This is a genomic window from Vibrio sp. 970 (assembly GCF_033339075.1).
Map to the genome: position 1 here is coordinate 1 of NZ_JAWOTW010000014.1, position 57,671 is coordinate 57,671.

60 protein-coding genes and 1 pseudogene (1 of these 61 running past the window's edge) are annotated in these 57,671 nt (G+C 45.2%); 17 read left to right on the forward strand and 44 right to left on the reverse strand.

Annotated features, from left to right (window positions below):
• Window positions 1–633: 633 nt before the first annotated feature.
• A pseudogene (locus R7Q11_RS18470) lies at window positions 634–1,204 on the forward strand (IS256 family transposase); the annotation flags it as partial.
• 64 nt (window positions 1,205–1,268) lie between these two features.
• On the opposite strand, the gene R7Q11_RS18475 reads toward R7Q11_RS18470, so the two are convergent.
• The 3 genes from R7Q11_RS18475 to R7Q11_RS18485 form a co-directional block, all read right to left on the reverse strand.
• Complete coding sequence (locus tag R7Q11_RS18475; RefSeq protein ID WP_054579104.1) at window positions 1,269–2,264, reverse strand: transporter; 996 nt, start codon at window positions 2,262–2,264, stop codon at window positions 1,269–1,271.
• A gap of 469 nt (window positions 2,265–2,733) precedes the next feature.
• A complete protein-coding gene (locus R7Q11_RS18480) occupies window positions 2,734–3,363 on the reverse strand; it encodes a tyrosine-type recombinase/integrase (RefSeq protein WP_017634090.1) in 630 nt (209 codons plus the stop codon).
• A complete protein-coding gene (locus R7Q11_RS18485; protein WP_054577250.1) occupies window positions 3,363–3,821 on the reverse strand; it encodes a hypothetical protein in 459 nt (152 codons plus the stop codon). The genes R7Q11_RS18480 and R7Q11_RS18485 overlap by 1 nt, the downstream gene beginning before the upstream one ends.
• Window positions 3,822–4,865: 1,044 nt before the next feature.
• Between R7Q11_RS18485 and R7Q11_RS18490 the strand changes: the two genes are divergently transcribed.
• Window positions 4,866–5,753, forward strand: a complete 888-nt coding sequence (locus R7Q11_RS18490; RefSeq protein ID WP_017634088.1) for a hypothetical protein — start codon at window positions 4,866–4,868, stop codon at window positions 5,751–5,753.
• A gap of 108 nt (window positions 5,754–5,861) precedes the next feature.
• Here R7Q11_RS18490 and R7Q11_RS18495 read toward each other — a convergent pair whose 3' ends face one another.
• Together R7Q11_RS18495 and R7Q11_RS18500 are read right to left on the reverse strand one after the other, a co-directional pair.
• Complete coding sequence (locus tag R7Q11_RS18495; protein WP_017634087.1) at window positions 5,862–7,358, reverse strand: hypothetical protein; 1,497 nt, start codon at window positions 7,356–7,358, stop codon at window positions 5,862–5,864.
• Window positions 7,351–8,745, reverse strand: a complete 1,395-nt coding sequence (locus R7Q11_RS18500; protein WP_213916127.1) for a hypothetical protein — start codon at window positions 8,743–8,745, stop codon at window positions 7,351–7,353. Before R7Q11_RS18500 ends, R7Q11_RS18495 begins: the two co-directional genes overlap by 8 nt.
• Window positions 8,746–9,052: 307 nt before the next feature.
• Between R7Q11_RS18500 and R7Q11_RS18505 the strand changes: the two genes are divergently transcribed.
• Both R7Q11_RS18505 and R7Q11_RS18510 read left to right on the forward strand, forming a co-directional pair.
• A complete protein-coding gene (locus R7Q11_RS18505; RefSeq protein ID WP_213916128.1) occupies window positions 9,053–9,448 on the forward strand; it encodes a hypothetical protein in 396 nt (131 codons plus the stop codon).
• Window positions 9,445–9,921 (forward strand): metal-dependent hydrolase, encoded by a 477-nt coding sequence (locus tag R7Q11_RS18510; protein ID WP_155486347.1) that lies wholly within the window; start codon window positions 9,445–9,447, stop codon window positions 9,919–9,921. Before R7Q11_RS18505 ends, R7Q11_RS18510 begins: the two co-directional genes overlap by 4 nt.
• Before the next feature lie 483 nt (window positions 9,922–10,404).
• Here the strand turns inward: R7Q11_RS18510 and R7Q11_RS18515 are convergent, their stop codons facing one another.
• The 14 genes from R7Q11_RS18515 to R7Q11_RS18580 form a co-directional block, all read right to left on the reverse strand.
• Complete coding sequence (locus tag R7Q11_RS18515; protein WP_170894064.1) at window positions 10,405–10,569, reverse strand: hypothetical protein; 165 nt, start codon at window positions 10,567–10,569, stop codon at window positions 10,405–10,407.
• A gap of 57 nt (window positions 10,570–10,626) precedes the next feature.
• Window positions 10,627–10,788 (reverse strand): hypothetical protein, encoded by a 162-nt coding sequence (locus R7Q11_RS18520; RefSeq protein ID WP_017634083.1) that lies wholly within the window; start codon window positions 10,786–10,788, stop codon window positions 10,627–10,629.
• Between the two features lie 537 nt (window positions 10,789–11,325).
• A complete protein-coding gene (locus tag R7Q11_RS18525) occupies window positions 11,326–11,559 on the reverse strand; it encodes a hypothetical protein (RefSeq protein WP_017634082.1) in 234 nt (77 codons plus the stop codon).
• On the reverse strand, window positions 11,537–11,779 hold the full coding sequence (locus R7Q11_RS18530; RefSeq protein ID WP_017634081.1) for a hypothetical protein: 243 nt from the start codon (window positions 11,777–11,779) through the stop codon (window positions 11,537–11,539). The genes R7Q11_RS18525 and R7Q11_RS18530 overlap by 23 nt, the downstream gene beginning before the upstream one ends.
• Window positions 11,772–12,068, reverse strand: a complete 297-nt coding sequence (locus R7Q11_RS18535; protein ID WP_017634080.1) for an HU family DNA-binding protein — start codon at window positions 12,066–12,068, stop codon at window positions 11,772–11,774. The genes R7Q11_RS18530 and R7Q11_RS18535 overlap by 8 nt, the downstream gene beginning before the upstream one ends.
• The gene (locus tag R7Q11_RS18540) at window positions 12,068–12,391 is read right to left on the reverse strand and encodes an HU family DNA-binding protein (protein WP_017634079.1); all 324 of its coding nucleotides are present in this window, start codon (window positions 12,389–12,391) and stop codon (window positions 12,068–12,070) included. Before R7Q11_RS18540 ends, R7Q11_RS18535 begins: the two co-directional genes overlap by 1 nt.
• Window positions 12,370–12,639: a hypothetical protein gene (locus R7Q11_RS18545; RefSeq protein WP_017634078.1), complete on the reverse strand. Its 270-nt coding sequence runs from the start codon at window positions 12,637–12,639 to the stop codon at window positions 12,370–12,372. The genes R7Q11_RS18540 and R7Q11_RS18545 overlap by 22 nt, the downstream gene beginning before the upstream one ends.
• A 120-nt stretch (window positions 12,640–12,759) precedes the next feature.
• Entirely contained in the window at window positions 12,760–13,458 is a 699-nt protein-coding gene (locus R7Q11_RS18550) for a hypothetical protein (RefSeq protein ID WP_017634077.1), read from the reverse strand.
• Window positions 13,459–13,484: 26 nt separating this feature from the next.
• Window positions 13,485–14,213: a VRR-NUC domain-containing protein gene (locus R7Q11_RS18555; RefSeq protein WP_054579109.1), complete on the reverse strand. Its 729-nt coding sequence runs from the start codon at window positions 14,211–14,213 to the stop codon at window positions 13,485–13,487.
• Between the two features lie 2 nt (window positions 14,214–14,215).
• A complete protein-coding gene (locus R7Q11_RS18560) occupies window positions 14,216–14,596 on the reverse strand; it encodes a hypothetical protein (protein ID WP_017634075.1) in 381 nt (126 codons plus the stop codon).
• An 89-nt stretch (window positions 14,597–14,685) separates the two neighbouring features.
• Window positions 14,686–14,985, reverse strand: coding sequence for a hypothetical protein (locus R7Q11_RS18565; RefSeq protein ID WP_054579110.1), 300 nt, complete (start codon window positions 14,983–14,985; stop codon window positions 14,686–14,688).
• A 3-nt stretch (window positions 14,986–14,988) separates the two neighbouring features.
• On the reverse strand, window positions 14,989–15,480 hold the full coding sequence (gene ssb, locus R7Q11_RS18570) for a single-stranded DNA-binding protein (protein WP_170894063.1): 492 nt from the start codon (window positions 15,478–15,480) through the stop codon (window positions 14,989–14,991).
• Between the two features lie 3 nt (window positions 15,481–15,483).
• Complete coding sequence (locus R7Q11_RS18575; protein ID WP_213916129.1) at window positions 15,484–15,786, reverse strand: helix-turn-helix domain-containing protein; 303 nt, start codon at window positions 15,784–15,786, stop codon at window positions 15,484–15,486.
• On the reverse strand, window positions 15,761–16,192 hold the full coding sequence (locus R7Q11_RS18580; RefSeq protein WP_017634071.1) for a hypothetical protein: 432 nt from the start codon (window positions 16,190–16,192) through the stop codon (window positions 15,761–15,763). The genes R7Q11_RS18575 and R7Q11_RS18580 overlap by 26 nt, the downstream gene beginning before the upstream one ends.
• Window positions 16,193–16,318: 126 nt before the next feature.
• Between R7Q11_RS18580 and R7Q11_RS18585 the strand changes: the two genes are divergently transcribed.
• Window positions 16,319–16,564 (forward strand): hypothetical protein, encoded by a 246-nt coding sequence (locus tag R7Q11_RS18585; protein WP_054579112.1) that lies wholly within the window; start codon window positions 16,319–16,321, stop codon window positions 16,562–16,564.
• 1,791 nt (window positions 16,565–18,355) lie between these two features.
• Here R7Q11_RS18585 and R7Q11_RS18590 read toward each other — a convergent pair.
• Together R7Q11_RS18590 and R7Q11_RS18595 are read right to left on the reverse strand one after the other, a co-directional pair.
• A complete protein-coding gene (locus tag R7Q11_RS18590; protein WP_225466625.1) occupies window positions 18,356–19,432 on the reverse strand; it encodes a replication initiation protein in 1,077 nt (358 codons plus the stop codon).
• 89 nt (window positions 19,433–19,521) lie between these two features.
• A complete protein-coding gene (locus R7Q11_RS18595; RefSeq protein ID WP_225466626.1) occupies window positions 19,522–20,439 on the reverse strand; it encodes a hypothetical protein in 918 nt (305 codons plus the stop codon).
• A 546-nt stretch (window positions 20,440–20,985) separates the two neighbouring features.
• Here R7Q11_RS18595 and R7Q11_RS18600 point away from each other — a divergent pair.
• A complete protein-coding gene (locus R7Q11_RS18600; protein ID WP_155486349.1) occupies window positions 20,986–21,342 on the forward strand; it encodes a hypothetical protein in 357 nt (118 codons plus the stop codon).
• A gap of 91 nt (window positions 21,343–21,433) precedes the next feature.
• Here R7Q11_RS18600 and R7Q11_RS18605 read toward each other — a convergent pair whose 3' ends face one another.
• Together R7Q11_RS18605 and R7Q11_RS18610 are read right to left on the reverse strand one after the other, a co-directional pair.
• The gene (locus tag R7Q11_RS18605; protein ID WP_017634066.1) at window positions 21,434–22,387 is read right to left on the reverse strand and encodes a hypothetical protein; all 954 of its coding nucleotides are present in this window, start codon (window positions 22,385–22,387) and stop codon (window positions 21,434–21,436) included.
• Window positions 22,388–22,400: 13 nt separating this feature from the next.
• On the reverse strand, window positions 22,401–24,074 hold the full coding sequence (locus R7Q11_RS18610; protein WP_054579114.1) for a portal protein: 1,674 nt from the start codon (window positions 24,072–24,074) through the stop codon (window positions 22,401–22,403).
• Between the two features lie 381 nt (window positions 24,075–24,455).
• Here R7Q11_RS18610 and R7Q11_RS18615 point away from each other — a divergent pair, with 381 nt between their 5' ends.
• The 4 genes from R7Q11_RS18615 (at window position 24,456) to R7Q11_RS18630 (ending at window position 26,749) form a co-directional block, all read left to right on the forward strand.
• Window positions 24,456–24,803, forward strand: coding sequence for a hypothetical protein (locus R7Q11_RS18615; protein WP_225466627.1), 348 nt, complete (start codon window positions 24,456–24,458; stop codon window positions 24,801–24,803).
• 66 nt (window positions 24,804–24,869) lie between these two features.
• A complete protein-coding gene (locus tag R7Q11_RS18620; RefSeq protein ID WP_053307336.1) occupies window positions 24,870–25,196 on the forward strand; it encodes a hypothetical protein in 327 nt (108 codons plus the stop codon).
• 126 nt (window positions 25,197–25,322) lie between these two features.
• On the forward strand, window positions 25,323–26,540 hold the full coding sequence (locus tag R7Q11_RS18625) for a hypothetical protein (protein WP_158157518.1): 1,218 nt from the start codon (window positions 25,323–25,325) through the stop codon (window positions 26,538–26,540).
• A 38-nt stretch (window positions 26,541–26,578) separates the two neighbouring features.
• Window positions 26,579–26,749 carry a hypothetical protein gene (locus tag R7Q11_RS18630; protein ID WP_155484615.1) on the forward strand — a complete coding sequence of 57 codons (171 nt, stop codon included), beginning with the start codon at window positions 26,579–26,581 and terminating at the stop codon, window positions 26,747–26,749.
• 82 nt (window positions 26,750–26,831) lie between these two features.
• On the opposite strand, the gene R7Q11_RS18635 is transcribed toward R7Q11_RS18630, so the two are convergent.
• A complete protein-coding gene (locus tag R7Q11_RS18635) occupies window positions 26,832–28,010 on the reverse strand; it encodes an RNA-guided endonuclease InsQ/TnpB family protein (RefSeq protein ID WP_033905390.1) in 1,179 nt (392 codons plus the stop codon).
• On the opposite strand from R7Q11_RS18635, the gene tnpA reads away from it, so the two are divergent.
• The 5 genes from tnpA to R7Q11_RS18660 all read left to right on the forward strand — a co-directional run bounded on the left by tnpA (window position 28,009) and on the right by R7Q11_RS18660 (window position 31,194).
• The gene (gene tnpA, locus R7Q11_RS18640; RefSeq protein ID WP_371131119.1) at window positions 28,009–28,485 is read left to right on the forward strand and encodes an IS200/IS605 family transposase; all 477 of its coding nucleotides are present in this window, start codon (window positions 28,009–28,011) and stop codon (window positions 28,483–28,485) included. The two genes, R7Q11_RS18635 and tnpA, sit on opposite strands and share 2 nt — an antisense overlap.
• A gap of 123 nt (window positions 28,486–28,608) precedes the next feature.
• Window positions 28,609–28,809: a hypothetical protein gene (locus R7Q11_RS18645; RefSeq protein ID WP_053307338.1), complete on the forward strand. Its 201-nt coding sequence runs from the start codon at window positions 28,609–28,611 to the stop codon at window positions 28,807–28,809.
• A 454-nt stretch (window positions 28,810–29,263) separates the two neighbouring features.
• Window positions 29,264–29,503, forward strand: a complete 240-nt coding sequence (locus R7Q11_RS18650) for a hypothetical protein (RefSeq protein WP_017634062.1) — start codon at window positions 29,264–29,266, stop codon at window positions 29,501–29,503.
• A 3-nt stretch (window positions 29,504–29,506) separates the two neighbouring features.
• Window positions 29,507–30,280 (forward strand): ParA family protein, encoded by a 774-nt coding sequence (locus R7Q11_RS18655; protein ID WP_017634061.1) that lies wholly within the window; start codon window positions 29,507–29,509, stop codon window positions 30,278–30,280.
• Window positions 30,277–31,194 (forward strand): ParB/RepB/Spo0J family partition protein, encoded by a 918-nt coding sequence (locus R7Q11_RS18660; protein ID WP_053307339.1) that lies wholly within the window; start codon window positions 30,277–30,279, stop codon window positions 31,192–31,194. The genes R7Q11_RS18655 and R7Q11_RS18660 overlap by 4 nt, the downstream gene beginning before the upstream one ends.
• Window positions 31,195–31,215: 21 nt before the next feature.
• Here the strand turns inward: R7Q11_RS18660 and R7Q11_RS18665 are convergent, their stop codons facing one another.
• The 19 genes from R7Q11_RS18665 to R7Q11_RS18755 form a co-directional block, all read right to left on the reverse strand.
• Window positions 31,216–31,548 (reverse strand): hypothetical protein, encoded by a 333-nt coding sequence (locus tag R7Q11_RS18665; RefSeq protein WP_053307340.1) that lies wholly within the window; start codon window positions 31,546–31,548, stop codon window positions 31,216–31,218.
• 92 nt (window positions 31,549–31,640) lie between these two features.
• Window positions 31,641–33,086 carry a hypothetical protein gene (locus tag R7Q11_RS18670; RefSeq protein ID WP_158157520.1) on the reverse strand — a complete coding sequence of 482 codons (1,446 nt, stop codon included), beginning with the start codon at window positions 33,084–33,086 and terminating at the stop codon, window positions 31,641–31,643.
• A 28-nt stretch (window positions 33,087–33,114) separates the two neighbouring features.
• A complete protein-coding gene (locus R7Q11_RS18675; RefSeq protein ID WP_017634057.1) occupies window positions 33,115–33,237 on the reverse strand; it encodes a hypothetical protein in 123 nt (40 codons plus the stop codon).
• A gap of 90 nt (window positions 33,238–33,327) precedes the next feature.
• A complete protein-coding gene (locus tag R7Q11_RS18680; RefSeq protein ID WP_033905424.1) occupies window positions 33,328–34,011 on the reverse strand; it encodes a hypothetical protein in 684 nt (227 codons plus the stop codon).
• A 68-nt stretch (window positions 34,012–34,079) separates the two neighbouring features.
• Entirely contained in the window at window positions 34,080–38,873 is a 4,794-nt protein-coding gene (locus tag R7Q11_RS18685) for a hypothetical protein (RefSeq protein WP_213916459.1), read from the reverse strand.
• Window positions 38,870–39,496, reverse strand: coding sequence for a hypothetical protein (locus R7Q11_RS18690; protein WP_017634054.1), 627 nt, complete (start codon window positions 39,494–39,496; stop codon window positions 38,870–38,872). The genes R7Q11_RS18685 and R7Q11_RS18690 overlap by 4 nt, the downstream gene beginning before the upstream one ends.
• Entirely contained in the window at window positions 39,489–39,902 is a 414-nt protein-coding gene (locus R7Q11_RS18695) for a hypothetical protein (protein WP_155396207.1), read from the reverse strand. Before R7Q11_RS18695 ends, R7Q11_RS18690 begins: the two co-directional genes overlap by 8 nt.
• On the reverse strand, window positions 39,899–40,222 hold the full coding sequence (locus R7Q11_RS18700) for a hypothetical protein (protein WP_017634052.1): 324 nt from the start codon (window positions 40,220–40,222) through the stop codon (window positions 39,899–39,901). Before R7Q11_RS18700 ends, R7Q11_RS18695 begins: the two co-directional genes overlap by 4 nt.
• Window positions 40,223–40,623: 401 nt before the next feature.
• A complete protein-coding gene (locus tag R7Q11_RS18705; RefSeq protein WP_048626750.1) occupies window positions 40,624–43,248 on the reverse strand; it encodes a hypothetical protein in 2,625 nt (874 codons plus the stop codon).
• 90 nt (window positions 43,249–43,338) lie between these two features.
• Complete coding sequence (locus R7Q11_RS18710; protein ID WP_213916131.1) at window positions 43,339–44,457, reverse strand: hypothetical protein; 1,119 nt, start codon at window positions 44,455–44,457, stop codon at window positions 43,339–43,341.
• A 71-nt stretch (window positions 44,458–44,528) separates the two neighbouring features.
• On the reverse strand, window positions 44,529–45,788 hold the full coding sequence (locus R7Q11_RS18715) for a hypothetical protein (protein ID WP_017634048.1): 1,260 nt from the start codon (window positions 45,786–45,788) through the stop codon (window positions 44,529–44,531).
• A complete protein-coding gene (locus R7Q11_RS18720; RefSeq protein WP_033905433.1) occupies window positions 45,788–46,249 on the reverse strand; it encodes a hypothetical protein in 462 nt (153 codons plus the stop codon). Before R7Q11_RS18720 ends, R7Q11_RS18715 begins: the two co-directional genes overlap by 1 nt.
• Before the next feature lie 56 nt (window positions 46,250–46,305).
• A complete protein-coding gene (locus R7Q11_RS18725; protein WP_048626752.1) occupies window positions 46,306–47,145 on the reverse strand; it encodes a hypothetical protein in 840 nt (279 codons plus the stop codon).
• A gap of 115 nt (window positions 47,146–47,260) precedes the next feature.
• Complete coding sequence (locus tag R7Q11_RS18730) at window positions 47,261–48,658, reverse strand: hypothetical protein (RefSeq protein ID WP_158159324.1); 1,398 nt, start codon at window positions 48,656–48,658, stop codon at window positions 47,261–47,263.
• Window positions 48,655–49,002: a hypothetical protein gene (locus tag R7Q11_RS18735; RefSeq protein WP_033905435.1), complete on the reverse strand. Its 348-nt coding sequence runs from the start codon at window positions 49,000–49,002 to the stop codon at window positions 48,655–48,657. The genes R7Q11_RS18730 and R7Q11_RS18735 overlap by 4 nt, the downstream gene beginning before the upstream one ends.
• A gap of 3 nt (window positions 49,003–49,005) precedes the next feature.
• The gene (locus R7Q11_RS18740) at window positions 49,006–51,630 is read right to left on the reverse strand and encodes a hypothetical protein (protein ID WP_213869206.1); all 2,625 of its coding nucleotides are present in this window, start codon (window positions 51,628–51,630) and stop codon (window positions 49,006–49,008) included.
• Window positions 51,631–51,758: 128 nt separating this feature from the next.
• Window positions 51,759–52,571, reverse strand: coding sequence for a hypothetical protein (locus tag R7Q11_RS18745; protein ID WP_033905439.1), 813 nt, complete (start codon window positions 52,569–52,571; stop codon window positions 51,759–51,761).
• Window positions 52,571–53,086 (reverse strand): hypothetical protein, encoded by a 516-nt coding sequence (locus R7Q11_RS18750; protein WP_158159326.1) that lies wholly within the window; start codon window positions 53,084–53,086, stop codon window positions 52,571–52,573. The genes R7Q11_RS18745 and R7Q11_RS18750 overlap by 1 nt, the downstream gene beginning before the upstream one ends.
• Before the next feature lie 11 nt (window positions 53,087–53,097).
• Window positions 53,098–53,658: a hypothetical protein gene (locus R7Q11_RS18755; RefSeq protein WP_042522733.1), complete on the reverse strand. Its 561-nt coding sequence runs from the start codon at window positions 53,656–53,658 to the stop codon at window positions 53,098–53,100.
• Between the two features lie 341 nt (window positions 53,659–53,999).
• On the opposite strand from R7Q11_RS18755, the gene R7Q11_RS18760 reads away from it, so the two are divergent.
• Together R7Q11_RS18760 and herA are read left to right on the forward strand one after the other, a co-directional pair.
• Window positions 54,000–55,265 carry an SIR2 family anti-phage-associated protein gene (locus tag R7Q11_RS18760; RefSeq protein ID WP_140219535.1) on the forward strand — a complete coding sequence of 422 codons (1,266 nt, stop codon included), beginning with the start codon at window positions 54,000–54,002 and terminating at the stop codon, window positions 55,263–55,265.
• Complete coding sequence (gene herA / locus R7Q11_RS18765) at window positions 55,262–57,091, forward strand: anti-phage-associated helicase HerA (RefSeq protein WP_158159327.1); 1,830 nt, start codon at window positions 55,262–55,264, stop codon at window positions 57,089–57,091. Before R7Q11_RS18760 ends, herA begins: the two co-directional genes overlap by 4 nt.
• 399 nt (window positions 57,092–57,490) lie before the next feature.
• Here herA and R7Q11_RS18770 read toward each other — a convergent pair whose 3' ends face one another.
• Window positions 57,491–57,671 carry the end of a hypothetical protein gene (locus tag R7Q11_RS18770; RefSeq protein WP_158159328.1) on the reverse strand. It continues 233 nt past the right edge of the window, so only the last 181 of its 414 coding nucleotides appear in the window; the start codon falls outside the window, past its right edge; its stop codon occupies window positions 57,491–57,493.

Consider the following 57,671-nt stretch of genomic DNA (forward strand, 5'->3'; position numbering starts at 1 on the left):
CCATCATCGATCTCATTCGCGATTAGAGAGCCACTAAATAAAATTGCTGACATTGCTAAAGCAAGCCCTGTTTTGTTGAGAGTCATAACAATTACTCCATTTCCTGTCATAGTAGTAGTTCGGATTAAAAATTTTTCAGCTTCCTTCAAATGTTGTGGGAAGCGATGAAATTATAAGAAAGGATCAGTGAAAGCTGTTCTCATGATTGAGAATAATTCAGGCTAGAAAGGAGTATTTAGGTGCGTCTCTTTAGTAGATTAAAGAAAAAAACAGCATAATCATAATGTTATTTTTTGTATTTACTTTAAGTGCTCATCAAGTATGAAATGAAGATAATATAAAGAAGTAATTCGTTCTATTGCATTGTTCAGATCATTCATCCTTTATTGATAAAGGTATCTTATCCAACAATCACCTTTATTATTTAATGTTTAAAATCATTAACTTATAATAATTAAAACTTAAAAGGTATGAGATAAAATATAGAAGGTTCATACTTTTTAAGTCTTTTTCGGTACTAAAATCCAATGTGATATCATTCTGAAGTGCTAAATTTTCTACTTAAAATTAAGATAAATTCTCTTTGCTATCCCTATTTAATTTTCTATGGGGGTAGTGAAACGAGTAAGTTAATGTGGTAGGAACATGGATGATCAGCTCTTTTTATTCGTCATTATTGGTATCGATGACACTGGAAACAAAAAAGCCCCTGGAATTCTGGATCGTCACCAAGAGTCAAAAACAAGTTACAGGACTCATTAAGCACTCAAAAGAACAAGAATTGCTGTTAGCACCCAAGTTCGCCACCGGAGATGGCGAACTTGGCTTCTGAAAAGTCATGGCTAAGTGCGGGCCGCAAGCTACAGTAGCGTAAGTGACAAATATGCTTAGCAAGGTACCCAAAAGCGTGCTACCACGGATGAAGGATGCATTACAAGATATCTTGGATGGCAGAGATCTCTACCTTCCTAAAGCGCCTCTAAGCCAATAGAATCCATGTTCGCCACAGTATGTTTGAGTACGAACAAGACGAAGAACTGTGGGACCAGAAAGACTACGTTGATGATGACCTACAAGTTAATACGCAGTGCAGAAATGAAGTAGTGCCGTCTACAACAGTTGTGTCCTCCTGACGGATGTTGTAAAGGATTTTAGCTTTATTAGTGGAGTGAAAGAAATGGAAACTCATCAACAGGCTACTGTACGCTCTCCATACATTATCTTTGACAATAGTTATTCCTATAATCCACACTTACTGTACCTCCATTTTACAAATTAAAAGGTACTCGTACTGTTAACTGAAAGTCGGGAGTGTCTTCTGTAAGACCAGCTTGAGCACTAACATTGATAGATGAGCGTTCACTAAAGGCATAGTTTATACCAAAAGTTAATGCATCTAATTGAAGCAACTTAGCATCATCTGCCGATCTGCCATTTACTTTGCTTTTTAAAATAGTTTTATGACTAAGCCCTAAAGAGAATGAAAGATCAGGATTCACCGCAAAGCCCATTCCCCCAGAAAGAGAAATAGTGTCCCCAAGATCAACATCAGCTTTTGTATCGCCAACTGTAACAGTATCTTCTAAGTTATAAATGTAACTTAAACTAGCGAACAAAACCGCAGGATCAACAGGGTGAATAAGAGATAAATTAGGCTCAAAACTCCAAAAACCCGAGCCAGTAGGGACATCACTAAATGCGTTGCTTCCATCTTCAATAGAAACATCATAAGGCGATCGTCCTGTATCCGACTTGACTCTAAGGCCACCTACCCAGTATGGCGCAGATTCAAAGTTAAACTGGTGCCTCAATGCGAACTCTACATCACCAAGCCCTCCACCATCCACCGTTGTGTTTACGACTTCACTGTTTGAACCATCTTGAATGGGACGCGTAGAAACTTGGTCATTACGATATACATATGGCACTCTAACTTCTAACTCTGTGGCGTTTGTTAAACCATACCGAGCAGTTAAGCCAACGGTTACTGTAGTCCTATCCGAATCACTCACTTCAATTCGCCCAATAATCAGAGTTGGTAAGACTGTATACCCAACAACAGATACTTTGTTTGAAGAGTTCTGTGTATAGCTTAAAGACGAATCAAATGACCATTTACCTTTAGGTGTGAGAACGCCTGGACGCTCAATAACATCACCAGCAGTTTGGGCGCGTTGAGGAATATCATCTCCTTCAGCGCCATATGCATTTCCCACAATGAATAAACTACAAAGATAGGTACCCAGTAAAGCCTTCCGTAACATCGCATCTTTCCTTTTGCTGATGATCGTACCCAAGTAATCTCAGGCAATAGCTTGAGGTGAAGCCACTAGCTTATAAACAATTAGAATAGATTCTATGTTTTCGCAATATTATTAATAAAATAAATTGCTTACAAACGCGATTCCAACAACGCCCCCATAGTTCTTTGCTGATTTGGTTGCGTATTTCGATAGCTATATGTAACATGTAGCCAAATGGAAAGAGGTTACAGTGTAACAATTTTTTATATTTATAACTAATGCGACAGATTGATAGTCTTTAGGTCATCATAACCGCAACCAAGCACCAGCTTGATTGCCTTTTTTCTGAACCCTTTTTTCATTAATTCTCTTACCTTTGGTTTAAGGTCATTCGGAATTGAGGTTCGGGAAAGTTCCTGTTGTCGAAGCTTAAATTCGTTTACTCGTAAGTTCGCGTTCATTAGAGCCTTACACATAATTTCCCCTCCCTCTATTCTGCCTTTGGTTTTAATGAAATGCCTGTTGTGTACTCTTTCGCTTCGTCGTGGAACGTTCTTAAGTAGTGGTCAGTCACGGCAACACTAGAGTGACCAAGCGCGTCCTTAATCACTTTCAAAGAGGCTTTCTTTTCAAGCAGGAGCATGGCGTACATTTTTCGCATCGAGTGTGTTGATAGCTGATATGGCAATCTCAACTCCATTGCTATGCGCTTATACGCTCGGTTGATATACTGGATGCTGATCGCATTGCCCTTTTTGGCCAAGTGGTGATTAGATTGAAACATCAACTCATTATGGCCATTGTGTAAGTAGATACGTTTAATCAGTTCTTCCAGTTCGGCATTAACGTGAATGGTGATTCGAGCGGCCTCTTTAGCGGCTTTTTCGCTCTTACCTCGGGCCATACGGCCTTTAAAACCTTTTGATTGAACAATGTTAAATGAAGACCGGATCACGCCATTTATCATCACATCGCTGAATTTTAGCTTCGAAATGTCGCAATAACGTAAACCTGTACGAACCTCCATTTCAATCATCATAGAGATAAGTGGGTTAATGTCATCCATTAAACGGATTATTTTTTCCAACTCGTCTAAGTCACGCGCAGGGAAAGCAGGCATTAGATCAACTCCACGTGATTAGCATTAACCGTTTTAAACTCGCCACCAACGAACACTTGAATTTGTAGGGTTCGAGATAACAAGCTAAATCCCAAGAATAAGCCTAGTTCGCCATCGACACGCACGAAGTCGTGGTGAACAGGTAAGCGGCCAAAGTGGTTGATCATCTTGGTTTGTGCTTGGATGCTTTGAGCTTCTTTAATTGTGTTTATGGCAAAGCGAAGTTGAGAGCGAATCTTTAGCGCATTATTACCTTTTCGAGCCTTGCTGATCGTGCCTTGCACACAAGGGAAACCGTAGAAATTGCGAATGATGGCGGCGGCTTGTTCTTGGCCTCCACATTCATTAATTAGCTCATCCAAAGAGATAAGAATAAGGTCGTGGTGGCGCTCTTGGATGGCACTGCGTTTACTCGCCCACTCATCCGAAAGCGACACCAATTCATTTTTTTTAAACATTTTTGCTGATCCTTTTTTGGCAAAATGCCAGTGTTTGCTCGGAATACAATATATTCCAAAGGAATATCTTTTTCAACTATGTTCGGAATAATTACATTAAAAGCACGAAGGGTTTCAGAAGTGACCGACTAATCAACTTTTGACAAATAACGCAATAGTGCTCAAAACACCACCAGCAAGAAGTCATTTTTTATCAATATTCCTATGGAATATTTAGGTTCATTCACACAAAATGCCAGGATTAGAAAGCAATCTTAGATATTTGATAAGTCATTGTTTTTATTGGATTTTGTGTCTTTTTGCGTCGATGACCAGCGACAAAGCATTGGATAAGTTAGTTTCAGTTCTGTCTAGAACTGAAACTAAAAGAGGTTTTTTGAAACTCGCTACGACAATTACCCGTCTTTGGAAATATAATGACGGTGTTACGTCGTCACGCGAAACGAACAAATATGCATATCCTCAATTATTATGCGGTATAGGTCACGTTCTCAAAACCTAACTGCTAGTAACGATATGTTTGCATTATTTTGCATATCTAGACAATCAAAGATCACAGTCTCATAATACTCCGCGAACATCAGCTCGGCTGGCGAGAATCCCCTAAACTCTTTCCAAATCAGAGCTATATACGTATTGGCTATCCAGTCAATTGGCTTAAGAGATATAGATATGCACTGCACGTTGAATCAATTAATTCCAATCGAAATACTAGACAAATGTGACCTGTCCCTAGATGTATTTAGCAGCTCGTTCCTCGATGACGCGACCGACATTTGCATGATGCATCTTATCCAATCGCATCCGAACGCACTATGCAATTCATCCATTAATCGTGATGACGTATTAAACTTCGTTCGAGATCACTTCTTCGCTTAAAAAGCAACACTTATAACGTTCTTCTGTTCGTTTTTTATTTAATTCCGAACACAAAAACGGTATGCTACGCATTAAGGATAAAGGTAGGGTTTTTCGTTACTCGCATACGCTCAGGGATGGAGTGTAACCTTTATCCTCCAATGTAATTTGGAGCAACCGTTCACCATGATTAATAAAAAAAATACTGAAATTAAAGATTTAAAAGCTATTGATATAGAAACACTTAATCAATTACTTGCAAACAAACAAACGGCAGATGCGCGCCTAAAACGTGCCTTGAAGCACCGCGCGACTTTTTCCGAACAAATAGATGGCAAAGAAGATAGTGGACTATTCAATGATCGCATCGTAGCTGTAGTAAAACGTGGTAATCCAACCACTCGTTTACTTGAGTATATTGAGGCCGCGAAATCAGCCAATAAAGAGCTTTTAGAGCGCGCACCTCAATACTTCAACAGCTCATCTAACTCATTTAAAGAGACGACCGTAATTGAGAACGTCCGTCGCGTTAACATCACAATTAATAAAGCAGCTAGCAGCCAGAAAGTCACTGGCGCACGTCTAGCCAAAAGACTTGAAGCATACCTACGCGACCTCGACCGTAAACTCTCCTACGATCTTCCAGAAGATGAGAAAGAACAGCTCACTAACAATAAAAACACTGCATTGAATGAATTGAAATACTTCAAAGACAATGCAGACGTTGAGTTTAGAAAGCGCGGTCAAGAACACAATGACATTGTAGCTATCATCCATACCTATGATGGCAACAATGGTGGCATTTCTCGCGTAGCTAAAAAGGTTCACGTTAACGCTGGTGGCCTTGTTCTAATTAGGCATCGCTCTTGTAAAGATCACGATGTGCTAATCACGAACAACACCACTGAGGGACGTTCGATATTCGATGAAGCGAATGCTTTTAAGTCGGTACTGTACCCTAACGCTAATATGTATATAGAAAGCGAAGTTGACGCTATTCGTGAAGCCAGAAAAGAGCTTAGAAGCAAGAACGAAAGCAAAGCACGTTCGCAGTTCGATGGATTAGTGAACTAAGGTTTTAAGCTAAATTATTGTTGTTCCGCTTTGATTGGTGATTTGGTGGCGATATTTAACGGTATCGCCACCTTTTCATATTACTTTTATATGTTGGCACCAACGGAATTAAGCATCGTCCGATTCAAGCGCTTCCAGTACCCATTGTTCTACTGAACTGCGAGACTCTAGCATGCTCTCTGTTACTTCCATTTCGTGCGGCACATAATCTACCAATTGAGAAAAACAGTATGTATCCCAACGGTCAGGTGATGGGATGTTCATTTTCTCTTTCATCATCGGTTTTGGCATCATTACCCATTGGCCTGACTCGTTGATTGCACAAGGTATTTTACTGCCTTGTTCTGCCGTCTTGACGTTCTTATCTATCTGCATGCGGCCTTGGTTTATCGCATCCCGAGCCATAACATTGGCATACGCACGCTGGTTAAAGAAACGCTGCTTATCGCTGGTGGAGTGCATCTTCTTACCCCAACGAATGCGCTGTACGCGCCGTCCGTAGCGTTCTAAGCAAGTCGCCGTGTCATAACCTACACCGTCACTATCCACTGCTATCGTGATGTTTGGGTACAAGTCCTCACTACACTCTGCATGGATAATGTCAGCGAACCGAACCGGATCGACCGTGCTTGGTTGTTCAAGCAATTTCACGCTCTTAACGATGCGCTCCATGCGTTGACCCCAAACCTTGCAGATATTGAGTATCGAGCGGTCACGACCATTACCAACGTCCACCAGCGCAGCCCAACCCCAACCATCGGGCATATCGAGGTTGAGCCTTGCGCTTTTGTCCAGCGCATCCCGACTAAGCAGCATGCCAGCAATGGAACTTGGGAACTCCCCACGTACTTTAATCAGGTATTCCGGTGCCTCTCGACCGCCATACTCCAATCGCTTATCGAGGATAAATTCCACGGTTACGAACGGAGATTCCTCGGAGTTAAGCCGGATGGCTCGCCATCGACCACTAGGCTCGGCTAATCGGTGATGCGTATCGTAGAAATAGCCGCTAGGGCGCGTTGGCTGGCTCAATAACAGCATTCGGTTATCTTTCTCGGTCAATGCCCCCGCTAACACACCAAAAGCCTTGTCAGAGACGCCTGACGCCTCATCGACAATAACAAACAAGTGTTTAGCGTGTTCACCCGCTAGCGCTTCCTCGTTACCAATACGGCACGATTTAGCACTGGTTTGCCAGATACCTTTTGCTGAGTTTTCAAAAAAGGCTGTCTCGGTAATGGTGAAGTATTGCTGCAACCAACCATGCTTTTGTAAGAGCGTGTTCCAGTTGGATTTTAGGTACTTCCATACACCGATTTGTACCTGTCTCGCGTTGTTCGCCACCAGCACAACACGCGCATTGGGGAAGCAGAGCATGAAAGCAATGATCATGATACTGGTCATGTCTGACTTGCCTGTACCGTGGCCAGAGCTGACAGTCGTTCGCGCACCAATACGCTGAGCACTATCAATGATTTTGCGCTGCTGCCAGCTCGGCTTCTTACCGACTAGCTCAACAGCGAGGCGTTTCCAGTCATAGCGATACCGCTTAACTAGGGCAGGGTAACGGGGATCTTGTGTTACGCTCTTTATTCTTCTAGCCACCAAGTACCTCGAAGCTGTCTACATCGTCAAACCCCGACACTCCCTCGTTATCGAGGTCATCATAGGCTTGCTCTTTAGCGGCTTCGTTTTGTATTTGGGATGGGGATAGGGTAGGTTCTACGCCGTTCTCTAGGTCTTCGGCTTCTTTGATTCGTCGGTTTACTTCTTCTTTGCGCGCAGGTAGCCAGTTATCTTGCTGCTCAATCTGCTCTAACGTGTAGTCATCAAACAGCTCATCCAGCTCTTGCTCACTGATACCAGTGTCGTCTACTTCTGGCTCTAGGTTCGCTAGTTCTACCTTAGCTTCATGCAATAGCGTTGCTGGTGGACGTGCGCCTAACTTCTCGATTTGCTGACACGTCTCTAAGGCTGTCCAGTTGTTCTTAGTGCGCAGAGAAAGCATTTCTATTACTAGGCTGGTTTCTTCCGCTGGCAGTAAGTGTGGCATCATCAATTCAGCGTATTCCTGTTTACGCAAATCGATGTAGCGCTTGGCCTCTTGTTTGGCCATCGTGGAAATACTCAATTCCAGTTCACGCAATCTGGTGCCATAGCCAAAGATGAGACGGTCACGCATGGCGTTTATGTCTACTGGCTGGTTTTCGTCATCGAGCGGAATGTCTCCGCTTTCTTCCATTTCATCGATCTCTTTAAGGCGTTTAGCTAACGTCTCATTCATTCGGTAATACTGCGAACGGGCAATAATCAGTTCGTTGCAAACCGAAAGCGGATCGGTATCCATGAGAATATCCATGATTTCGCCAGTAATACCCGCACTACGGGCATAACCACCATGCACAACAGGGCGACCCACTTGAGCACTGGAATACTGCGAAAGTCCCTCAACTGATCGCTGCTTGCGCAGTGATCCAATACCCCCTGTTTTCGCGCGATCGCCTTGCGCACTTTGCGCTTGCGCAGTTGCCCCCGCTTCTTTGGACTCTGATTTATCAGCTCTTTTTTTCTTCTTGTCGTTTTTCGCTTCTTGAAATTTCGCTAATTGCTCATCGTAAAGATCAAATAATCGATCAAACTCGGGCAGCGATCGCATGGAATTAAACTGGCGGCGCAATGTCGCACCATTCACCCCTTTATCTTTCGCAAAAGCGGCCATCGTGAGCGTTGGGTTTTGAGCGCCACGCACGAGAAATTCTTTCAAAAGGGAATGCCAGTCATTGCCCTGACTGGTCTTTTTCGCTTTGATTTTTGGCATAACGGACGGTTGGAACTTGCCGCCCGTTTTGGCTGGCCGTTTTATATATCGCTTAGCGGTGCCGTACTTCAATCCGTTGGCTTCGCAATACTCGGCCAGCGTCAAAGTCGGCTGCTTCTCTAACTGCTCCCAAAACTGCTGTTGGTGAGCCTGATAGTCAATCTTGCCGGACACGGTTAAACCCCATTCATTTTATTACGTTCGGAATAATACAGAGTTCAAACAGGTGACAACAACACGAACTAGGCCAGTTAAAAAATAATTTAATTGTCAATAATGTTTTAAAGACAAAATTTGATAACGCGACATTAAATAGTATTTACAGTAACGATTTTCTGCATATAATCATGGCCAGCTAGTGAGTAACGCTACTCATGTACAATTGATTCTGCGGCACGATATAGTAATTGGCTGCGTTATCTCACTAGCCACCTTCCCCCATACCCAAGACAACGCGCTACGTGACGAAAGGAATACCCCCTTGAAAGCACCCGAGCGCATCAAATTCAGACACAAAGCCAAAACCAAAGCACGACAAACCATGTTTAGAACCCGCCAACGGGAAAAGGGATTAACGCTACTTCAAGTGCGAATTTCACGCCTTGCTCACGCAAAAGCATGCGAACAATGCGAACAGAACGGAATTACCCTGACCGAGCTGTATCAGTTGGCCATCAACAACACTGATCCAAACCAACTACCAGAAAAGCACCCCGAAGTAATCGAGGGCGACCTAGTAGGGGCACGCCAAATCAGTCCTTGGATTGACCCCGAAGTTGCAGAGACGTTTGAGAAATTGGCCACCAACTACCGCAATCGAACCATAGCGATGAGTGCCATCGTCTATGCGTATTGCGCTCGATGCGAAGCTGAATGAGCCGAACTGGACACGCTTGGGGCGCACTGTGCTTTGCGCCCGTTCCTCTCGCCTTAATGGCAGACACAACACCACTGCATTCAATCCTGGCATTTCTTGGTTGCTTAAGCGGTTCGAGCGCACCGGACTGGCTTGAATTTGACAGAATCCCGCACCGAACTTACACCCACATCCTTTCGATATGGCTCGCTGTAACGGTTTATGGCTATCATTTAGCGATAGGGGGCACATTAATACCCATTGAGGCGTTAAAAGCCACCAGCACGATTCTAGGTGCGATTCTGTGTGGATTTGGATGCGGTTGTGTGTCGCATTGGCTTGGGGATGTGTTAAACCGCCAACCAGTGCCGATTTTTACCCCATTTGATAGGTACTGTTTGAATCTATTCGCTTCGGGGAGCCACCAGCGAATCACATGCGTATTCATTTTCTCGGTAGCGTGTATTTTAGTTGGTTTTTTACGGCCTTTATAATTCCGAATAGACTTTTTAAAAATGATGTTTTTAACATAAGAAAAGGCCACATTTTACCGTGGCCTTTTGATTTTGAGGAGTTGTCAATAACAGGTAATTCAATAACCAATCAATTGGCCATCTATATTTTGGAGTATCCACGTCCATTTTCTTGCGAGCGAGGTAAATATAGAACACTAAAAATGCCTCTTCAATAGGTTGAAACACGACACATAAAAAGAGCCAGTATTTCTACCAGCTCTTTTGCAAACCTTCTTTGAATCACTCGCCGAAGCTGTACGCTTCACACGAAAACAAGGCAATTATATTGATACTTACCTCGAAAAATCAAGAAAAAAGCGCCAATGGAATAACCAAAGGCGCTTGAGCACAGTTGTCTAAGATTTTTAAAGGAAAACACGGTCGTCACAATGGCAACTATTTAAATCGCGTATACATAAATTTATCCGTTCGGAATGCTAGTTTCAAGTATTTTTTACCTAGCTACTCGCCTAGCTCTTTACTAGAAACACTGGCTAGCTCATCACTATGTGCCGTGTGGGCATTTAAGCCATTCAATAGCTCTGCCTCTGTAAACAATGAGCGTTTCTTTTTGTTCTTAGTCGCCTTGGGAACTGTTTTACCTTTCTTTTGTGCTTGAGTACGCATGCTTCACCTTTTGTAGTGCATCGCTTTGTTAATACTATGCTCTTTACTCCACTCAATCTAGCTGACGCTTTCAGTTTGCTTAAGGTGATTGTTTATTTCGTGAATCATCTTGCGTAAGGAGTTATCCAGCTCTTTGGTGTACAGCTTATCCTTGGCCAGCTCTCGCTTAAGGATGCGGTCGTGTTTGCGATGCCAGAATAGTTCGTGGACTTTTCTCATAGTGCCTGCTCATATAGGCGCTCTTTGGTAGGGGATAGATAGAACAAAGGGCTAACCCTCTTTCGAAGATCAACCCTTTGCCCTCTTTGGGAGCCTGTAGGTTTTACCCTACAACGCTTGCACAACCTTATTAGACAAGCGCACCGTATAGGAAGTCGTATCCGTCACTGTCCTATGGGAATAATACTAAACTCATTCCGAACATATCACAATGTTAGTTTGCATTTCATTTTGTGATTTTTACCCATTTAAAGATTGTTTCTGTCGCTTTTTTCTGGTGGCTTTCTTGAGTGTTTTATAGTAGCCAATCTTTATCAGAAAGAAGTACCACAGCGCGTTAAGAGGCGTAGCCCTCAACCAAGTCCAGCCACCACGTTGTGAGTTCTTCATGTGGTAACAACATCATGCCTTCACGGCCTTTTCTGGCTTGTTCTAGCGCCTTTTCCAGAAACTCAAACTTAAGGTCGAACGGAGGATTGCACCACCAGCCATCTTCCCATTCACCTTGTAGGCCATCGAACCCAACACAAACAGGGTTTAGGAGCTGAGCTGCCTTGTGTTTTGGCTTAAGCTCGGCTGTTCGTTAATCCAGTCAGGAGCCACGTAGAAGCGGTTCGCCTTGGCGGTTTGTGGCTCGGCGGCCACGTCTAAAACAAACTGTTTTCCGGTATCACGTCGAAAGAGGAATTGAGCATCAAAGAAATAGTCCCAACGAGTCGCCCATTTGTTCTTTGCGCCCTCGACGGTCTTACTTTTGACTAGGTGCGCCATTCTCTGACTTCTCCCCACTCTTGGCCGCTACAGTAATGCGCTCTATGCGCTCTGCGTCCAAATCAATCTTCACTCGCTCTATCTTTGGATAGACCACCAATCCATAAAAGCTGTATGTGCCAATACCGACAACAGCCACCAGCGCTAACACAATGGTTATAGCCAGTAGCCGAACGGAGCCGATAAAGACACGTAGCCCAATTGCCTTACTATCATTCATGGACGCGTACCATGTCCTTGTAAGCAGAGAACAATACGCTGTGCTCGGTTTTGACACCTAAGCGCTCTTTCGTCGCCGGATTAATGGTTGTGCGTTCACGCTCTATGTGACGGAAACGGCCAAAGCCTCGAATTTGCACCTCACGGCCTTTCGCAATCTCAACCAGAATGTGATTGATCATTGCATCCAGACAATCGCCCACCAGCTCTGCATCATCACCAGTAAGCTTTAAGCCAAGGCGTTTAGAAATGTTTCTTTCAATGTCAGTTCGGTTTAAGCGTGTACTCATTAATGTGCCCCCTTGATCTCGTTTACCTTGCTTGCCAGCTCATCGCGGAATACATCCGATGCACTAAAAGTCAGCTTGTCTCGCGCAGCTACAATCGCTGGTGCTCCCGTTTTTGGATTACGGCCAGCTCGCGCTTTCTTAAGGCGAGGTGCGAACGTACCGAAACCACTAAGCAATACAGCATTGCCCTCAATCATGGTTTGAGTTGAGATTTCTTCGATAAAGGCATCAAAAACCAGCTCGCATTCTTCACGTAATGCGCCCGTTTCTTTTTTCATTGCTGAGATCAGTTCGTGCTTACCTACGGCTTTTTGTTTAGACACGCTAAGTCCTCTTGAATATCTTTCAGATAAATTCCGTGCTGTTGGCCTAGAAGATTGATGGCGTAAAGAACCAGTTCTTCTCGACTGCTACAGCCAAGTTCTATTTGGAGTCGCCTAATTTGCTCTCGTTGTGTCGCGCTGGCGCGGTAGTATTGACGTTTAATGTCAAACCTAGCCATCTTGGCAAGATGACGATTCCAGCGCTGCTGAGGGGTTAAGGCGTTTTTCTTGGGTTTACGTCCTGCCATTAGACGATTATAACCATTCCGAACACACCGTAAATATTCCGAACACAATTTCTGTTTTTAATACAAAAAAAATACCGCCCATATAGGCGGCATTTGTGGAAAGATGATCAAGGATTGGCGTTAAGCTCGTTTGAACTCCGAAAAGTGGCTGCGCATGCCATCACGAACTTTGAGAGGCGTTTTGCGCAGCTTGGCGCGTGTCGCTGTGTCGTATAAGTATTGTTCCCATTCCCAATAGGACATATCACGTAGTCGGCCTACTGGCTCACCAACACTATTCATGAATATGTAGGTGTTCTTGGCTTGGCCGTTCGGGATTGAGTTGCCATTACCATCCAATATCTCAAAGACACCTCTCGCACCGACAAACGTCACGGTCAGACCATATTGCGCCGCTGTAGCATCAATCATTGCGCTAGTGAGGTAAACATTCTCGCCAAAGATTTTAGTACGGAGGATTTCACGACGATATTTCTTAATGTCTCGAACCCATTCAAAGATAACGCAGCGAGTATGTGGCGTTCGGATGTTGGTTTTTACTTTGATTAGACCAGCATCGAATAGCATTCTAATGACTCGATAGTTGATCTTCTCTCTTGGTGCAATTGTGTCGCCAGTAGCATCGTAGTCACAAATATGACCACCAGTAAGCCAACGATACGCTTGAGCGCTACCAAATTCCCCTGCGGGAGCATAGCTTAGCAACAACTTGTCATAGTAAAGGTAATCGCATAGGAAGTTACGGACTACCTTTGTTGCTTCTAACACGTCTAAATCAACTGGCTTTTGGCCAATGCTGTGGTATTCACTCGCTAACATGAGATAACTAAGCCCTTTTTATATACTTATGCGGCTAGTCTAGTTTTGTTATCAAATGTTGGCAATTGGAGATAGCTATTAATTTGACAAATGCACTCATCAAACCCCTTGGCCACAACCACGTAATATCCTAGATTTTGGAACATTTTTATCTTTTCCTGCTGTTCCTTACTTGGGCGACCTTCTTCCGTTTTCACCTCCAAAAAGAACCCGTGATACACCCCTCTCGGGATAGGAAAAAATATATCTGGCACACCTTTCTTTTGTCCCTCATAGCTCATCATCGAAGCCGCTTTAGGTGTTCGGTAGCCACCATTAGGGATTGAGAAAACCAGCGGGTAAATGTCCTTGTACTGCGTCTCTAACGTGTAGAACAAACGCACCTGTAACCAGTGTTCGGCCAGCTTCGTGTCGTTAAACTCTTTCGGGCGCTTAATCCCTTGTGCAAGGCGCGTTTTGTGTGGTGAATCCAGTTCCACTTTCTTCTGTGTCGCAGCGCGCGCAACGTCAATGTCTTTCTCAAGAATACGGATAAGCCAGGCTGGTAGCTCTGACTTGTCCACCAGCGCAGTATTTGGGACGTTTATCGATACCGGATTGATGATGTGATTAACAGAACGGTTAATCTCGTTAAGTGCTGCATCGATATTGAAGTCGCCGCCGTGGCCAGCTTTCACGCCTTTGCTTTTCCACTTCTTGCGCTTAGCAACTTGGTTTGCGAGAAAAGAGTGATCGAATCGTGGTGCTCTGGCCATAACTAGATAAGCCCTTGTACAACTAAAATCTCTTGCTCCTTACGGCGGTTGAAGTAGGCAAACACCTCGTCCTTGGTGAATTGCTTAGATACCACCTTGCGGCGGCCTCCTTGAGAGAAAACACGCTTAGCAATGTCCTCAGATAGCGTCCAACAAAGTGCAGTTTCGATTTCGGATTCGTCATTGATAGCGCGGTAGGCAGTGATCACCTTGGGTAGCTTGGCGAACGCCTTGCGCTCTGACGACTTCATAACCTTGTGCTTGTTGCGTCTCGGGCACGTAAACAGGGACGACCACACACCTTGATGTTGGTGCGAGCCTTGCGCTTTCCATAACGTTCCAAGCACGTCCCAATAGGTTGAGTCATCTTGGATAGCTGGCACACCAAGGAAGCTCTACAGTAAAAACATCGCTCATCGGGCAATTTCTCTACTACTCAAAAATTGGGATAAGGGAATAGGGTTAAAGTGTTTTATTCTTGGTTAGCAAAGCGCTCTAGGCGTTCTTCTAAGTCATCCAGCCAAACCAGTATTTCGCTACCTTTGTGAACGTAGTCGAGGTAGCTGTCTTGGATTAGTTCGGCCACATGACCCGAACACCCGTTTACTTCTGCCGCGATTGCACGGTTACTGAAATAAAAAGCACTTGGTGTGTCCGTAAAATCCGTTTCGCCTGTCGCCTCGCGCATTTCCATAAGCGCTTTAGTGGTCATTCGACGCAATGCAATCAGTAAGTCGTCTTGAGTTGCTAACGCTAAATTTTGCTTACTCACCGTTCAAGCCGCCACGTAACTCAGCATCTTGTAATGACGAAACTCGTTCTGGAACGGTATTTCATCGTCAAAATCCATTGGTGGCTCGCCGTATTGCTGTTGAGATTGATCCCAACCGCCTTGTTGTTGCTGGCCACCAGCTCGGCTATTGCCAAGCATTTGCATCACGCCATTAAAGCCTTGAACTACTACCTCTGTGCTGTAACGGTCTTGGCCTTGCTTGTCTTTCCATTTGCGAGTCTGCAATTGACCCTCGATGTAAACTTGTGACCCTTTGCGTAGGAACTCCCCCGCTACTTCGGCCAACTTGCCGAACAACACCACTCGATGCCACTCGTTTTTTTCTCGGTTCTCCCCTGTCGCTTTATCGCGCCAAGTTTCGGATGTAGCGATCGTGATATTCGCTACTGCGCCGCCATTTGGCAGGTATCGGATTTCGGGATCTGACCCCAAGTTACCAACCAGAATGACCTTGTTAATGCCTCTTGAAGCCATTCGTTATTCTCCGGTATCTCTCTTTACCGCTTCGTCTCTGTTAGAAATCGCATCACCAAAGAACAAATTGCCCACGTCTGTACTTGTGTAGACAGCTATCAGTTCTAGGTTTTGCACCCTTGGGTTCACTTCGCCATTCTCGATTTTTCGATAAGTGTCTGGTGATAACCCGATTAACCTGCTCATTTCGAGTATGGTTAAATCTGCATGCCGTCTCGCTCGCTTGATTCGCGCTGCACGTTGCTGTCTATACTCAAGCGATTGGATTCGAGCGGCCTGTTTAGTCTTTGCGTCTCGCATTTTCATAGAAGCTCTCCACTTCACTTGCTAGTCGTTCTTCCTCGGTTGTAGTCCCCTTAATCAATGCAACGCGATATTCATATAACCGATTCTTTGACCAATCGAGGCAGAGCTTTTGCCACTTGATAACGGCAACCGGATCGGAAAGGTCGTAACCAGTCCCAAAACAGCTACAGCACTCCCACTTGCTAAATAACGACTTGGTGTAACCTGTGCCATTGCAAGTCGGGCAGCGATCCGGTTTGTCGTCCAATGTCACATCGGCATCTTGTAACCGGTTCGCCAGAGCTTCGCGTTCGTCCGTAGGCTCTATGCCCTCGAATGTATCCAGGATTGATGGTGAGCTTTTGTCTCGCTCTCTTTGCCGTTGTTCCAGTTGAGATCGCTTAATTTCAGAAATTATTTCACCCATCAATAATTCCGAACAAGTAAATTTTTAATTCAGTATAAACCGGATTAAGAAACAATTCAAAAATCACCAATACAAAAACCGAAATGATGTATTTTTATATCAGAAACAGGAAAACGGAATAATATAATGAATCAGAAAGTATCAGAGAACAGCAGCAAAAAAGTTCACAACCAAATCCAAGAAGACGTTAAGGAGTACATGACCAACACCTCTAACAGCGTCTTAGGCTTCGCTTTGGCCAATGCAATTAAGAGCGGTCAGAACAACCTAAATGAATTGTGTAAAATGTGGAAAATCCCAGTAGACAAGCTACTTAGCAAGTTAAACACTTCTCTTTTCAAAGTGGATGATGATGAAGTCCACCTCGCATAGACGGATACGTTTAGCTATCGGGATAAGAGTAATGGAAAGCTTCGGGGAAACTAGAAGCTTTTTTTATCCAATATCTAATCCGAATACTCCAAAATTTAATGTATATATAAAGTTACAAATCATAGATAAATAATTTCCCATTCGGAATGACAGAAAACACAAAATAGCAACAAAAATAAACAATACCAACCAAACAAAACAATAATACTGTCGCGTTACAAATATAGATGAAGGATTGAAAAAGCATCAATCGCGAAAGCTAGTTTGAATTGGTTCATCAAGAAACCTCGTCCGTTAGGTTCCGTAATCATTAAATAACGGTATAGTAAAAAACAGATGCCTTACGTGACCATGACTCCAGATCGTTTAGCATCTTATCGACGTCAAATAGTTGAGTTTAATACTGCCAACACTTAGGCTAATTAGAAATTAGTGGGCAAAAACTAGCCAAAATGATAGGAAGCTTAACCACTTAAGTTGTACGGGGAAGCATTTTTGTTTTTAACAGGATAAGATGAGTTAACAGCAATATATTGAATGCGCTAACCCATCTGCTGGAAGCGGCAACTTTCTTTTGAGGTTAGCATCAAGCAGAAAGGGAAAATGAACATGAATTATTGGATAAAAATCTTGCTCATATCCCGATTCATGTAGAGAAATGAATATTTTTCAAAGCGTTTCTTTATGAAAGGGGAATTATCTGATCACAATGGGACATAAGGACTTGGGAGTTTTCATACGCCTTAACCTGAAAGAGATAACCAACTCGTTTGGGCGTTTGCAAAATTAGCAAAAAGTCTGGAATACTCGGCACTGCAAGACTTGGAACAAAACGTTCCCTAATAACCTTGATTGTGTGAAGAATATAAAAAAAGGCTGGATTCGAAGAACCCAACCTTTAATTAATTAGGAGGTAATTATGTAATCACCAACCAAGCTCGAAGCAGCTAGAAAGCTTCACTTCGTGTATGCGGGTAAACGATGGCGGCCACCATCAAAAACCCTTGTGCGTTGTCTTTCACCATGAGCCTTATCAGGGGAACAAATGGTAAATTTAATTGAACTGATTATAGCGATAATCAATCTCGTCGCCGTTATAGTGCAAGCACTATTCGGTTAACCAACGCTGCTGCTCTAGAAGTACATTGTTGCTTCTAGAGCACACTTACAACTATCCAATAATTAATATTTCCTGTCAATTCGTGTTTTTGTCAAGAACTCACACAAATGCGGCCGCTATTCGTTGTAGCATGCCGTTGTCTATAGCTAGGATCATTAACTCATCTAAACAACAAAAACTTGTTGTGTATGTGGGAAACTGTGTAAATCTTTGATTTTCCAGTTATCCACATACGCTATAAAGATCTATATTTAACTATATCAATCTATGGAAACTATAGAACTATAAGATCTATAGGAATCGTAACGTATTGATTTTAATGCGGTTTAACTCGCTTAAAGATCTTTTTTTAGGTCTTTAAGTAACAAGATCTAGGTTTAATTGATCATTTATTAGGTGTTTGTGATCTTCTTATAGGCTTTAGTGCTACATAATCTAGGTGAAAGTGATCATATATCAGGTGATTGGATAACAGGTTTTAGGTGTTTCTGTTCTTAAATGACATATTTTAGGTGTGTGAGATGGTTGTATAGGAGTCTTGTCCGGTTTTTTCTACTTTCGAGTCAATGATCACGTCGAATTCCCTCCCATATACCTAAAATGTGTCACATAGCTCATTTCAACCTAGAAAATGTCATCTATCGAGCCCATGACCTAAAACTTGTTAGCTATCAGTAATCGTGTGTATCGGTTAGTTCTGAAAGGGTATCTATCTTTTCCATTAACGACTCTAATTCATGCATTCCATCATCATGATTTTGTTGCTCTTTTTCTGAGTGTCGCTTTGACAAGCTAGCTTCAACTTTAAGAGCGTGGTCTTCTTTACCCACATAGCGGTACGCGATGGCAAGTGATTCTAGTTCAGACTCGGTGAGTCTGACTTGGTTTTGAAGCCTTTTCAATTCAAGTTGTCGAATTGTCTTAAGAGCATCGTGTTGATTTAGTTCATCAATTGAACCTAGTTTAACCCACCGGAAGAGAAACTTGATTCCAGTAATGGTTCTACCTTTCTTTACAACCTCAAAACCCTTATCACCTTGGCTGCTTTCTAAAAATAGAAGCTCTTTGCTAATCTGAGGGTGTTCAGAAAGTTCTTTAATGCTTTCCCTGATACAACGTTTCATAAATACGCTGTTGTTTTTGAAGGAACTTTTATCTTTTTTCAGCTTCCCTGATTCGTCCAAAAGCCCAAATATTCCTTTCAGTTCACTAAGCTTTTGCGCATGCATTTCAAAGCCCTTGTCTTTGAAGCGACTAAGCAGTTCGTACAAGCGCTTAGAATACTCCTTCTTTACCTCAAAGAAATTGCGAGTATTAATCAGAGCAAATCCTTGATTATATTCAATATACTCTGATTTGAGCATATCGTTAGGAACCATCGTAAGTATGCCGTGTTTATAAGCTATATGTTTAAAAAGAGGTCTATAGTCGAATTCAATATCACCTTTCGGGGTTTCCACCTTTATCCCGATTTTTCGACTAGCTAGGCGGTTCGCTACTGGACTTAAGTTGCTACCGATATGTTTAGACTCAACACCTAACCACTCTGATAATTGATGTGAAGTAAACTCATAGTGTGGTGTTTTCTGCTCCCAATCACTTGGTTTCATATGTGCAATCATCAACGCAAACATATCTGCTTCCCTAGCGGATAGATCTTGACGACTAAAGACCAGTTGATGGCCTTTTTTGATATGTTTCGGGAGGTTATCGCTTACCTCAGGGTAGAAATATTCTTCATCACTCATGCAAATGCACATCCATAAATAACAAGATTTAGGTAATTATGACACATTTTAGGTCACGCATGTATAGAAATACTCACATCAAGCAGTGATTACAGATACCTGACTTGTACTCGCCCGACTGCGTCACGATAGTATTCAACTAAGCCTTGAGACTCTTTCTCGGAAATGGTGTTCATGTACTCTGCTAACATGGTGGCTGTATCACGAACCTTGTTCACGCTAGCTTTCACGGCGCTTGCAGCCTTGTTGTGCCAGCTAGCAATCACAAACTTAAGGTATGACAAGAACTTAGGCGCTAAAGGCTGTTGGTGCTTGTTGTACAGCTTGATAACACGACGAGCTCCACTAGCTGATAGGCGGCCTTGCTTAGCTGCTAGTTGAAGTTGTTTTACTTCGTCAGCGTCACGTTTGAAGATCTTAAAAAACCAAGAATCAGACGGGATACCGTTATTAATTTTATTTTTACTCTCTGTAGAGAGATCTTTTGTATTTATAGTGCCATTTTTGTTTTTGTCTGATTGCTCGCAAGCCTTGTCAGCACTGGCCTCAAGAGTTTTTTCCACAGAAGCCCCCCCTGAGTGCCGTTTTTGTCTATTAAAACGCTTTTGTGCAGCTTGTAGCGCGTATTTGTATGCGCCAGCGAACATTTCTTGGATGGCGTCTACGCATAGAGTGATGTGACGTAGATTCTGACCTGTTGCATTGTTTGGCTTCTGTTCTCGGACAATTAAGTTCAAGTCTTCTGCTGTTTTCAGTTGTTTTTTGAGAGTGTCAAAAGTGGTTGGACGACAACCATAGCGATCGCAGTTCTCGTTGTAGACCTGTACCAATCGAGTAGTTGATGCAAAGCAGGTATGGCCATGCTTAAGAATATGGCTTGAGATAGTTTCTAGTAGGCAAGCAAGTTTACGTTGTGCCGACGGTTTATTGGCTTTGATATTGGAGGCTTGGGTTCTGAATCCTGACTTCCAGTAGCAAGGATGCAGTAAAAGCGGTGTGTTTTGCATAAAATTTGCTCAAAAAAAAGGCGTAAAAATTTGCCACCGATCTCTTTGAACGTTATACTTACACCTGCTTTGGTGTGGTGTAATTTGTGTTAACATTCGCTGAGATTGATGCTCAATCTAAACTGTTAAACTAATTACTAACCATTTGAGGCATTAGTCGCCAACTAAATGTCTCGCCTGATTAGGCTTCGGTCTAATTCATTACGGCATAATGACTTTCCTTAAGTTCGTTTGTCGTGACGCTTTAAGTTAGCCGCTTAAAGCTCGATTTCAGTAAGAAAGCCCGCTCGCCAAAGCGGGCTTTTTTATTTTCTGTTGCCCGAAATCGAATCACTTTCTCTCTATCACGGTATCGCCATGATCTAATTACAGAAAAACTCCCCTATTATTGATCGTAAATGGTTGATCAAACAAGTCTCTGTATCAAAGAGATTCCGAACAAGGTGCGTTACCATCTGGCGCTAGAGTTTACCAAAAATTTTATCTATTTAAACTCCTTTTGGACGTGTTAATATTCCGAACACATCGAATTTTGTGGATAACTCTGTGATGAAATTTACTCCTCCACCAAGTGCTGAACAGCAATTAGAAACTCAAGTTAACCAATTAAAACAACAATTTAAGCGCCGACAGTTCCCGAAAAAGAACGCCCCAGCGCTACCGTTGGATTTGTTAGTAACAATCTCAGGTTGCACCTTTGGTTTGCATAGCCAAAAAGACGGTAGACTCGTTCTAAAGGCCGATAAGGCGATTAACTTTGATAAGGGTGTCAATGTGTTGCGCTCAGTGTCGTATATTACTGGCGCGCGAGATAGCGTATCTATCGCTGGTTGGGACTGGCGACCAACGCACTTCAAGAAAGATAAACTCTATTTTCGTCCTGTCGCGCCTAGTGATTTATAAAATTCCGAATTGGCCACCAGTATTTTCGATTTTATTGAGTGTTTTTTGTACTTAATTACTAATCGCTGGTGGCGCTTTTTAATTGATCAACTTATTGGAATTTTCGTGCCGAAGATCCGAAGTTGACGAACTGCTGTTTAATTTGAGGCGCAACACTCACTTTTTGCTCTACTGGAACGTAGCTATTTGTCGGTAAAGTCGCCATTTTTCGGGAACCTAGCGACTCAAACATAGCTCGCACCACTTGATGATCTTCCTTGCTGGCCATGTTGGCGATCGCTTTGCGCTGCGCATCGGTCACATAGATAGGTAAAGAGTCCACAACATCAAGCAGCATCGAGGTTGCCTTAGCGTTTTGCTCTACCTTTTCACGCAACTCTGCGTTCACGCTTTCTAGGTACATAAGCTGGTTAGTAAGATCACCGACAAGCTCAACATTAGTCTGTTGAGTCATGTTCGCGTAGATATTACGCGCGGATTCCTCATCAAAACCTTGTTCCTGTAGCGATTCGAGGATCATTTGCTCGCTGTTCGCACTTTCCATCATCATGGCCGGATGGTCTAGGCTGATATAGTTCGGCTGCAATACGTAGTCCATACCGTGATATGAAGTCGTGATCGATGCCTCGCGTGTATCTTGGCCACCAGTCGCCCAGCTCCAACCACCAGCACGGCTATTGTGCAAACCTAAAGCAATACGGCCTGTGTCGGTATCTAAAAACTCTTGAGTGTGTTCAACAATACCGTCATCTGAACAGGTGATAGAGATTGTGCGGTTAGATGGCACGTTTTCTACCACAACCGGACGACCATTAATCATGATCACCTCAGTCTCACCGATTGAGAGCTTATTCGCTCGCTGGCGGGATTGATGGCCATAGTAACCATACGCTTCACCGAGTCGTAATAGCTCTTGAGTTCGTGGGCTGTTGAGCATCGCTTGAACGGCTTTGATGATGTAATTGCGCTTGTTGGCGCTAAGCTTGCGACCGTCATTGAATAGGCTGAAACGGTCGGATACTTGTTTAAGTGCTTTTGCTGTCACTTTCTTTTCTCCATTAATGGCTTTGGATTTCGGTTAGTAGGTCGAGAACTACGTCTCTAACGAATCGTTCCGCTTCGCTTTGGTCAGTCATGCCAATGGATTCCATCATTTTGTCGTTTTTAGAGACTTGAGCGGCCAGCTCGGAAATGACTTCCTTGGCCAGCTCGGAATCGAGGCCAATAACAGACGTGTAAAGGTGATTTTTGAGTTTTTCGGATTTGCCGATTGGGGATTGCTCGATAAGGTCAAGCACGGTGGCCAGCATGGTTGCGTAGTTCGCTTGAGATTCCATTGCATCGGCTTTCTCTTGCTCAATAGCGGTATTGAGAGAGTTAAAGCGGATCTCGAATGGCATATCGTTATCGTTCCACACCTTGCCGTCTCGGTAGATGGTGTGAATATCGATAGCGCGCTTAACGAACGCCACCACGGCTGCGCGGATTTGGTTGGCGCGTAGTGCAGATTGAATCGATGTGCGGAAGAAGCCGCCCTCGCCTAGTCCACCAGAAAGAAGATCACCAAACCCAAGCATGGATGGGTCTACGCCAAGCGTTCCGGCTAAGCGTTTAAGGTGAAACATAATGTCTTCGATGTGGGAGATATTCGGGTCAGTGGTAAAGGTATCGATCTGCAAGCCACCTTTAGCGCCGCCCATAAAGGGCAATAGCGTGTTGATGACGGTTGGAATGAAACCTAGCTTGCGGGAACGGTCTACCACCTCTTGACGGTCTTGCTTCATCTGGTCAGCGACCATGTTGATGTATTCCGCAGCTCCGGCCGCATCTAAGCCGTCAGTGTTTACCGCTACCATGCGATCGATAAGTGAAGCATTCACACGACTTGCGCCGAGCGCTGCAATGGACTGGCGAAGCATCGACCAAGCCTCAAAACAGGTAAGAAGAATGGATGTGCCGTAGTTCTGCGTCTCGATTGGCATGCGTGAATACGCATCGTCATAAAGTGAGTAGCGCTGGCCAGTGTAGTTAACTGGCGGTATATCCATATCTGGCCGCCAGATTGGCATTTTTAGTGGGATAAGCGCCCAAGGTTCGGCAAGGCGTACCAGTTCGCCGTTCGCTCGGGTTTGTAGATATTCCGCAGTAAATCCCGCTAGCTCGCCCGAACGTTCGTACTCACGAATTTGGTTTGGCAACGTGTAGTAGTTGGCCTCAAAGTGAGTAATACCCACGCCCTCTTTCGTGTATGGGCGAACATAGTTAACCCCATAAACCAGCGTTGAATACGTCCAGTTCATTAGGTTTTCGTTGATTGGAGTTAGCAGCTCTCGGTTAAGACGGCCTACGTACTCGGCGTACTTCTCATCGGTTGGATGAAGATACACAGCCATGCCATTGTCGTTTGATACCGAAAGAGCGTGACCAAGGTGCAGATTGAGCGCGGCATCAATCGTGCTGTCCTCGGCCATTTCCTTGAGTATCGGATATAGCATGAAGCGATCTTTCGGCAGCTTGTGCAGAAAAAAGCGGTCTGAGCTTTTTCGACCGTCATTGGTCAGAGCGCCGTTGCTTTCATCTAATTGGTGTTCGCGATCGTGGAATGGCGATCCCGTGTATCCAGCGCCAGATTCAAAACTTATCCCACTCTCTTTATCGTCATTCTCGTTAAAGAAAGGGAACGCTTGTTTTAAAGCTGCCGCTAGCCCAATTGATGCCTTATTTTGCGACATGTGCGACCTCGGTAATTTGAGGCGCTTTTTACAGGGATGGGGATGATCTTGGATGATAGCGCATCGCGTCAATGTGACCAATACGCTAATAAATCATTGATTTTCTATGCGTTAATTTTTTTTAGTCAAAGTTCAATTGCTTGCCTTTGAATCTTGGTTACTCACCAAAAACACTAATTTTTATTCTTGATGATAATGGCCGTGTTCGGAATAATTCTTTTGTCCCTAAAAATCTACTTCCTTAGATATTTTAGATTATTCATTAACTTAAATTGATATTGATAGTGGCGTTTTTTTGGGATGGGGAATAGGAAAGGAAAAAGTCGGGCGAAAGCTCGACTTTTTTTTTGGCTTTTATCCAAAGAATAAAAGGCACGTTCAATGAACACTGATTTAACCCGCAGTATTGAACAGGCGACAACAATCGATGAACTGGTACGCCAGTTTGAAGCCTTGCTCGCTGTCGATATTAGCGACACTCCAAAAGGCCACCAGCGCCTTAAGGCTAACCAACTAGCCAAAGATATTCTCGCCAAGTACAACGGCGACTACTCCAACGTTTCACCCGAAGATAAAGCAGCTCTGCGCGACTACACAGGTTTTGGCGGCATCGGTGGAAGAAGATCGCCTACGTGCAGAGGGCGAGAAGCGCGGCAGTTGGCAGCACAAAAACTACCAACGCACCAAAGGCAGACTGTTTGCCCTAGAAAGCCAAATCAAAACCTTTGAAGCAGCGATCAAAAACCGCGACAAAGCGAGCGATACCATCAAGAAATTGAAACCAGCAATGACGGTGTGTTAAAGGATTACCCTGACTTCCTAACTCATCCAGAGTTGTACATTGTTCGCAATGGCGTGATTGTGCGTAATGGCTACACCTACAAAGCCGAAGTTAAGAGCCGTTCTTGGAGCGCCGAGTACGATTCAAAAGCAACAATCATGATCACCAACTTCGACCGTAAATCTGGCACGGTGGACGGATTCATTACTGAAATGGACGGCGAACCAGCGTCACGCAACTATGTCGATCTACCTGTTGAGCGCATCATTGAAATTGCGCCAGTGAATCAGGATAGAGCAGCGCTAGAAGCAAAAGCGCTCCAAAGGTGTACCACTAAGTGAAGTCGCTCATACGTTTGACCGTGAGATGTTCTTTGAACTGGTCGCAGAAAAGAAAATGAAAGCCTACGGTAACAGCCGCCGTTGTTTGGTGCGAAATGCTGACGGCTCATTCTCTACGCCGTGGGATTGGATGTTGAACCAGACCAAAAGCTGATTTATCCAGATACGAGCCATAAAGCGATCGTGAAAGCCCTACTCGACCAAGTAACCAAGCAATTGGAAGATAAAGGTCGCGTGATGTTGGAACACGACATTCTAAGTTTCTTTATCGGTAGCGATTGGGACAAACAGGCGATGGAAAACGGCAACCAAGTGAGCGAACAGGCAGTTGTTGAACTGGTGACACTTGAGATCAAAGCATTCGAGGAAAAACACCCTGAGCTTTATCAAGAAGCGCTACTGAAAGCAGAGACGACTTACAAAACGTCTATCACTTTCCTTAAAGAGCTAGATAACCATCTAAGCAATTTGAAATGGACAGGTTACACCAACGCACACGAAGCGCGCCGCCTATCGGCTCGTGAGTTCACTCGTTACACCGATATTCTGACCGAACGCTCTAGCGAATACCGCACAGAGCTGGAAGATAAGCTCTTCGCTGACTTCACTAAGCTGGTGGCTAACGACCCTGACCGTGCGAAACGTCTATCACAGATCGCGTACTGGATGACGCAATACAAACCAACGACCGATACTCACCTACTGAAAAAGGTCGATGCGATTTACGGCGAAAACTCACAAGAAACCATGCTTAAGGTATGTGCCGACCTACACGCTATTGGCGAACGTGAGTTCCTATCCGGTGATGGCCTAATCTTCTCGGATGACTGGTCATTGAATCGCATGAAAGGTGCGTATGGTTCGCTATTCACTTACCGCAGCGCACAGCGTGAGGAATTTATCGAGAAGTACCTAAATGCGAATAAGCCGGAAAAGGCCGAGGTTAAAGTGACCGAAACGCAGAGAGTGAAAATCGATAATATCTCTGCCATTAACGTAGAGAGCATCGAGAAGTTTAGCGAACTAATGTCAGGCATTGGCATCGACGTTAAAATGGTGACTTCACCAATTAGCTGGAAGCCTAAGCGCGGTCGCAACCGAAAAGAGATTGTTGTAGAGCCATACGAGCGCATTGGTTTGATGGACAACAATGGCCTTAAAGGTTCGCTTAAAGTGATGTTCGCTGGTGACAAGGAAGCTAAGGCCGAGTACGGCGCTGACTTCGCATCAAACGCAAGCAGTGAATTTAATGGCGGCTGGTGGTTTATCTCTGCGAAAGCGGATTTGGAATTGCTAGCGAAATCGCTATTAACCATTCACAACACAATGGCCGAAGCTGCCTAACTCAAATTTTCGCATGCGAAAACTTTTTGGAGACAACAATGATTACCCAAATGAAATTGCCTACCGTTGAAGATCTACAGCCCTTACTCGATGAGGCGCTAGAAACAGCGCAAAGCAAAGAAGCATTTATCCAAGCTCAAGTAGATGGCATTTACAAAACACTTAAAGCCAATCCGCTCATGTACCGTCACTATGGCGCTTATTGTTGACATCCTCCCCTAGCTGATTCGCTAAGGGATTCCCATTACATGGGCGCACGCTAAATTGCTTTAGGTGCAAGTTCCTGATTCATCAAGCGGCTAACGCCGACTCTCCACAGGCTAACAAGCGGTGTCCCCGCTCTAAAATATTTAATGCGCCAACAATATCTGCATTGTTGGTGTAACCACACTTAATACACTCAAAATGAGATTGAGTTTTACGGTTATCTTTCGATGCATGACTGCAACAAGGGCAGGTTTGGCTTGTGTATTGCGCTGGCACAGCGACAACTAAACCACCATTCCATAATTGCTTGTACTCTAGTTGTCTTCTGAACTCATACCAACCCTGATCAAGTATTGATTTGTTCAGCCCTGACTTAGCTTTCACGTTTTTACCGTGCTTTTCTGCATTGCCTTTTGCTGACTTAGACATGTTTGATACACGTAAGTCCTCAATCACTATCATCGCGTGGTTCTTGCTGATTTGATGTGAGGCTTTATGTAAGTAGTCCTTGCGACAATTCGCAATGAGAGTGTGTAGCTTTTGAATTTTGGCTTTCTGTTTCTGCCAGTTAGCAGAAAACTTAACCTTTCTTGATAGCTTGCGCTGTTCGACAGCTAAGCGCTTTTCATGCTTACGGAATGCGTTAAGCGGTTTTAGATATGAGCCGTCTGACAATGTGACTAACTTGGCAACACCCATATCAATACCAACGGCAGAGCTAGAGGTATGCTTAGGTTCATCAATTTCTTGCTCAACTTGGAACGAGATATACCAGTGACCAGACTTAAAACTAACAGTACAGTTCTTAATGTTGCCTTGTACTTCTTGTGATTTGCGAAACTTCAGCCAGCCAAGCTTGCTCGGTAGCTTTACACGCTTACCATCTAGTTCGCAGTATTTGTTGAAGTTAACAAAGCGCACTGAATCTTGGTTTTTGCCTTTATTTTTAAATCTAGGCTTATCAGCAGCTAATGACTTGTCGAAGCATCGCATCCAAGCCGTATGAAGGTCTTTGAGCTTTTGCTGTAGATTGTCAGTGTATGCCTCTTTGAGCCAAGCAAGATCGTCTTCTTTCTTCCATTGCGTGAGTTGCTTACACAGTTCAGCGTAGTTCGGGATCTTCTCGCCAGAGTCCAACTTGTTTAAGCAGTGGCGCAAGCCTTGATTCCACACAAATCGAGCATGACCGCAAAGCACAGCAAGTCTAGCCGCTTGGGTAGCGGTAGGCTCTAACCGAAATTTGTATGCTTTGCGTATTAACATGACAATCAGTGTGAATCTTGATAATGTATTTATATTATCAACTTACATACAAAAGACAATATCAGTGTGCGATAATTTTAATAAGGGCAGGCATAGTTGTTATTCACTGCATTTACATATCGTTTTCGTGACAAAATACAGAAAGAAAGTGTTTGGAGATTTGCATCTACAAAGTCTTGAGGCGACTTTCAGGGAGCTTTGTTTGGGCTTTGATGCGGAGCTAAAGGAATTTAACGGAGAGCCTGACCATGTTCATTTGCTAATATCAACATCTCCGAATACACCTAGCGTTGCAAAATTGGTGAACTCGTTAAAAGCAACCAGTTCACGCAGGATTCGCAGGGAATTTAATGATGTAGCAGGAGCGTTTGGTAAGAATGTGCTTTGGAGTCGGTCTTACTTTGCTGGAACATGTGGAGGTGCGCCACTAACTGTTATTCGTCAGTACATCGAGCAACAGGATAGACCGCATTAAGGCGCTATCGCACCTTTGGCTATTCCCCTCCCTGCTCTTTCGCAGGGAGCACCCTAGCCATTAAAGGTGGGCGGTTAAATCGCTCATGGCCAAGCATGGTTATGACCTGGCAGCGATTCAGAAGTGATCACAGAGCAACACTTCAATTTCGAAGACCCTGCGATTTTGTTGTGTGCTGCGTGGGCGTACCAGCAAGAGCAAGTTGATAAAGGCTACTGGCAAGCAAACCTACATACCTACTACGTCGATGATGAAGAATTTGAATATTCTATCGAGGACGTAAATCTCGAAGCGTGGAGTGTTAACAGCAAATCGATGCATTAAGTTTTCGCATGCGAAAACTTTTGAGATAGAAAAAATAAACCCCGCCACTGAACAAATGGCGGGGATTGCACGTTGAACAGATAAGCTTTGATGCAATCAATCCTACCCCTAATAGTTTTGTTGCCGCCTATCTGTAATTTAATTTATGTGAAATAGTTTTCATATTCAACAGGTTTTTCAATATTTTTTTATTAAAAACAATGAATTATGCAACTAGGTGCTTTTCCTTCTTATGCCTGTTGACGCTGCTCTTTGTAACCCAGTTAAGTAATAGAATTGTCAAAAAGTTTTCGCATGCGAAAACACATGGAATCAATCTCACAATTTATCTGATGTTCTCGCATGCGAAAACTTGTGCAATCAGTTCTGTTTGTTACTTTTTTTCTTGTACTGTTGCTACTGGCAACGTATAGTGTGTGCCTGTTGCCAGTGACAACAATCGAGAGGCATTGATATGGCATCCAAGGAACGATGCGAAAGATTAAATCAATTAGTCCAAAAGGCAGGAAGTACCAGAAAAGCCAAGCAGCTCATTGATGGCGTTAAGGGTGTAAGCCCTTGCCACACTGCTATTTACAAAGCAATGCACGGCGGCGGTACAACTGATTACGTAGTTCAGTGCTATATCGAGGATCTTGAGGTAGCACTGAGCAAACCAAAACAGCAAACAAATTCCACCAGCAAAGGAAATTAATTAATGAGCATTATCATGGCGATTGCCAATCAAAAAGGCGGCGTTGGTAAAACAACTTGTACTTACAACTTTGGCATTAGCATCGCTAGCCAAGGCAACAAATGTCTATTCCTGGACTTTGACCCACAAAACAACTTAGGCGGCTCAATCGCACCGGAAATGGTCGAGAATCCAGAGTACACATCTGCGAGTTGCCTACACAACGCTTACAACCTTTTTGAAAATCCAGTAAAGGCTAAACCTTTCGAAGTCAGCGAAAACGTACACGTTATTGGCGGCGATAAGCGCATGGGTAACATTACTCAATCACAAATCTTAAACGTGGCTGAGTCTATCGACCTTATCAAAGACGACTACGACTATATCTTTATCGACTGTCCACCAGCGGCGAACGCGCTACAGCATGCAGCGCTACTTGTGGCCAGTAAGCTACTTATCATTAGCCAAGCACAAAAAATGTCGATCAAAGGCGTTAATGAGCTGGTTAAGACCTCGCGCCAAATCCGTCGAATGAACCCTGACTTGGAAGTATTAGGCATTGTCCTAAACCTTATCGAAGCCAACATTACAAACGACCAGCGCGAACAGGAAGCGGAACTTCGTAAAGAGTACGGCAACCTAGTTTTTGAAAACAAACTGATTAAAACAACGCGCGTAAGTGAAGCTCTAAACCAAGGCAAAGCACTGATTGAAACCAACCCTAAAGCGGCTGAGAAATTCGGCTTTACAGCGGTTTGTGAGGAACTTTGCAAGCGCATGGTAGAGGTGACAGCATGACCAAAAGTTTAAGAGATCGAATCAAGCTTAGCGACCTAGATAATCTCTTGGATGAATCAGAGGTAGAAATCCGCGATGCAGCGAAAGTGTTGGCTATCCCTAAAGACTCTTTGTATTCAGTTGAGCAAGTTCGTGAAGAATTTAACGATGAATCACTACTTGAGTTATGCGAAAGCCTAGAAGAAAACGGCCAAATTCAACCTGTCGTTGTTTACCCGTTCGATGGCAAGGGATACAAAATCCAAGAGGGTGAACGCCGTTGGCGCGCCACTATGTTGAGCGACAAGCTGACTCACGTTGAATGTATTATCCGTGAAAAGGGCGATATTTTTGGCCAGCTCATTGAAAACATCCAGCGAGAAGATTTAACGGCAATCGAATTAGGTAAGGCGTTTGACCAAGCTAAGAAAAAGCACAATCTGGATAACCGTGGCTTAGCTAAGCGCCTTGGCAAATCAGACGGCTACATTTCAAAATACCTAAATGTGCTTAAAGCCCCTGACTTTGTTTTGGAAGCATTCAAAAAAGGGATTATTGGTGATGTTGAGTCCATCAACGAACTACGCAAAGCAACCATCGATAACTCTGAGCGAGTTCGTGAAGCACTGGAAAGCGGCGAGAAGCTAACACGCCAAGATTGTGTAAAACTGCGCACTGGCGAGCTAGATAGCAAGGTGGAAGTTGCACCTCAACCTAGCAAACCAGAGAAAGCAGAAAAGACCGATAAGACACCAGTAAGCAAAAAGCCTACGGCAAACCAAAAGCCTACCAGCATTTGTGTGATGGTTAATGACCGTCATGGTTTGGTGTTCGCATCTGGTAAGCATAGCGACAAGCTAACGGTACTGTTTGATGATGGCGAACTTGAGCAAGTGCCAGTTGGTGAAGCTCAATTAGTTGGGTATCGTGTGTAAAGTTCTCGCATGCGAAAACTTTTAAAGCGGGTGGCTAATTAGCCGCCCGTTTTTCGTTAGGACGTAATACCCGCCGTCACGGTAGACACCAACCACATAGTGATCGAGCGGCACGTCTTGCCAGCCAAATAGCCCTAGTTCGTCATCGCAATAAGCGACGATATTCACCAGCTTTACCTTTTGGATATGCAGTAGATAGATATTATCTAGCGCCCCTTTAAATGGTCTGTAGATATACTCGCCATCTTTCCTTAAAGCGGGGATCTCATTCCCTGCGACTGAATGGCCATCGGCAACGCCGTCTTCGTTTATGTCGATTAGCCCGTAGTGATAACGATGCCTGATAGTAAACATCCCCTACTCCCAAATGCAAAAACGCCAGATTTGACAATTAAATCTGGCGTTTTTGTGTCTATAAAGGTTGTATAGGCAATATATGCCAAGAACTATTTTATAGCATGCCTCGAAGCGTTTGCAAGTTCGTCCAGTTGCACACTAGACTCGAACATAAAGCCTGTTTGTACCCCCTCGTTTTCTAGCTCTTGATTTACACGCCCAAGAATATCAATAAGCGATGCACCGCCGCCGCCAAACATATCCCCGAGCGCTTGGCCTTGGTGAAGCAGCTCACTATTGATTGCCTCGGCCATTGCCTTAAATGCCAGTGTCATGCGTTTTGCGCTTCGGTTGTTAGCAGCAATGAATCTCGCCAGCGCTTCGGCCTCGGGATCGTTGTCGCCAAACAAACCGGACTGAGCCAATAGCTCATCGATGTGCTGACCGGAATCTTTGGCCTGCCTTACTAGCTCGGTTGCTTGCACCAGTGAGTCAAGTGCTGACTTAGCGAGGTCAGGTTGTGAGGCGTTAATTTCCACGGCTTCTGCCAGCGTTCCAGACGTGTTTTTATGCACCTCTCCGCTAAGGTATTGCATCTCAACAAACGCGCTTGCTGCGCCGTTTAGCGCGCTCAAAATGTTGCGAATTTCGGGATCGGCTTCCTCGGCTACCAGCTTCACCAACTTCTCGTTTTTGTACGCCTTGGCAAACACGGCATTTTGCATGCGCTCAATCAGTTGCTTGGTTGGTCGGCCATCTTCGGTAAGTAGTCCGGCGGTTGAGTTATCCCCAATTTCAGTTAAGAAACTGTTTATAAATCCTTGGTTAGACTTGGCCAAAAGGTTGCCTGTTTCGCTCGGTTGGAATAGAGCAATCATGCGGTCATCGATGCGCTCTGCGTCAACCCAAGCTGTCTCGGCTGCGCTCATTTGTTGCAAGTCAGAGAGGTTGGAATCTCGGGCAAACTTAGCACGGTTAACTTTGGTGACACGTTCTCGAACCAACACTGGCTCGCGCATGCTCTCAACTTTCTCCGGTGATAGGTCGAAGCGCTCCGCATTGTCGATTAGGAACTGGCGGTACTTATCAGCCTTGCCCTCTCGATACGCCTTGATGATAGCTATGGTTCGACCGTTCCCCGACTCCACCACATTATCCGAGCCAACAATCGGTGCGCCGTGGCTAGATAGTCCAGAATCGGTTAATTGTTGTGGACGCAAATCGTTGGCCATCTTTGAGATCTGCAATTTTGAGGATACGCGAGTACGGTCGCGCGGTTGCAGTTCTTGCGGGAAGTTCGGATTGATTCGACCGTCTAAGTCGTTCGATGGAATAAGGTCGCTGGCTTCCACGACTTTAAAGCCTGTTTCTACTTCGTCGCCTTTTGCTGTCACAACGTAGCTGGTGCGACCTAGCTTGGGTTTTGGATTGTCTGTTGCGTACAGTTGAACAATCTCGGCTAGGTCATTGATGTTTTTCGCCTCTTTGATTTCGGCGCTAATTGATGTGAGTTGGTTCAATTTGACCGCTCCGGTTGGATTGGCGAGTTTTCGCATGCGAAAACTTTTGGGACAGGGAAAAGGATTAAAGGCTCTTAAGCAATGCGAAAAGCGCCTTGGCGTAGTTATGACGTTCGCTGGCTGCTAGTGCAAGGTTTAAAGATTGCTTGTAGTAATAGTCTGCTCGGATTTTAGTGAAAACATTCATCGTTTTTTCTCAAGTTCTCTGAAAAGTTTTCGCATGCGAAAACATCCGTGTCTTTCGCGCTCCATGCAAAAAGTTCTCGCATGCGAAAACTTAAGCGGCCAGTTTGTCAGGATTGTGCTCGAACCATTCAATCGCTTTTTGCTTGATGCTATCTAGCTCCAAGCCCTCTGAGTGAACGTCTCGCATTACATCAACAAACAACGATGGCTTGGCTGTATTAAACTCCCCTGCAAGGAATCTCGCAACCAGTTCGCTTTGTTCAACTGGACGTTCGCCATTGTCGCGCTCATTCTGCTCAATGTGCTTAGTGATGATCTTGATAGCCTTGCTACGGTCAGCGCGCGACCAGCTACCAAAACCACCATTTTTCTTGGCTGAGCCCGCATCGTTTTTCCAGTAGTCCAAACCGCGCGCAACATGCCCCTTGTAGCCAAACTGGAAGTTTTCGCCATCCTTGTAAACAACGTAGTTATCCCCCTTTTCAACCATTTGGTAGTTAGGGAAAAACGCCATTTCGTATTCGTACCAGTTAGGCAGAAGTAGCACTTCATTGAGCTTTTCAATCTTATCGGAGCGGCCTAACTTGGAAAATTCTTCTACCGATATTGGCTCATCCGAACTTGATACCGGTTCCTGCTCAACCTTTTGGTTAGCGCCTGTCAGTTTATTAAGAATTTCCACCAGCTCACGGTTCTTTTTGATGCGTTCACCAATCGATAGCTGGCCACTCTTAAGCTCTTTCAACAAACCCGCAGCATCGCGGTTGAGCGTCATTTTTTCTCTTAAGCTTAACACTTGATTCTCTCCGGTTTAGGCCGCCGAAGTGGCGGCCTTGGTTGTGATTAAATTTGCGCTTGGATCATGCTTGTGATGTTGCTTAGAGCGGCATCCATCAACGCTTCGTTCTCTGCTATTTGGTCGTTAGCTTCGAAGTGGGCGTAAGCCTGTTCTAGTGCGGTTTGGAACTCATCAACCAATTCCGGCGTAGGTTCACCAGTGAAATCTCGGATTTCCTTTAGTTTCTCTACATGTTCCATTTCTTCGTTATTGCCCTCTGTTTCAGATTGAGGCGCCTCACTACTTAGATTGAACGCTTTCACTAATAGCGCTTCCATTTCCGCTGTATCGTCAAATTCACCGATCAAGTCGTTGCCTTGGTATAGCGCGAACTTGTACTCGCCATCTTTAGCGATCGGATAAATGTCAGCGTGGCTTTCATTTAACCATGAACGGGCGATTAGCGGAGCGTACACGTTCGCTGGCACTGAGCCATTTACTGAGTGGATACCTGCCGCAACACTTGGTTGTACCAATGCGCCTTTTTCGTTGTAGTAGGTATCCACAGATTGCCAGTCCTTAATCGTCTCAAGTTGAGCTTTCGCTTTTTCGCTTAAGTCGGTCGCTAGAATGTCGAATAGAACGTCTAGGCTGTAAGTGAGTCCGTCCTCATCTTTCGCATTAATCGACTTCACTCGGCCTGTTGGGAAAGTCACTTCCTGCTTACCAAGTTTTAGCTCTAGGTTGGTAAAGGCTTCTAGCTGCTCAAGCGCTTTCGCTTCTTCTTCATCTAGGCTTTCACGGAATGAGGTAACGTCTAATACGTCATCCTCTGCCTGTTCGCCTTGCTGGTGCATTTCAGTTAGAGACGCGAGCTCTACCACTTTGCGCTCTTTACCAAAATCAAAGTCCACGGTTAGGCGGCCACCAAAGAAATTGCGATCGTGGTAATCGGTCATCGTGTCGCTGTTGTTGTAGTCGTATTGGCCTACATAAGCGTTAACGAACTCGATCAGCTGATCTACTGCTTCGGTATAACGGCTCATACCGTGTGGCGCTGGCGAGTTAGGGTTATCAATCTCGAACTGTAGGTAAGCTGGATTGTAGAGCATGACGTTTCTTGGCAAGTCAGTCAGCGTTAGGTCTAGTGTGCCGTAGCGAGGCTTGCGTACTGAGATTTTAACGTCATTACTGATCTTGCCAGCTTTCTTAAGCTGAGCGATAAAGGCGCGGATTCGCTTAGCGATTTCACCCGTATCTCGAATGCCCTCGCTCTCATAGATTGAGCCAAATGAATATTGAGTTGGGTCTAGTGCGAGAAGTTGTTTTTCTTCCTCGGATGCACCCTTGCTCACTTCATCTGCTGTGTCAGATTCTACGGCGTTCTTAGCACCCAATAGCTCAAGCAGTTTGTTAGCACCGTCAACCGTTAGGTAGCTGCGAGAATTGGTGTTAGCGATAAAGCGTAGCTCTTTACCCTTGTTCGACTTCGCAGAGAAGAAACTGTAGCCAAATGTATTTTCCATTTGGTTCTCTTGTTCTTCGGTTAGCGCAATATCGTTAATCTTGCCGTCAGCGTCCACCTTAGCCAGTAGCTTGTCGGCGTTCTCGCGTAGTGTTGGGCGCGAGTGAAGCGAACCCGAGCCGTTAATGGCTAACGTTGAATACAATGATTCAAAGCCGTTGATTGTGGTGAACATGGCCGGACTGACAGGCTCTAGTGGTGCGCTGTATTCCGTCTCTGCAATTTGCTCAAGCGTTTTGCCGTCCTTAAACATGTTAAAGATTGCAATAGTGCTTTCTTTCACTGCTTGGTCGTTTAGTTGAGTCGCGTTTTGCTGCGCTGCTGCGCCCTCTAGGCCAGTTTCTAGCACCTTGCCTGTGTACGTATCGATAACGCTAAAATCAGATTGGCCAATAGTGCCAACTGGTGCGTAGCGTTTCTCGCGTGTCGCCTTGAATTGACCTTTATGGTTCAAGTCAGGCAACGCAGCAAGGCTAGGGAAGCCACGGCTTTCGTATTCCGCTTCGATAGCTTTTGTGTACCACAATGGCATGACCGAGTTATGGATAGCGCGCGCCATCTGGTCATTGTCGATCTGCTCATCGTTATCCAAGTATCTAAAACCATGAATTGCCAGGATGTCTTGGTTGGTAACACTTGCCATTGCATAGTGCTGAGCAAAGAGCTCATCTGAACTTAGTTCGGATAGGTCAGGGTAGATACCGTCATCAATCGCCTTAATGAAGCGCTCAACTTTTTGGTAGTCCTCGCCTTGGTCTGCCATTGCTGGAATGACGGTTTCACCTTTTGCCTTGGTGTAAGCTACGTCTCCCTCATGGTAAACCGTAGTCGCGCTAAACGCTTTTTCTACGTCATCCAGTGCTAACGCTTCGCCGTTCTCAAACTTCTCGTATAGGTCGCCACGTAGCGCGCGTAGGTCGAACATTTTCGCCGTTGCACTAAAGAATCCGTCACGGTAGTTCAAGATAGCTTGCAGTAGGTCAGCGCGTTTCGCACGGCGGTTAAATGGAATGCGATGAGCCGTTAGGAAATCAGTGATCTCTTTGCGGTTCTTAAATTGCGCTTCCAGTGACGCTAGGGTTTCACCTTGTAGTGATTCCACTAGGTGCGCTTGTTCTGAAATACGCTTAGCTTGGTCATCCACTTTCTCGCCACGTTTTAGTGTTTTACCAGTACCTAGCGTTAGGTCAGCTAGCATAACAAGACGTTTGCGATCGCTTGGGTTTACTGACTGCATATCCTTAAGTTGGGATAGAGCTGCTTCTTGGAAGCGCATGCGGCCTTGCGTGTGTTCTGCTTGGCGCTGTAATTCAGCATCGCTTTGAACCAGCATTAGGTCTTCGGCAATCTCTTGAATCATGTCCGGCGTCACAAGGTCAATCGATGCGCTCCATAGCTTGTACGCGTTTGGATTTTCCTTGCGGTTCTTCATTTCTGGTTGCTGGCGTAGCTGCTTAGCGAACGCTGCTTTGAAGCCCACTTGTTTTAGGGTATCGAGCGTAGACTGAGGAATTTCATCAACGCCTTTGTCCTCAACCCATTGGTCTAGCGCTTCGGTTGCGATGCGCTCCGCTTCTTCTAGGTCGCCCTCAACCATGCCAAATAGCGGCTCTAGGTCAAAGTTACTTACTAATTCTGGTGGCAGTTTTTGGTCATAAGCGATCGCACCGTGGCGAATGCCATTACCAGCGTCAGCGAATTGCTCTTTCGCCGATTCTGGATCGAGGTACTTAACCACTTGATGTTGTGGCGGCGTCGTACCCAAGCCATAAGGGCGTAGACGTAGGCCATACCAGAATAGGTTATCCGTGGTTTCGTCTTTGTCTTGGTCGTTCGCGTTTGGCTCGTCGTTCTCAATTGGTTGTGGTTCTTCGTTGCTGTCATCGGTATCTTGAAGCAACTTAGATTCGCGATCGTAGTCAGCCAGAATAAGTGATTTAGCAGCTTCCCAACCTTGTAGATCGTCGCCACCAGCAAGCGGTGAACCCTCGCCGTAAGTGACAGCCAAGGTTTGGTTATCGCGCGCGTGGATCATGTACTGGCCAAAGCTATCATCGTCGTTCGCGTCAGGCGATTCGAAGTAGACAAACGGCTCGCTATCTTCGCCTTTATCCATCTTCCAGCCCTTAGCAATGGTCTTGCGACCAATAAGAGCCAATAGCCATTCTTTGCGCTCGATATTTGCTTTTCGTTCCCGTTCTTCGTCTGACAACTGAGGAAAATCGTTTTCAATTGAATCACGGATGTATTCTTTAGCCTCGGCAAGCTCTGATACCGTCATAGCACCTTTATCGAGGTCATAAATCACATCATTGATGTACGACTCTGAATAAGTGCTAGGAACGTTTTGATTTGCTGCACCTGCAAACTCTAATGAGTCTTTAAACTCTTGGCTTAGCTGCTTAACAAAGGCATCAAGATCGCCATTGAAAGCACGGTTAATGATGAAGTCGCGTTTCTCTTGCTTAGTCCATGAAGCGTCCCATTGCTCGATCACTTGAGACGAACTACCACCAGCGTTTACATTTTTCGTTGCTGTATTTGCTGCTGGCTTGATAGCAGCAAGCTGTTTTCGTAGTTCTTCTTGGATTTCGTTCTGCGTAGCAATCTGAGTTTCCAAGCGCTTCTCTTTCTTGGCCAGCTCATCGAGCTTTTGTTCCAAGTCGGTAGCTTCTTCGCCTAGTTGCGCAGCTTGTTCATCAAGTTCTTGTGCCTTTTGTTGCGCTTCTTCCAATGCTTTCTTGTCAGCGTCTTTCTTGGCCTTAGCAGCGACAAATTTCTCGCTGTTGTTTTCAAGCAACTGCGCTAGCTTGTTGGTCACTTCCTTAAGGGATAAATCCATGTTGCCCTTTGGCGCGACTACGTGAGTAATATCGCGCGAGTTCATTAGAAAGCGGAACGCGATTAACGTGTCATCTGGATTGATTTTTAGCGGATCGTTATCCGGCGCATGGAACGCAATAGAAATGCTCTGGCCATCTGAAAACGGGATTTTCACCATTTGGACAGCAACCGCACCAGACTTGCGCGGTTTGCCTACTTCAACGGCTTCTACCGATAAAGTAGGGGTTTTACGCTCCAAGTGCTTACCGAATTGCTGAGCACGAAATTCAAGCCTTGAGGCTTTCGATTTGAACGCCTCTAGCATCATTTGTGGCACAGGTTTGCACTGATACAAGTAGGTGTTCTCCAAATCCTCAAGTGACAATGCTTCTAGGATTTGATCGGCGTTTTTACCTTGCAGCACCGCTTCAATCTGCTCCGGCGTGAGTTTCTTGGCCAGATGGTCGATGCGATCCACAATCTTGATTTGATTTTGACTGGTAAACATCATGACTTTGCCGCCTCTAATTGTGCTTCAAGTTCTTTGGTTTCTTGCTTCTCTTGCTCTAATGCAGTTTCGAGATCTGCTATGCGGCGTTGTTCTTCTTCCAACTTAGTGCGAACGCTATCCCGAGCGGCTAGGGCATTGGTGTAATTGGACTGAGCGACTTGTTCAGCCGCTTTGGCTTCTTCAAGTCGCTTAGCAACAGAACGTGTAGCTGGTTGAATGTCTGAGGTGTCTTTAACGGCTTTAGCCGCTTTACGTGCAACTTGCTTGTCAAACTTGCTTTGGTTGCGCTTCATTAGGCGAACCATTTCACGCGCAAGCTCGCGCTCGTTCTTCACGCTAGGGATAGGCTGTTTAGTGCTGTTGAGTGTCATTTGGAAAATATCACCCTCATCACCAATAAACAGCGTCATTGACTGGCCATTATCAAAGAATAACTTGGCGCGTTTAACTGTCTCGCCGTCTCGTCTCGTTCTCTTGTTCGAGGCTTCTACGTCTGTAACAGTCGCACCAGCTTGTTTTAACGCAGTGATCAGACTCTTAAGGCCGCGTTCGGTCACGTTGTCAAAATCGACCACCACATAGTTATGTGACTGGTCTAGTGCAAACTTACTGTTGTTACGCAATTTCAAATTCCTCTGAATATGTCGTACAGGTAGGAAAGATTTTGTACAGCGGATTGATTAGGGAACAGGAGCGCTCAATCTTAACGTCCAGAATCCACTCGCCATGCAGCTTTTCCCCCGCTTCGAGTTCGAGTAACTTGCGATCGAACGTCAGGTATTCGCTGTTATGTCCGGCGTGTGAAAAGTCGAGCTTACGTGTGCGAGTAATGACGGTTTTTGGTCGTTTTTTACTGCGCAACGAATAGGTTAAAGTCCCACTCGTTATGGCTCGCTGAGATTGATAACCAAGAACGAATCGAATCACATCGGGATCGTCCATCTGGTTTGCATGCAGTATTTTTACTGCGTTTCGTTTAAGCAAAAATCGGTCAGCAATGGCTAGGCCAATTACTGCAAATTCCATCATTTGCCTTGACCTCCGGTATTAAAAAATCTCGCTAACATTTGGCTAGCCAGCTTGCGGATAAAGTTGATCGAGTCTGCTCCGTTGTTCGACGCAATGAGGACAAGCGCGCTGGTATAACCAGCCTCCACACCCTCGCTTTCACACAAGTAAGCGACTATCAAACCGACCACCAACGCCAGCGTTAGCTCGGTTAAAAAATCAAGGAATCCACCAGCTAGACGTTGCTCGCGTATGCCTTGGAGATATGACCCAACACCACTGAGGACAGATAGAGCCAGTACGCTAATCGCAAAGCTCTCACCAACAACTGACACTGGCATTAAATCCCCCTTTTGTATATCACCTAGCGAGTGTATTCGGAATGGTGGCTTTTGCTCAATAGACGGGCGTTACTTACTTTTGAATGGGTATCAAATAGGGCTGTTTTGCGGAAAAAAGTTAGATTTCAAGAGCCTATATAAAAAAGAAGCCTCTCACCCAAAAGGCTGGTGAGAGGCTAATCCAAGCGTTTTGTTGCGCGGCAACGCATACAAAACTTCCAACGAGGATAGTCGAGTCGAATCGATATTTGACGAGGAAGATTATATAAATATTGATTTTCGCATCAATATGCGCCCATGTTTTCGCATGCGAAAACTTTAGGGAATGGCATGTTTTAAAGTTCTCGCATGCGAAAACTTTTGCAAAAAAAGGGACAGCATCGTGTCCCTTTGGTTGATGGTTATGGCTTGATGTAGCGGATCGAGAAATGCGAACCCCGAATAGGCGTGGATGCACCTCTGTCTAAGAATTGAATAAGCTCACCGTAGTATAATTTTCCTACCCATCGACAAGTCGTTGGCACGGCATCGAAGTCGTTGGAATCACTTTGAGCCTCCGCTATAATTTTATTGCTTTTGGCGATTGCAGAGTACACAGTCGATGAGTTTGAAGCATTGCGGCGTCGTATCGCAGTCCATTCAATTTCGTAATACCCCTCAACACGAACATCAAAACCAGCAACCGGAGCGTTGTAGTTAATCAAATCAAACGGATCGAGGAAACATCCTATCCAATTCTTGAACTCCCATGTAATGCCATCTATCGTAAGGTTGCCCTCTCTTAGCCCCGCATTACAGCCCAAGGCAACCTCTCCAGCGCGTGATGAAACACCCGCTAGTTTACTATCAACGTAGTCTTTACGTGCGAGAGAGTTACCAGCCGAGCTCTGAGGCGAACCTGCATATACATTGCCGTCCTTAATGTCTACATAATTACTGCGGCGGTTAGTGTAGAAGCGCATCCGACCCTCTGAGTTAGATAGGATCTGAATACCAGAACGGATATTGGTGCCATCATAGTAAGAGGCTAACGCCCAATGCGCACTTGAACTATCTCTACAGTTGATACTGAATCCCGCACGGCCATTCGTCGCCCATGATGAATCCATAAAACTATTATCCATACGAACGGAATCAGTCGAACCACTCCATGAGCCAACTGTTATTTCACCATCAGTACGAAGCAATGAGTTACCGAAAAAGACACCAGAAAAGCCACCAGCATCGTTAATTCGTAACCAAGAACCATCTGTAGCTCTAATCCCTTGTTTACCACCAAAATCCAAGGTTTGGTTTAAATTTATATTTAGACCCGAAGAAGCTACGATGGGATTGTAGAAATAGAAACCACTCGATGCTTCCGTTTGGAGGTGGCACCAAGAAGAATTACGAGAACCAATCCAAGTTTTCTTTGTAGAGTAATCAAGCTCTAAACCCTTTCCATCAACAGAGTTAATTGCCCCTAAGTCTTTATTGTAAGACGTATAGCTAGTGACCATTCGCCCTTTGACAATACCCGCTGGCTGGCTTGCCCCCTTATTGCTAACGTATGGCGTAATGGTGTGACTACACATGTATCGAATAAGAATGTTCGTACTGTAGGCACTACGTGTTTTTACATAGATGGCGTAATTGTCACCGCTAGTATTTACCCAACCAAACTCACTAAATGGTAAGCCGCTAGGATGGTCTGTAATAACCTGACCATTTAGACCTTTAGGGTTTCCGTTACTGGCTCTCAGAATCATTTGATGTCGTGACGACTGATAGTGCAAGTCAGTGTTAAAGCCAGCACCACCAAAGAACTCAATAACCGCAGTAGAGCTTGATTGAGGCATCGTTACGTTAGCAACCTGACACCAAGAATTATCACTTCCTAAAGAGGTACGGACAACTTGAGTACGGTTGTTCGCCTCGGTGATTACCTTTTGCCCTTGAATCTTGATAGGAACATTGGAATTAAGCTCTGAGCGAGTCAGATCTAGCTTGGCCACTCCACCATTATGAGCACCACCCACCGCGATTTGAACGTAAGCATCCGACGAATTAGAACCGTTCGTTAAGTAAACCGCCCGACGATTACCAATCAACCCGTACCCGTCCAGCTTAACTTGCTCGCTCGATGGAACGTTATTACCAGCGCGAGTGCCTTGCACTTCAACACTACGATTCGAAGATACCGACTCTGTAGCGTTTAGGGAGCCGTATAGTGTTGATTCACCACCTTTGCGGATCTTTAATCGACTTGAAACGTCACTTTCTACAACCTCAAAGGTGCCATCGGTTTTCGTTTCAACATGAAAGCGCTTACCTGCATGACCTATGTGCAATTGAGAAACATTGGAACTGCCCTCATCAATGAGTAGGCCACCAGTCAATGTACCGCCTGACAGTTTTAGGTAGCGGCCATCGGCTTGCGCTTGAGTCATCTTTGAGGCTGCAAGGTCATACGCTTTCTTAACGGCACCTGCCGCCGCAAATTTCACATCGCTAGCATCATTAACCGCTGCTGTGAATGCGTAGTTCGGCACGTTTGATAGACCAACTTGAGCTTTCGTAACCTTGTGTGGGTTCGAGTTGTCTGATTTGTGTTGAGCAATGTTGGTTGTAATGGCCGCTACCGCATCTTCTTGATCCATGAGCGCGTCACCAAGCTCTTTGATTGTATCGAGCGCTTCTGCTGGCGCACCACCAATCAAAGTGCTGATACGTTCGTCGGTGTGCTTGTTCGCGTTTGTCTCTGCTTGCTCTGCGCGGTCATAAGCTGCGTTACCGCGATTTAAACCCTCAACGCCTTTGTCGTATGCTTGTTTAACAGCACCAGCGGTCGCAAGTTTACTGTTGGACGTGTCTGATACCGAGCTGGTGGCCGGATAGTTTGGTACGTTACCTAAGCCTACTTGTGCCTTTGTGACTCCGTGCGGGTTCGTTTTATTGCTAGCGTGCTCATCCACTTTTGTCGTGATTTCTTCACGCAATTTTCGAGCTGGACTACCACCAACTTGAGTCAATTTTTTTAATGCCATTCAGAAATATGCCTTTCTCAATTCATTGACTAGCAACTCCGACAAAGCGCCGGAGCACATCGTTAATGGGGAAGTAGGAAAGGTCATGGCTTACTTGAAGCCGATAACAGTCACAATGTCACCAGCTTGTAACTGCTCACCAAACGTAATTGTGTTGCCAGATAGGCTCCATACACCTGCGTTCTGCATTACACCGCACACGCTTAGAACAAGGATTGCTGACACTGTACCTGCTGGCAGAGCCACCGTAGTTGATGCAGATTCGACAGTAATATCTACCGTTCGGATCGCGTCTTTGATTGAGACGCCTAGGCTATCCTTGGTGGCATACTTACCGTCAGATTCCGCTTTGGTGTATGACGCGCCGCTAGCTGCTAGACCGCTACGCGCTTGTGAAATGATTTGAGATTTAGTTGTGTTCTCAAGCTTCGCTGCGTTAACGGCAGTTGCGCCAGCGTCTAGTGCGCCCACGTCTTCTGCGGTTAGCTCGACGTTTGCGCTTAGCGCGTGACCGTTGATGGTGCGAGTCTTTGGCACTGCATTCACAACGCGAGAGTCGTTACCCTGCATCACTGTGTGAGCGGTAGTACCAAAGTCTTTGTTGAATGCTGTTTTTTTCTCAAGCGCTGGTTCCGCGCCAACGTCAGTCGCTTCAAGCACTACGTTACCGCGCTGACCATTAACCGACGAAACGGCGTCAGTCGGTGTTAATAGTTCTTGCCAGTTCGCTAGTGTGCTCGCTGGTTGGCGCATAAGAACGAATGATTTACGCAGATCCGAACGGATTGCCATATCACCCTCTTGCGCTGTAAGAGCAAGCATTTCCGCTTCTGACTTAACAGGGAACGTTTCTTTGATAGCGATAGCTGGCAATTGGCCTTGTGGGATCTTACCAGTGCTATCTAGTGTAGCCACACCCTCTGCAACGCCTTTCTTGTTGTTAGGGATGTAGTCGTGCGTGTGGCTTGCTGGCGCTGCGCCCACATCTGAGTGAGTCAGAGTCACATCGCCCGTTAGTGGTTTGTTATTGATAGTGCGAGAAGTTGGGACAAGATTGGAGCGCGCTTCACTGACAACTTGTGCCTTGGTTTTCCCCTCTAGTTTTGATGAGTCTGTTGCGCGAGCGCCCGCTGGTAATGCACCAACGTCTTGCGCTGAAAGATCAGAAACAAGACGGTTGATGCGAGTTAATTTGTTTTGTGTAGCCATAAAAAATCCAATTTCGTTGTTAGTAAAAAGGGCATTTATGGGGAATAGGGCTAGGGGAATTTGAAAACTGATTAGCCGACCAAGGTGATCTCCGTTCCTGCTGCAATTTCGTCAACAAACTGGATAACATCACCGTCCGGTGAGATGGTGTAAGCAATATCTTTTGATTGCTGCACACCCTGTAGGAACACCAGCTTAATCGCGCGTTCTTCAAAGACTGGTGGAACAGTGAAAGTATTCGACGTACTAGCGAAGTGGCTATGGAATACTTCCATAGGCGCGCCAGCGATACCGCTGTTTATGATGGCTTCAAGGTTATCGATATGCTCTTGAAGCTCGGCAATGATAGAGCTTGAGCTTAGTGATGGGACACCTAGAGTAATCACCACTTCATCACCCGTTTCAAGTGGTTCGGCTACTTCAACCTCATTAGTGTCTTTCAAGAATTGCCAAGCACTGTCTTTGGTCTGCACGATACCTTGGATAGACAATGAATCTACTTCCGGCACTTCGTAAGGCAATGCGATTTTTGTTTCGCCACCAGACGCAATATACGGCCAATGTTCAACCGACTTGTTGTATGCAGCAGCAGCTTTGTCGTGAACCAACTTGATGGCTCTCGCAGTGGCATAAAGCTGATCGTTATCTACGTTTATCTGACTGGTTGCGTCCCAGTTGTTTACCAAGCTAAGGCCAACTTGCGCTTTGGTTACATGGTGCGGGTTTTCACGGTCTGCGTAGTGCGCATTGGCTTCGGCGCGCATCGCATATTGCTTATGTGGATCGGGATGTGAAACGTGACCTTGTAGGTCATAACCGCCTTGTTCACGATCATCAAAGTTAAGGTGTTCACTTTTGAGTTGGGTAACGCCATCTGGCACGGTAGCGCGACACAATATCAAATGATGATCTTCAACCGCTTCCTGCGGAAGCACCTTAATTTCGGACGCTTCAATGTCTGACGCTAAATCGACTTGTTTTGTCTTTACGCCAAACTTATAGAACGCTTCGAGCACCACATAAGAAGTGGCACCAGCCGGAATCTCCACATCAACATCGTGTTGTTGTCGAACGGTTAACACATAGTCGTCGCGCTCAACTAACGCCACGCCAAATTGTTCACCACTGCTCACACGCAGTTTCATTCCACCAGCAGGAGCACATTCAAAACCACGGAAAATACCAGCGCGAACGATGCCGTAAAACTTACGGTTTAGGCTGTTACTGGCCAGTGGTTCTAGGTACTGCGTATCGGTGATAAGCGGTAGCGCTTGCCAGTCCGTTAGCAGTGGCGGGATGATGATCGTTTCTTCGAAGTTTGGGCGACTCATTAGGCACCTACCTGCGCCAATTGAGCGCTATCCGTGCGAGCCGTGTTAATCACGATTTCTATCGATAGACCACGGTCAGAGTAGATCCAAACTGGTTGAGTGACAGCCACTAGAATCAGACCGCCGCTCGCATCTTTCACGCCGACGCAAGAGAACTGGTATTGTTCATCTTCTGCTAGCGTACCCGCTGGCAAGTTTGCCGTGATTACGATATTGCCGTTCACATAGGCGTAGTTCGCCTTAGAACGGTAAAACACGTTTTCAACGGTTGTCTTATCCAGTGGGATAGGCATGCAGCTAGGCTTGCCCTCAATTTCTTGGATAAGGTCAAAACCCCATTCAAGATCGCCAAATTGGAAATAAGGCTCAGTACCATTGGTAGGCAACGACGACAAGGCGCGTTCGTCGTAATAACGATTAAGCAGTTCACACTGCGATAGGACTACTTTTTGTGTAAGCACCTTTACGACCTCGTATAAGTCGTGGCGCTTTAATGGGACGGGGAATAGGAATAGGGTTAATAGTACCGTCTATCAATGGAGATCGCATCTAAGGGGATCGCATCCATTCTAGGTGTACCATACATAGGGCTAGCAGGGCGTTCTTCCTGTGTCGTCGTTCCAGTTTGAACGAAATCCTGTTTATAGATCGGTGTTGATTCTATATCGGTCGTGGTCTGTTTTCCAACCGTAACATGGTCAGAATAGCTAGGTATTTCCACCATATCCATGACTTCAAATTCAATAGAATACAATTGGCCATCTAAAACAATTCGTAATGGGATAAGAGGATGCACCACTCGCTTAATCTTCGCTTCGAATGCTCGAATGGCTTCCTCGGTAATGCCGTCCTCACCTGCAATGTCGTTCAAAGGGATGCGAATAGCACCGCGACTAGTCAGAAAAAAGTCGCTCGGGTTTAGTCCGTTTTGCAGCTCTAACTCTGACTCGGGAACTAAGAACGTGCCGTATGGAAATTGCTCTTGGTCTACTGGCGCGTAGATTCGTTCCCACTTAACACGTAACCCTTTAAATTCACGCGCGAGCGTTGAGATAAGTGGATAAATGGTCTTTTTAAAGTGAATTTCGTCCTTACGCTGCATCACAACGTGTGGCAAGTCCTCATCGGCCACTTCGCCTAGTGGGAAGATTTTTCGCAGCTCTTTAATGTCTTCTAGCAGCGATTCTTTGTCCATTTCGTACAGTGAAGAACGCGCTTTGAGCTTTTCAATGTATGACTCTACGTGAGTTTCAATTGACTCTGCGATCGCGCTTGCTAAATCTACCCAAGCGGTTTCCTTTTGACGCGCCTTGGTTAGCTGGCCAGATAGCCATTTTCTGAAGTCTCCAAATGCCATGTTTTTCGCCTTATTGGTGTAAAAGTTTTCGCATGCGAAAACTATACGGGATGATGTTTCTTAAAGTTCTCGCATGCGAAAACATCCGTGTCTTTCTTGCTCCGTGCGAAAACTTCTATGAGTAATCGAAGTTCAGTTGAATGGTTGACGCATTCACATCTAAATAGTGGTAAGTATCAATCGGGATGCGGTCAAGAATCCCAACGACTTCAACCTCAAACTCTTTAATACCCAAAGTCACGTTGAGCTCTTGGATGGCATCCCAAATTTGGTTTTTGGTAATGCGCTCATTGCGACTTGTCTGTTTGCCAAATTTCTCATCTAACGCATCGGCCAGTACCTTTGTCGCCCATTCTGGATTTGAACTTGGGTAAAGCTTACCTTTGACCGTCACGGTAAATGGCACGTCCTTACGCTCCACCAGCTTATAGCGCTCGTTATAGCCCTCTCGGCCAGCGAATAGAACTTGGATTTCCTGATTCAAAATCTCGTCGGTTTTATCGGCAGAGTAAGCACAAATAAAGATCGTATTGATGTTGCGAACGTCCGGCGTTCCTGTGAGTTTTTCCTGCTCCGCTTCACCCCAAATCGACAACCAAGTAATACCAGAAATATTGCGCTTAACAAAGGTCATGTAATCCGAGTCCCACGCTATCTGCTCGTCATAGATTGGCGAGTAAAGGGCGTTGTTTCGGATTGATTCAATGTCTTCCGGCTCTGCACCGCCGATAATGCTGGTGGAAGTTTTGATTGAGAGCTGGTCTTTATAGGCGCTTTGAACCCCCATATCGATAAGCTCTAAATACTGCGCATCGAGTAGGGTAGTCACACCATTAGTCAGCCATAGCTCAAACTCAATTACATCACCTGTCGCTGGCGCACGACCGTTATTGTTGTTACCAAAACGAACGCCTAGCTGGTCGGTTGGCTTGTAATACTCCATGTAGGCTTTGGATTTGCCGTCTGTATTACGAAACTTAAAGACGTGCGTCCATTCTTCTCCGTTCACGCGCACGATGATGTTATGAATACGCTTAGTCAGCTCTTGAGGGAACGCCACGGCCAACCAGTTTTTTCCTTCATCGACCGTGTAGGTCATCTTGGACACTTCGAACTGTTGCACCTCTACTGCGGCGCTTTCTTGCGGCATAAGATCAATGGCTTCCATTAGCGTATAGCGCAATTGATTGTCAGCCACGCATTGGCTGTATTTCGGCAAGGTAACGCGCTTTGTTCCAGTATTGGTCACTAGCGCACGGCCTTTCGATGGCGCTGCTTTTCGCCCTACATAGCCCTCAGTTTCAGCACCCGCCAAAATGGAGGTGCGTTTAGTGGCTAGCGTTAGGTAGGATTCTTGCAATGCACGGCTACTGATTGCTGCCATGCGTTCAACAATCTTGGCCACAAATAAGCAAAGGTAGTCAACGAACTGCGAACCAATATGACGCGACCACCAGCTTGAACCAGCAATCGCCTCGTTAAAGGTCTTTTTGACTTCTTCTAACTTGCTCAAAACGTAATACCTCTCTCCAACGTTTGACCGTTCACAACGATCGTCAATTTGTAGGCATCGATACCGTTCACGCTTGGCTCTACGGCAATGCCTTGAACCACCGCGTCTTTCACGTCAATTGGGAGGGTTAATAGGATTGAGTTTTCGATAGCTGCTGCTGTGGTTTCGTTTATTGGTTCATGCTTGTATGCCCCTAATCTGTTGCCCCATTTTGGAGCGCCCCAAACTTGGCCTTGAGGTGTATCGAGCCATTCAGAGACGCGCGCAACGATCGCGTGCTTCTCATCGGCTACTTTTACACCGTCAATATCGACTCGTAGTAAGTAATCAATTTCTTGGCTCAACTATCACTCCATATCAGCGCTTTGACGCTGTAACGAACGGTCATCAAAGTTGAGAGGAATAGAGCCGCTAGCCTTAGTGGCTGACGCTGGTTTGTCTTTGCTTGAGCCACCGCTAGGCGCTGCAAAGATAGTGGTTGGTTTGGTTGCATCGCTGCCGCTAACCGCGCGCCCAATGGCATCCAATGAATGCTTGCTAAGTTCCACGGTTTGAGGCTTGCCGCTCTCTTTGAGGTCTTTCATTGCTGCCTGTGCTTGCAGCTCGCTAACTCGCTCATTGCGTTGGATGGATGATTGAGTTGCAACCGTCTTATTCGAGGTGTTTTCGGTATCCACTTTCACCACGGATTGAGTGTCCGTTTTCTGGTTACTTAGCTCGGTATTGATGGATGATTCATGGCTGGCTGTGGTCACGCTGTTGGTTTGCGTGTTGTTTGCTGCCTTGGTTAGAGCGGCTACTGCCTCGGCCTCTTTACGGCGTTTGATCTCCGCATCGACGGCGGCAACCTGCTCGGCTTTCTTCTCTGGCGAGTAGACTTGGCCAAGTTCGGGATGCTCGACCATACCGGACATATCCATGCCAGTTTCCTTGGCCACTTTCACACGTTTGTCCTGGCTAATGCCTTGCTCGCTGACATTTTGCGATGCCTCTTGGGAGGTCACTTGAGTTGAGTTTTTCGCATCAAGTTCGCGCATGGTTTTCTCGTCGCCGGACACTTTAGCTGTGTGGTAGGCTTCGGCGCTCTTAAGGTGTTCCTCTTTCTCTGGCTTGGCCTTTTTGTCATCCTCAATCTCGCCGCCAAACAGCTTGTAAATGCCCTTGGCTAGATCGTTAGAATCAAAGGTCAACGCTTCCTTAGCACCATCAAAACCGAACGCACCAAGCGCCGCACCAAGCAAACCAGCACCACCACTGACTAGACCACCCAAATCGAGCACGTTCGCCAATGCCATTGAGCTTTTCTGGCCAGTTGTCGCCTCTTGGCTATCTTTGAGGTTGAACGTCTCTTTCTGCTTGTCTTTGTCAGTGAATTCGCTAAACGCATCGTAGGCCATTAAGGCCGGAGCAAGGAAAGGGATCGCCTTGCCAGCAACAGAGCCGATTTTAGACATACCTTTAAAGGCAGCACCCGCCATCGATACGCCCTTGCTGGCCACGTTTGAGGCTTTGCTGCCAATGCCTGACATAAGCGATTTGATTCGGCCACGTTTGCCACCCGCTTTACGGCCAGTATGTCCACCAGCGCGCCCACGGCGGCGTTCAAACATATCGCCAGCGAGATCTAATAGACCGCCTTGGCCATCGTTCGCCGCTGCTTTGGTTGCCGAAATCAGATCATCAAGCTTATCTAGCACATCATCGAACTGGCGTTCGCGGTCAGCACTGGACTCGTGCAATACCTCAAGCATGTTTGCTCGGTAGCTCTGATCTTTGGTGCTTGTTAGCTCACTGGCCTTGCTTATCCGGCTAGAATCGACCCCACCACGATTGACAGACACGTTACCCCTAGCACCATCACGGTTAGGTCGATCACTAGGCGTAATTTGCGTTGAATGGCTTGTCTCGAACGAATCTTTTGTCGCTGATAGTTGTTCATGGCTAACTGTCTCTATGGCTGTAACGGCCTGACTGTCTGCCTCGGGCGCTTTCTTGCCTCGGGTAAAGAGTCGGCCTAGTTTCGATTCTTTTAGCTTGTCTTTGGTTGAGGTGGCTTTTTCGGTCACTTCATCCAGTGCGTCTTTAGCGTCTTGCCCTAAGTGGTAAAGCTCTTTAGCGGAGTAGAAGAACGAACCACCAGCCGCAGCGCCAGCCGCATCGGTCGCGTCGTTTTCTTCCTGTAGGAACTCTTTCACGTTATTGATGGCCAGTTGCTTAAGGCTGGTGGCCACCTTGGCAAAAACGTTCTGGCTTTCCTTTTCCGTGTCGGTTTGCTTTTCAATTTGGCGCTCTAATGCGGTTTGTTGTGCGTTCTTGTAAGCCGATTGCTCTTGCTTACTCGCATAGCGACCATCGGAGCGTCGAAGCTTGCCGTTAGCGTCTTCCCAATAGCCCTCAAACTCTGCCAGTGCGTCAGAGACAGCCTTTTCTAACTTCTCTGGTACATCATCAAGGATTGAGGTATCCAAACGTTCAGAATTGAATTCTGGCGCTTCTACATTCACGACAACGGGCGCTTGTTTTACTGGCTCGCGCGCGTCCTCGCTTTTGAGCGTGTCAGCAATCGACTTTACGCCACTTACAGAGCTGCTTTGCTCGATCGCTTTGGCGTCCGGCTTGGCTTGTGTTTCTGCTGGCTGATTCGGCGCAAATGACAACTCAATTTCACCTGTACGCTTGGTCTTGGTTGCACTTGGTTTAGGTGTGTCGCTTGATTGTTGTTTTAATCCTTTTTGTAGATTAATGCTCGGAATAGTAGAGACGTTAAGAGAGGCATTGGAAACGCCCTTAGTTACCGCCTTTTCGATGCCCTTTGTATCCACTGCAAGGACGGCCTTTTGTTGGCTCTTTGGTAGAGTCTTGCCATCGAGTTTGCGACTAATCTCAGATAGCACGGTCAGCTCTTTGTCACTGGCTCGCTTCACTGCATCAACAACCAGTGAAAGATCAACCTCTTGTTGGTTTCTGTCCATTTTTCACCTTGTCTTGGAGCGCTTTATCTAGGCTTATGGCCATCGTTTGAGGTGTTTTGAATACCGCATCGATAGGCTGGCCACCGTAGATCGTTAAGTTCTCAATCAGTACGTTCCAACCAACGTAATCAAAACGTTGTAATGAAGTCGTTATGCCGAAAGGGTAAGAGCAACGTTCGAGTTGCTTCACCTCCTTGCTCGATAACTTTCTGGCACTGCGGAATGGTGGCGACTAGGTAGTAACGCCCCTCGTCGTACTTGGTGAGCAATCCGTGACGCGCGTTGCGTAGGCACTTTTCAACCTTGGCAAAGGCCACACGAAATTCCGTGTTGAGGTACATCGATTTCAATAGGTCGATTTTCCACACTAGGGCATCGTCTTGGTCTTTGGGTTGATCTTCGAACGTTAGGCAGTAGGCCAGCTCAGTGAGCGCCATGTGATTCGCTTGCTGCTTCCATTCAGCGCTGTCCGGTTCGTACTGGTCGCGCTCATTGCGAATGTTCTCAAGTTGCTCCGCTTCGTAACCGGTTAGTGGTTTCACGTTCGCTAGGTATGACTTGCCTTTCACGCTTAAGGTGATCTCTTGTTTTGGCAATCCATTGAGCGCTTTGGCCGATTCCATTAGCTCGCCCATATTGAGATCGAGATAGTGAGTTTCTTTGCAGTGCTCGCACTCATAGCTAAAGGGAATAGTGCCTAGCTCGCTGGTGGACATAAAAATCCACCACAATGCTGCGCGGCGATCTTCACCAGTCCATAGGCCGCTATCACTCATAGGGCGCTTACTGGTGTCTTGCATGTGGTTCAGATAGCGAGTTGTGTTGGCTTCCTCTTGGTACTCGTTGAGGTCGCAGAACAATAGAGCGTCTTCCACGGTTGGGACTCGAAACTCAATCACTTCTGAAATGTTACTTGGTAGTGGAAATGACGGAATGTGCATTACAGTATCTTGTTACCTACAGACATAAATTTTTGGAGAATGAGCGGGAATGACTGGATCTGGTTGCCGTTTTCGCGTGAAAACATCACGTTGCCAATCTTGGTAGGAAAGACTTGATAGCTCTTATAGAGAGACTTTTTGCCGTCCTCATTGAGCGTAAAAATGTTGACCTTAAACACGTACTCTTTAGGGATGTTGAGTGTGCCGTCTTGGTTTCTGACTTTCTTGATTCGGTTTTCAAACCACTTGGAGATAGTCAGGTTTTGGTCATCACGAACCGTTAGCGTGATTTCGCCAACGCTGCTGTATGTAGGCAGCGCAATCGAGCCAGAACCGACTTGGAATGAATCCGCATCGATAGAGCCAGCACCAAAATCAATATCCTTTACGTAAATATCAAAGTCCGTTGGCGCGTCCGGCGAGTCGATTTCTACCGCCCATTGCCAGCCTTGCAGCCACGGCTTATTCATAAAGTTATTGGTCGCGCGTTTGGCGAGCTGCATGTATGGATTCATGGCCACCTCGCTTAGAGCAACGATACTGGTGGAACAATGGCACGGTTCGCGCGCATTGAGTTTTCAATCTCGGCTTTACGTGCGGCTAGATCAGGTTCGGCAGCAATATCGGTCACATCCAACTTGCCAGCGATGGCAATACGGCGTTGACGCTCTGCGTTCGGGATAGTGATCAGCAATTCCAGATAATCGCCAAGTAAGCTAATGCACGGCGTTGGAAGCTGGAACGAATCAAACGGCTCATTGAGTACGTTTTGCATGTACATCAATGTCAGTGGGAATGTTTCTGCGCCCGTTAATTTCAGTTCAAGAACGTTGCCCCAAACCTCGCTACGCACATAACGGCCACGGTCATCTTTGACCACCAGCCTTGCAGCAAAGTCGGACGGTAATTCAAACTGATTGCTATCGGCTAAGTCGCTTTGTTGGATGCGGATTTTAGTGGTAAATCCGGCAATCTCTTGGTACTTGGCCAGCGCTTTACGCAGTAGGCTTAACAGCGCCTTTTCGTCGTCGTGGAGCAAGATAGGGAATCTCGCTTTCACGTCTTCGAGTAGTTCAATCGGTGTCATGGCCGCTCCGGTAGTGGCGGCGCATTTTGAGATAGGGGATAGGCTTGGTGAATATTAACTCAAACAAATAGGGCACGCGATTTAAACTTTGTTATTGTCGATGGACAACAAAGACCGAAACTCATTTTTGGACAAAAGTGAGTTAGGACAACCACTTCACTCACTTGTAAAGCATAAGAATGTTTAACGACCGACTTTGCAAACCTACACACTCATCCCATGTGTAGAAAGTTCAATAAGATACTTGTCTTTCCTCAGCTCATTTGACTACGTGATTCATTGTTTTTATACACATAAAGTTGCACAATGTTCTCAGTGTGTTTTTATTTGAGAATAATCAAATGAGTAACTTTATCTATCAAGGTGGTATTGCAATTTCTGAGGATGACTTTCAAAGTCATCTAGGCTCTTTATGCCAATTAGAAAACATTGGTGTTCTTCTTGGTGCTGGTGCATCCGTAGGATGTGGCGGTATGACAATGGAAGGAGTATGGCTTGATGCAATAAACTGTTCGCCTGATCTACTCGATGAATTACTTACTTTTAATCTCATAACTCAAGAAAACATCAATAATAAAGATGTAAATGTGGAGCAACTTTTAGATCAAGTAACTCAATATTTATCGGTATACAAAAAGACAACACCATTAAACATCGAAACAGATTTTGAGTCCCAACCAGTGGGCAAGCTTCAGAAAATCCTCCTTTGCTTATATCAATCAGTAACTAAAGCTGCACTACTGGTAAAGCAAGAATCTTTTGGTGATGAGAAATTAGGGTCTCAAGACAAGTTCCAATATCACAGAGAACTGCTTGAAAAATTAATTTCAAATCGCCAGCCAGGTCAAGCAGCTCCGATGCTTTTCACCACCAACTATGATCTTTCATTAGAGTGGGCGGCCGAAGAAATAGGTATACAACTTGTCAATGGTTTTTCTGGACTTCATACGAGAACTTTCCAACCCCAAAATTTTGATTTGAGCTTCAGAAACGTTAATGCAAAAGGTGAAGCTAGATTTGGACACTATCATGCTTACTTGCATAAATTACATGGCTCATTGTCATGGATTCAAGAGCATAACAGTGACATTAAAGAAGTCCCCTCTGCTCTGGCTAAAAGTCGCTATATTGATCCATTGATAAATGGAGAGCATGTTTATGACAAGCAATTCTTAATTTATCCAGGTGCGAATAAGTACCACCATACAATCGGCTTTGTATATGGCGAGATGTTTCGTCGGTTTAGTGAGTTCTTATCAAAGCCTCAAACAGCTATCATCATCAACGGATATGGTTTTGGTGACTACCATATCAATCGGATAATTCTAGGTGCACTACTAAACCCATCTTTACATATTGTTATTTTTTATCCTGAACTTGATAAAATCTCGGTAGATGCCGAAGGTTTAAGCGAATCTCAAAAGTGTATTAAAAAGCTCAAATCACTGTCATTGAATCAAATTACAATTGTTGGTGGAGGCTCATCTGCTTACTTCGATTCATTTGTTAAATACATCCCGAAACCAGTTTTATTCCCTCGAGATACTTCAACGCAAGATCTTGTAGCTGCGATCAATGATTTAGTTCAAAGTGGAAATCAGATATGAGCATTGAGACTATTGATTCTATTGGGTATGTGGTTGCTCTTGAGGGAACGAAAATTCGCGTTAACTTACTGGAAGGACATAAAGGTCAATTAGCATCTCACCGACGCGGTATAAGCTCTGTTTCTCAGCCAGGTGATTTAATTGGATTAGATGCAGGTACTAATCTTGTGATTGCCAGAGTTACAGACATGGCATTTGTTGATCCTGATAAAGCCCACTCTTCTAATGTGGGGACGATGAATGTAATTGACACCCCTTTAAGGCAACTCATAGCGTATTCCATCGGCTATGTATGTCAGGATGGTGATAATCGAAAATTTATTTCTGAGAGTTGGAAGCTACCTACGCTAGGCGCGAAAGCTATTCCACTATCGAGCGACTACCTAGAAAGTATCTATGGTGTTAATGAAGATGAAAAGAATTCCACTGTTGAGCTAGGCCGAGATTCTAGAACTAAAACAACCAAGATTAATGCAGGCCTCAATTCTCTACTATCAAGACACCTTGCCGTCCTAGGCAGTACGGGCTATGGAAAATCAAACTTCAATGCGTTATTGTCACAAAGAATTCGTGCGAAGTTTAAAAGCTCTAGACTCGTTATATTCGATATCAATGGCGAATATGCCGATGCTTTTATTGGACACACACGAGTGAAAGAGACGATCTTAGGCAGCCGTCCCGCCGCTAAAGTATTCCCGCCTATAGCCGTACCACCTCCGCCCCCCGAGGTTTTTGATGGTAAGCACCCTGACTATCACCAAATTCCTTATCAGGCATTTGGTTATGCAGGCTTGATCAAGCTACTAAGACCGAGCGATAAAACACAATTACCTGCATTACGAAATGCCTTGAAATCACTTCATATGGTCTGTGCAGGCAACAATGGCACTATATTTACAGGAGAGACCATACGGCCTTCTACAACTACAAATTGGTTCGAATTGGTTGATGATTGTCGGCAAGATGGACAAGAACAATTAAGTCAATGGTTGAGAAAACTAAGAAGCAACTCACTTGGGTATTTTCCAACATGGCCTCCTTTTAATGCTCTAGCTAACCTTGTTGCGGAGTTTGGCTGCCAAGCATTCACGCCCAACGGTACAAGTAAAAGGGATGCTTTTAGTTATGGCAACGTCTTGCCATTAGTTAAGATTATCCAACAACTTGTAGACGACCCTCGCTTTAACAATGTAGTTAATCTATCTGGTGGCCAAGCTATCAATAACCCTGCGATCATGTGGGACGAAGAAATTGAGAAAGAAGTTGACTATATTTTTGGTAAAAAATTGGGGGAACTGCAAGATTGGGACGTTCATATCATTAATTTGAAAAATATTGCAGACGATCATGCCCCAATGATTTTAGGTTCACTTTTAGAAATGTACTCAGATGTGTTGTTTAAAAGAGGCCAAGATCAAAATTATCCAACAATGCTTCTTTTAGAGGAAGCACATCATTACCTTAGAGACCCTTTTTCGGAGGAAGGTACTCAACTTAAAGCATACGAAAGACTTGCAAAAGAAGGGCGTAAATTTAACTGCTCTTTACTGGTGAGTACGCAGAGGCCTTCAGAGCTATCTTCTACAGTTCTTGCCATGTGTTCAAATTGGATTTCTTTGCGTTTAACTAATGAGCGGGACATCAATGCACTAAGACATGCGATAGAAAATGGTAACGAACATACTCTTAGTGAAATTTCTGGCTTACCTAGAGGGGACGCTATCGGTTTCGGTTCAGCTTTCAATATCCCTATTCGCTTTTCTATCGATGAAGCTGAGCCTAAACCAAAATCTTCTGATGCCGCATTTGCATCAATATGGACATAAGTATCTCAATTGGAATATTGGCTGTAGTTGCCAGACTTAATAACAAGTCAAAATTGGACGAAAGTAAACTATGAAGAACTGGTTTCGTCAACCCCGCTGTCAGTTTCAATTTCAGGTAATATACCTAAAGGACAGCAACTACATCTATCATTGCAAATCGCTTTCGTTTTGTCAGAGACCTCGCAGAGTTCTTTATCTGCTTCGGTTAATAACGTATCGATTCGACTCATATTCGAAACCCTCCATAGTCATATGGATTGTATATCAATATTTAGCATTAGAAATAGGTATGAGAGAGCAGGATACCCAAGAATTAGCCAAGGGTGAATTAGAGCAGATTAACCCTAGTTGAGCGTGCTGATTTGCTCTTGAACGAAAGCACCGATATATATACTTAGCTTAGCGACAATCCATATAGTCTTTGTGGTATGTCTCGAGCAAGTTACCACTATCTTTGAATATTGTCGCAATATTGTAGCCTATGCGTATTTCACCCGATAGAGGTTCTATTGTTACCGATCTTAATCTCTTCTGGCTACTGTTATACCCATCTTCTTCTTCTAAGAAAAACAATACACCG

Coding starts and splice junctions, on each gene's coding strand:
- R7Q11_RS18475 (WP_054579104.1), bottom strand. CDS start 2,264: ATGTTACGGAAGGCTTTACTGGGTACCTATCTTTGTAGTTTATTCATT.
- R7Q11_RS18480 (WP_017634090.1), bottom strand. CDS start 3,363: ATGCCTGCTTTCCCTGCGCGTGACTTAGACGAGTTGGAAAAAATAATC.
- R7Q11_RS18485 (WP_054577250.1), bottom strand. CDS start 3,821: ATGTTTAAAAAAAATGAATTGGTGTCGCTTTCGGATGAGTGGGCGAGT.
- R7Q11_RS18490 (WP_017634088.1), top strand. CDS start 4,866: ATGATTAATAAAAAAAATACTGAAATTAAAGATTTAAAAGCTATTGAT.
- R7Q11_RS18510 (WP_155486347.1), top strand. CDS start 9,445: ATGAGCCGAACTGGACACGCTTGGGGCGCACTGTGCTTTGCGCCCGTT.
- R7Q11_RS18515 (WP_170894064.1), bottom strand. CDS start 10,569: ATGCGTACTCAAGCACAAAAGAAAGGTAAAACAGTTCCCAAGGCGACT.
- R7Q11_RS18520 (WP_017634083.1), bottom strand. CDS start 10,788: ATGAGAAAAGTCCACGAACTATTCTGGCATCGCAAACACGACCGCATC.
- R7Q11_RS18525 (WP_017634082.1), bottom strand. CDS start 11,559: ATGGCGCACCTAGTCAAAAGTAAGACCGTCGAGGGCGCAAAGAACAAA.
- R7Q11_RS18530 (WP_017634081.1), bottom strand. CDS start 11,779: ATGAATGATAGTAAGGCAATTGGGCTACGTGTCTTTATCGGCTCCGTT.
- R7Q11_RS18535 (WP_017634080.1), bottom strand. CDS start 12,068: ATGAGTACACGCTTAAACCGAACTGACATTGAAAGAAACATTTCTAAA.
- R7Q11_RS18545 (WP_017634078.1), bottom strand. CDS start 12,639: ATGGCAGGACGTAAACCCAAGAAAAACGCCTTAACCCCTCAGCAGCGC.
- R7Q11_RS18550 (WP_017634077.1), bottom strand. CDS start 13,458: ATGTTAGCGAGTGAATACCACAGCATTGGCCAAAAGCCAGTTGATTTA.
- R7Q11_RS18555 (WP_054579109.1), bottom strand. CDS start 14,213: ATGGCCAGAGCACCACGATTCGATCACTCTTTTCTCGCAAACCAAGTT.
- ssb (WP_170894063.1), bottom strand. CDS start 15,480: ATGGCTTCAAGAGGCATTAACAAGGTCATTCTGGTTGGTAACTTGGGG.
- R7Q11_RS18575 (WP_213916129.1), bottom strand. CDS start 15,786: ATGAAAATGCGAGACGCAAAGACTAAACAGGCCGCTCGAATCCAATCG.
- R7Q11_RS18580 (WP_017634071.1), bottom strand. CDS start 16,192: ATGGGTGAAATAATTTCTGAAATTAAGCGATCTCAACTGGAACAACGG.
- R7Q11_RS18585 (WP_054579112.1), top strand. CDS start 16,319: ATGAATCAGAAAGTATCAGAGAACAGCAGCAAAAAAGTTCACAACCAA.
- R7Q11_RS18590 (WP_225466625.1), bottom strand. CDS start 19,432: ATGAGTGATGAAGAATATTTCTACCCTGAGGTAAGCGATAACCTCCCG.
- R7Q11_RS18595 (WP_225466626.1), bottom strand. CDS start 20,439: ATGCAAAACACACCGCTTTTACTGCATCCTTGCTACTGGAAGTCAGGA.
- R7Q11_RS18610 (WP_054579114.1), bottom strand. CDS start 24,074: ATGTCGCAAAATAAGGCATCAATTGGGCTAGCGGCAGCTTTAAAACAA.
- R7Q11_RS18615 (WP_225466627.1), top strand. CDS start 24,456: ATGAACACTGATTTAACCCGCAGTATTGAACAGGCGACAACAATCGAT.
- R7Q11_RS18630 (WP_155484615.1), top strand. CDS start 26,579: ATGATTACCCAAATGAAATTGCCTACCGTTGAAGATCTACAGCCCTTA.
- tnpA (WP_371131119.1), top strand. CDS start 28,009: ATGACAATCAGTGTGAATCTTGATAATGTATTTATATTATCAACTTAC.
- R7Q11_RS18635 (WP_033905390.1), bottom strand. CDS start 28,010: ATGTTAATACGCAAAGCATACAAATTTCGGTTAGAGCCTACCGCTACC.
- R7Q11_RS18650 (WP_017634062.1), top strand. CDS start 29,264: ATGGCATCCAAGGAACGATGCGAAAGATTAAATCAATTAGTCCAAAAG.
- R7Q11_RS18655 (WP_017634061.1), top strand. CDS start 29,507: ATGAGCATTATCATGGCGATTGCCAATCAAAAAGGCGGCGTTGGTAAA.
- R7Q11_RS18660 (WP_053307339.1), top strand. CDS start 30,277: ATGACCAAAAGTTTAAGAGATCGAATCAAGCTTAGCGACCTAGATAAT.
- R7Q11_RS18665 (WP_053307340.1), bottom strand. CDS start 31,548: ATGTTTACTATCAGGCATCGTTATCACTACGGGCTAATCGACATAAAC.
- R7Q11_RS18670 (WP_158157520.1), bottom strand. CDS start 33,086: ATGCGAAAACTCGCCAATCCAACCGGAGCGGTCAAATTGAACCAACTC.
- R7Q11_RS18675 (WP_017634057.1), bottom strand. CDS start 33,237: ATGAATGTTTTCACTAAAATCCGAGCAGACTATTACTACAAGCAATCT.
- R7Q11_RS18680 (WP_033905424.1), bottom strand. CDS start 34,011: ATGACGCTCAACCGCGATGCTGCGGGTTTGTTGAAAGAGCTTAAGAGT.
- R7Q11_RS18685 (WP_213916459.1), bottom strand. CDS start 38,873: ATGATGTTTACCAGTCAAAATCAAATCAAGATTGTGGATCGCATCGAC.
- R7Q11_RS18695 (WP_155396207.1), bottom strand. CDS start 39,902: ATGATGGAATTTGCAGTAATTGGCCTAGCCATTGCTGACCGATTTTTG.
- R7Q11_RS18700 (WP_017634052.1), bottom strand. CDS start 40,222: ATGCCAGTGTCAGTTGTTGGTGAGAGCTTTGCGATTAGCGTACTGGCT.
- R7Q11_RS18705 (WP_048626750.1), bottom strand. CDS start 43,248: ATGGCATTAAAAAAATTGACTCAAGTTGGTGGTAGTCCAGCTCGAAAA.
- R7Q11_RS18710 (WP_213916131.1), bottom strand. CDS start 44,457: ATGGCTACACAAAACAAATTAACTCGCATCAACCGTCTTGTTTCTGAT.
- R7Q11_RS18715 (WP_017634048.1), bottom strand. CDS start 45,788: ATGAGTCGCCCAAACTTCGAAGAAACGATCATCATCCCGCCACTGCTA.
- R7Q11_RS18725 (WP_048626752.1), bottom strand. CDS start 47,145: ATGGCATTTGGAGACTTCAGAAAATGGCTATCTGGCCAGCTAACCAAG.
- R7Q11_RS18740 (WP_213869206.1), bottom strand. CDS start 51,630: ATGGACAGAAACCAACAAGAGGTTGATCTTTCACTGGTTGTTGATGCA.
- R7Q11_RS18745 (WP_033905439.1), bottom strand. CDS start 52,571: ATGCACATTCCGTCATTTCCACTACCAAGTAACATTTCAGAAGTGATT.
- R7Q11_RS18750 (WP_158159326.1), bottom strand. CDS start 53,086: ATGAATCCATACATGCAGCTCGCCAAACGCGCGACCAATAACTTTATG.
- R7Q11_RS18755 (WP_042522733.1), bottom strand. CDS start 53,658: ATGACACCGATTGAACTACTCGAAGACGTGAAAGCGAGATTCCCTATC.
- R7Q11_RS18760 (WP_140219535.1), top strand. CDS start 54,000: ATGAGTAACTTTATCTATCAAGGTGGTATTGCAATTTCTGAGGATGAC.
- herA (WP_158159327.1), top strand. CDS start 55,262: ATGAGCATTGAGACTATTGATTCTATTGGGTATGTGGTTGCTCTTGAG.